Raw genomic sequence first — 56575 nt, forward strand, 5'->3', positions numbered from 1 at the left:
CTGGCCGCGTCCGCACCGACACCATCGACAAAGCCGGGTCGGTCACCCTGCGCCACAACGGGAAACTCCACCACATCGGCATCGGCCGCATCCACACCGGAACCCGCGTCCTGATCATCGCCGAAGGCCTCGACATCCGCGTCCTCGACGCCGCCACCGGCGAACTCCTCCGCGAACTCACCCTCGACCCCGCCCGCGACTACCAACCCACCGGCCGACCCAAAGGACCCACCAGACCTGCATAGCAAAACAGGCCGAACCTTTGCAGGTTCGACCTGTTTCCGATCTCTTGAGAGATCACACTGTCGGGTTGACAGGATTTGAACCTGCGACCCCCTCGTCCCGAACGAGGTGCGCTACCAAGCTGCGCCACAACCCGATGTTCTATTTTGGCGCACGCGGGGCGTGCGTGTCGATTGGAAATGCTACCCGAGGGCGGGACCACCCGTTGAGCGGGGTGGGGGCGCTCCGGGCTCGGTCACATCCGGGCCCGGAGCGCGGGCGTTAGAAGGCCTTCGGGACGAACGTCAGGAGGCTGGCCTCCGGGGCGCACGCGAAGCGGACGGGCGCGTACGGGCTCGTGCCCAGTCCGGCCGAGACGTGCAGCCAGGTGTCCTCCCACGGGTGGAGGCCCTTCACGCGCTGGCGGTCGATGCCGCAGTTGGTGACGAGCGCCCCGTAGCCGGGCACGCAGACCTGGCCGCCGTGGGTGTGCCCGGCGGCGATGAAGTCGTAGCCGTCGCGCGCGAACTCGTCGAGCACGCGCGGCTCGGGCGAGTGGGTGAGGCCGATCGACAGGTCGGCGCTCGCCGGGACGGGCCCGGAGACGAGCTCGTAGTCGTCGAGGTCGAAGTGCGGGTCGTCGACGCCGGCGAAGTGCACGTTGAGGCCGGAGACGAGCTGTTCGGCCGCGGCGTTGTTCAGGTCGAGCCAGCCGCCGTCGACGAGGACCTTGCGCAGCTCCTCGGTGGGCAGCGGCGCCCCGTACTTGTGCTCATGGTTCGGGTTGAAGTACTGCAGCGGGTTCTTGAACACCGGCGCGTAGTAGTCGTTGGAGCCGAACACGAACGCGCCCGGCGCGCGGAACAGCGGCCGGAGCGTCTTGGCGACCAGGTCGATCGCGTCCGGATGGGCGAGGTTGTCGCCGGTGAGCAGCACCAGGTCCGGGTCGAGCGCGGCCAGGGACGCGACCCAGTGCGCCTTGCGCACTTGGCCGGGTGTCATGTGCAGGTCGGAGATGTGCAGGACCCGGATCGGCTCGGCGCCTTCGGGCAGTGCGGGCACCGCGAAATGGCGGAGCGTGTACTGGACGCGTTCATAGAGCGACGCGTAGGCGAGCGCCAGCGCCCCGGCGCCGACCCCGATCCCGGCTGCTGCGGCTAGTCCACGGCTGATCTTCATACCCCAACGGTAGATTGTCGAGATATGAGTGAGCTAAAGACCCAGTTGGAAACCGATATGCGAGCCGCCCTCAAGGCGCAGGACAAGGTGACGCTGGGCACCCTGCGGATGGTGCTCACGGCGATCAAGAACGAGGAGGTCGCGGGGAAGACCCCGCGCGAGCTCGATGACGCCGAGGTCGTGAAGGTCCTGGTCAAGCAGGCCAAGCAGCGCCGGGAGGCGGCCGAGGGGTTCCGTGCGGGCGGGCGCGAGGAGTCGGCGGAGGCGGAGCTGGCGGAGGAGGCCGTGATCAAGCGGTACCTGCCGGAAGCGCTCACTGAGGCCGAAGTCACGCAGCTGGTGCGGGACGCGATCGCCGAGGGCGGTTTCACCGGCCCGAAGGACATGGGCAAGGTCATGAAGGCGATCGGGCCGAAGATCGCGGGTCGGGCGGACGGCAAGGTCGTGTCGGGGATCGTGAAGGCGGAGCTCGCGAAATAGGCTCGCGTTCGCGACTACCATCCACATCCCCCACCCACCCAGAGGGGCACTGTAGGTCCCAGCATTGGGCGGGGGTCCGACAAGAACCGGCCCCCGCGCGGGCTCACCGGCGGTGTCGTTGCGCACAGCTATCGTTGAGGGTCGGGCCCGCAACGCACTTATACCTTGAGGAATCCATGTCCAGCCACATCGCGGCCGAGGCCGCGCGCCGCCGCACCTTCGCGGTGATCTCGCACCCCGACGCCGGCAAGTCGACGATCACTGAGGCCCTGGCCCTGTACGGCCGGGCGATCTCGTCGGCCGGCGCCGTCCACGGCAAGGGCGACCGCAAGGGCGTGGTCTCCGACTGGATGTCGATGGAGCAGGACCGCGGCATCTCGATCACCTCGGCGGCGCTGCAGTTCGAGTACCGCGGCTGCGTCGTGAACCTCCTCGACACCCCCGGCCACGCCGACTTCTCCGAGGACACCTACCGGGTCCTCACCGCCGTCGACGCGGCCGTGATGCTCCTCGACGCCGCGAAGGGCCTCGAGCCGCAGACCCTGAAGCTGTTCGAGGTGTGCCGGGCCCGGCGCATCCCGGTGATCACGTTCATCAACAAGTGGGACCGCCCGGCGAAGGACGCCCTCGAGCTCATCGAGGAGATCGAGACGCGCATCGGCATCAAGCCGACGCCCGTCACCTGGCCGGTGGGCGTGGGCGGCGAGTTCCGCGGCGTCATCGAGCGCGTCGGGTTCGGCGAGGAGGCGGCGGGACGCCGCGCCGCGGGGCCGCAGGTGCCGGGCATGGTCCGCTACGAGCGCTCGCCGGGCGGGCAGCAGCTCGCCACCGCGGAGTTCCTCGACGAGGCCGCCGCGATGGCCCAGTTCGGCCCCGATTACGAACGCGCGCAAGAAGAATCAGAGCTCCTGTCGGAGGTCGAGGCGGATTTCGACCCGAAGACGTTCGAGGCCGGGCAGACCACTCCGACCCTGTTCGGCGCGGCCCTCGTCCACTTCGGTGTCGGGCAGCTCCTCGACCTGCTCGTGGACATCGCGCCGTCGCCGTTCTCCCGCGAGGACGCCAAAGGCCAGCCGCGTGACCTGGAGGAGGGCTTCTCCGGGTTCGTGTTCAAGTCGCAGGCGAACATGAACGCCTCGCACCGCGACCAGCTCGCGTTCATCCGCGTCTGCTCGGGCCGGTTCGAGCGCGGCATGCAGGTCACGCAGGCGCAGGGCAAGCGCACCATGTCCACCAAGTACGCCCAGACCCTGTTCGGCTCGGCCCGCGACACCGTCGACGAGGCCTGGCCGGGCGACATCGTGGGCCTGGTCAACGCCACCGGCCTCTCGGTGGGCGACACGATCTACGCGGGCAAGGCCGTCGAGTACCCGCCGCTGCCGGCGTTCGCGCCCGAGCACTTCGGGGCGCTGCAGATGCACGACACGTCGAAGGCCAAGCGGTTCCGGCGCGGCATCGCGCAGCTCGACGCCGAGGGCGTGGTGCAGGTCCTCTACTCCGAGCGCCGCGGCGAGGCCACGCCCGTCCTGGCCGCCGTAGGTCCCCTCCAGTTCGAGGTCACGGTCGCGCGCCTGCAGGCGGAGTTCGACGTCCCGGCGACGATCGACCACCTGCCGTTCCAGCTCGCGCGCCTCACCGACGCCGAAGGCGCGCAGCGCCTGCGCACCGCCCCCGGCGTCGAGGTGTTCACCCGTCCGAGGGACGGCGCGTTCCTGGTGGCGCTCCCGAACAAGTACCGCATCCAGACGATCGTGAACGACTACCCCGGGCTCGTCCTCGAACCGCTCCTCGCCGGGGGCCAGGGCTGATGGCGCGCCTGCTGACCTCGGGCGACATCCGCTCCCTGTCGCGCGGTCTGCAGATCACGCCGACGAAGAAGTGGGGCCAGAACTTCGTCGTCGACGCCAACACGGTGCGCCGCATCGCGAACGTCGCCAAGCTCGACGCCGACGACGTCGTCATGGAGGTCGGCCCCGGGCTCGGCTCGCTCACTCTGGCGCTCATCGAGATCGCCCGCCGCGTGATCGCCGTCGAGATCGACCCGAAGCTCGCCCTCGCCCTCCCGACCACGGTGGCGCACCGCGCGCCCGAGGAGCACGAGCGGCTCACCGTCGTGGAGACCGACGCCGCCCGCATCAAGGCCGAGCAGATGCCCGAGCCGCCCACCGCACTCGTCGCGAACCTGCCGTACAACGTGGCCGTGCCCGTGGTCCTGCACGCCCTGGAGACCTTCCCGAGCCTCCAGAAGGGCCTCGTCATGGTCCAGGCCGAGGTCGGCGACCGGCTCACCGCCGGGCCCGGCTCCAAGATCTACGGCGCGCCCAGCATCAAGATGGCCTGGTACGCGAAGGCCCGCCGCGCCGGGTCGGTCTCGCCCAACGTGTTCTGGCCGGTCCCCAACGTCGCGAGCGGCCTCGTCGCGTTCGAGCGCATCGAGAGCCCCGAGGCCAACCGGGTCGAGGTCTTCGGCGCCGTGGACGCCGCGTTCAACCAGCGGCGCAAGATGCTGCGCCAGTCCCTCAAGGCCTGGGCGGGCGCCGACGTGGACGCCGTGCTCGAACGGGCGGGGATCGAACCCACCAGGCGGGGTGAATCGTTGGACATAGCGGAGTTCATCGCCCTCGCCGACGCCAAGGAGGCTCTAGGCGAGACCGCACCGTCTCAGGAGGCCTCATGACCGGACAGACCGCGCCCGCCCAGCCTGGCGCTTCGATCAGCGTCGACGTGCCCGCCAAGATCAACCCGCATCTCGGCGTCGGCGACGCCCGCGCGGACGGCTACCACGCTCTCTCCACTGTGTACCAGGCGATCAGCCTGCACGACACCGTGACCGCCGAGCGGCGCGGCGAGCCCGGCATCGAGATCACCATCTCCGGCGAGGGCGCGGGCACCCTGCCCACCGGCGAGGCCAACCTCGCCCACAAGGCCGCCAAGCTCATCGCCCTGTACGCGGGGATCGAACCCGACGTCAAGCTGCATTTGAACAAGCGCATCCCCGTCGCCGGCGGTCTCGCGGGCGGTTCCGCCGACGCCGCGGGGGCGCTCATCGCCTGCGCGCGCCTGTGGGAGGTCGAGATCGGCGACGCCGAACTCGAGCGCCTCGCCGCTGGCCTCGGTTCCGACGTGCCGTTCTGCCTCAAGGGCGGCACCGCGATCGGCAGCGGGCGCGGCGAGGAGCTGACCCCGGTGGACGCCAAGGGCACCTGGCACTGGGTCGTCGCCACCACGGACACCCAGATCTCGACCCCCGAGTGCTACAAGGAGGTCGACCGCCTCCGCGAGGACGGCATCGGCCGCTACTCCTCCGATGTGGCCCCCCTCGTGCGGGCCTTCGAGGACGGCGCGAGCGCGGACGACCTCGCTCGCCTGCTCATCAACGACATGGAGGCCGCCGCCGTGAGCCTCCGCCCGCAGCTCGCCTCGCTCATGCACGGCGGGCTCGAGGAGGGCGCGCTCGCCGCGCACGTCTCCGGCTCCGGCCCGACGGTCCTCTTCCTCGCCACCGACGTGAAGCACGCGGTCGCCCTGGCGCGGCGCATCCGGATGCGCGGCGGCGCGAAGAGCGTCCACTTGGCGCACGGCCCGGTGAACGGCCCGGCCGCCTGACCTAAGCACTCCGGCAGCCCCGGGCTAGCGCGGTCCGTCCGCGTCGGCCCGAGGCCGCCGGAGTTCACTCGCGGGCTGACGCGGGACGACAGGTTCGCTGCCGTCCCGCGTGACAGTCCACAAGAATCGGAAGCCCCGCGAGGTCTCCACCGATACCCGCCGGGCAAGGCCTGGTCGTGCAGCAGGCTGCGCACGAGCGCCCCGTTCAGAGCGACGTCACCGCCGAACACCGACCGCTCGAAGTCGACCGCGGCATTGAAATTCCCCGGGATGAAGCTCGCTCCCCGCGGCCATGCCGTTTCGCGGAACCCGGTGCGGTTCTTGAATACCGAGCGCCCGATGCTGGCGGTGCCGGCCGTACTCGGGTGTCTTGAGCCGTACCTGCAGGATCTCCTGCGCGACGTTCCGGACCTCGCGCTCTGGAGGCGCCCGCACCCTCGATTAGCCGACAGGCGCTGTCACCTCGACGGCGGTGGCGGCGAGGACCGGGGGTTCAATGGGGCAGGGAGGCGGCGATGGCGGCAAGGAGGCGGAGCTTCTCGTGGCTCTCACTGCCGGGGACGGCGGTGTACACCAGCAGCGAGTGCGCGTGACCCGGATCGACGAGGTGCTGGCAGTGCAGTTCGAGAGCGCCGACCTCAGGGTGAACGAAATGCTTGACCTGGTCGGGCCGGACGCCGACCTCATGATCGGCCCACAGGCGCCGGAACTCCTCGCTGCGGTCGAGCAGCAGGTCGGCGAGATGGGCGGCGCGGGAGTCGGGGCCGCGCAGCGCCAGGACCTCGCGCAGCCCCGAGGCGTACATGCGGCTGAGGAACGCGTGCCCATCCGGAGCGTAGAGCCGCCGCGAGGCGGGGTCGGTGAACCACCGGTAGCCGAGGCTGCGCTCAGGCCCGGTGAACGCCGTCGTCACCCCGGTGAGCGCGACGCCGAGCCGGGACTGCTTCAGGGTCTCCCCGAGTTCGGTCACGATCTCGGCGGGCGTGTCATCGAGCCGGTCGAGGACGCGCAGGAGCCCGGGGCTGACGTGCTCGCCGACCACGCCGCTTGCCGGCGGCTGGTGCCCGGCGAGACGGAACAGGTGGTCGCGCTCGAGGTGTGACAAGTGCAGGCCCTGGGCGATCGACGCGAGCATCTGCTCCGAGGGCTGCGGCCCGCGCTGCCGCTCGAGCCGGGCGTAGTAGTCGACCGACATGTGGCACAGCGCGGCGACCTCCTCGCGCCGCAGACCGCTGGTCCTGCGGCGGACGCCCCGCGGCAGGCCCACGTCCTCCGGTTGCAGCGCCTCGCGGCGCGACCGGAGGAACTCGGCGAGGCCGATGCGGTCGATCACGGCGTGCCCCCTTCTTGAGGACTCCATGTATACCGCCGCCGAACGTACGCAGCCACGACTTGCCGATCCCCCCTTAACGCGCGCGGCGCGGCGACGGCCGACCCCGCCTGCGAGAGGCGGCTCCCGCAGCCGCGGATCGGGAAGTCCTGGATAGACGCCGCCGCGTCGACGAAGGTGGTGGCAGCAGGCGTCATCAGAACGAGCACGGAGGAGCGCCATGGCACGTCAGGCAATCGACATCGTCGTCCCGGATCTGTCGGGAAAGCGCGCGCTGGTCACCGGCGCCAGCGACGGCATGGGACTGGGCATGGCCGCCCGGCTCGCCGCGGCCGGCGCGGAAGTAGTCATGCCGGTGCGCAATCAGCGCAAGGGCGAGAACGCGATCGCAGCGATTCGCCGCGTCACGTCGAACGCACAGGTCTCGCTGCGCAGCCTCGACCTGTCCTCGCTCGAGTCGGTCGCGGCCCTCGGCGAGGCCCTGCGCGCGGAGGGCCGCCCGATCCATTTCCTCATCAACAACGCCGGCGTAATGCAGCCGCCGGACCGGCAGACCACCGCGGACGGATTCGAGCTGCAGTTCGGCACGAACCACCTCGGGCACTTCGCGCTCGTCGCCCACCTGCTGCCGCTCCTGCGGGCGGGCCGCGCCCGCGTGACCTCGCAGGTCAGCATCGCCGCGAGGAGCGGGGCGGTGAACTGGGAGGACCTGAACTGGGAAAGGGGCTACGACGGCATGCGCGCCTATCGTCAGTCCAAGATCGCGTTCGGCCTGTTCGGACTGGAACTGGACCGGCGCAGCAAGGCCGAGGGATGGGGCATCACCAGCAACCTGTCACATCCCGGCGTCGCCCCGACCAGCCTCCTGGCCGCCCGGCCCGAACTCGGCCGCAGCACGGACACCCCGCAGGTCCGCATGATCCGCTGGCTCTCCGCCCACGGCATCCTCCTCGGCACGGTCGAGACCGCGAAACTGCCCGCGCTCATGGCCGCCACCGATCCCGCCGCCAAGCGCGGCACTCTTCACGGCCCCAAGGGCGCCGGCGGCCTCGGCGGTCCGCCCGCCGAGCAACGGCTGTTCCCTCCCTTGCGCAGCATCGAAGCGGCCGCGCGCATCTGGGAGGTCTCCGAGCAGCTCACCAAGACCGAGATCCCCAGTGGACGGGTAACATGATGCCGGGTGTCCGAAGAGGTCAGACGAGCAGTTCGCCGCTCGGCACGTAATGCCTCGGCAGGGCGTGGAACCCGTCCCGGTCCGTCTCGGACTCCCGACCGCCTGCGCAACATCGGCCGGTCCCCTAGGGTTCGCCGAACTGTGGAGAACTGGCAGATGACCACCCCTCCCGAGGTCGGACCGGACCACCGGCCGAGCCCAAGAGGCGATATCGGACCGGTATCGACCGGTACCGGTCAACACCCATCTGTTTGCGGCGCTTCAGGGTGGGCTCCGACCGCTGCGATACCTCATCAGCGGGAATGAGGGGCGATGGCTGCCGCCAGGATCGGTAGGGCTCCTTCTGGTTCCTCATCAATTGCCCTGGTGGACTTGGCGGCGTTGGTAGAGCCGAGGCGTAGTCCGTGCGGCGGGTCTCGGCCATTCCGGTCTCCCTGCGGCGGCCAGGGATGCGGAAGGTGGGCTTCGCGTGGGAAGGCCAGGCACGCGGCGGATCGGCGGTGTTGGTCGGCCAAGTAAACAGCTGGCCCCAACCCCGGAACTTGGAATCACCCTGCCACCCTGCGTCTCCGATGCGCGCCGCGGACCGTGATCTCGACAGCGGGGACGAAGCCGTTGGCTCAACCGCATCGTCGACATCTTTCGCGGACGCCATCATTTGCAGTCAATCGGTAGCATCAGGTGATGCGCGGCAGACCCACCTCTCTATGCCTTGCACTCTCTTGCGCGACGACGCTGCTCATCGCCTCCGCCTGCGCCGCCGACCGACCCGAGGGCACAATCCACCCCGCACCCGACGGTGAGGAAGCCGCCGAGGTCGCTTTGGAGGGTCCTCCGATCGCCTTCGCGCCGGTGCCGATCCTCCAGTCGCAGGCGAAAACTCAGTTCATCGACGGGTCGACCTATTACGGACTCGAATTCGAGAACGGCGCAGACGACTCACTGATCCGCCTCATTGGACTTTTTCACCGTATTCTCCGGGTACGGATTTGGCATCACCCCGAGCCACAGCGGAGTCACGACCCTGATCTACGAGGCCACAGAGCACTACGAATCTGATTGAGTACCAGGCCATTTCGCATGCAGTCAGTCGTGTCATGCGATCCCCCGAGGACAGGCCTTGGACGCAGCTGGTGTGTGCCTTCAGGATCGAAGCGCGGCGGCCGCTGATTGTCTTACTCGCCGAGATCGCTGAATCGATCGATCTGGCCGGACTAGCCATGGTGGGACGCAACAGGACCGCGAGTAGGGGATAATGGCCTCAGCGGCACTCCCGCACCCAGCGAGATCCACAACCGTCAGTTCTGCAGAGGGACAGCGCACTTGACACTAGAGCAGTACTGGGACAAGTCCGACGACGAGCTCTACGAGCTTCTCGGAGCGGCCCTTCAAGGGGAAGGGCTGGGCCTGGGACCGAGCGATCGACGGCGTCATCGCAAGTTCGGCAGGGAATGGTTCGAGAAACGGCACCGGGAGCTCCAGCGGCGAATCTGCCATGACCGCAGACTCCAAGGGTTCCTGGGCTCCAGCCGCTCGGACCGGCTCGTCGACGCGGCCGCAATTTACGAGGTCCTCCAACAGATCGGCGAGGATGTGGTCGCCATTCCCCTGCTGTCGGTGCTCATCGCCCGAGTCGGGTTGAGCGAGTTCTGCAAGAGCGCGCCGGAGTTGACGTGAGCGGTGAAACGGAGGCGGACCGCAGAGCCCGCTACTTGCGAGTGAATCGATACGACCAGGTTGCCGAATGGCTCGATACCATCGAGCGCTTCACCGCGGGTAATGAAAACGATCGGACCCGGGAGTACGCCCTCTCTCAAATGTCCTGGCTCGACCCCGTTGATCCGGCCGACCCTGCCCATCCCGACAACATGCTTGACACCATCGGCCGTCAACTGCTGGAATCCATGACGCGCTACGGGATCGACCCGGCCCCGTTCGCATCCCTCCGGATCATCGGCACCGCCCACACCGACGTGACCGCGCAGCTCAACCAGTACGGCGACGGCTCCGCACTGATCATGGTCAGCGATGCAGTCTTCGTAGCATTGAACATGTTCTGCCGATTCACCACCATCGGCATCGCACCCGCCGTTGTGCCTGAGGTCTTCAAGCGTCTGCGATACCTGCGCCGAGCTAGCAAGCGCGGGAGCGTCTTCGAAGATGAAGACATCATCTCCTGGATCCTGCGGTACTACCTCATCGGCCAGCGCCTTGAAGGTTCCGGCGGGCAGATCATCCTATTTCTGAACCCCCGGGAAGAGCAGATCTTCAACGCCTTGTATGCCAGCGCGATTCGGTTCGTCATCGCCCACGAGCTTGCTCATCGGGCACTAAGGCACTCGCCCGAGCGGGCTGGTTTCGGGCCGGGTGTCGAGGTGCCGGCCTGCTCACCCGACCAGCGACGTGAGCTGGAAGCGGACTGGCTCGCTCTGCGGGTGGTGCTGGATGATTGGCGGCGCCAAATCGCAGGCCCGGCGAACCTTGTTCAGGACATGGAGGTGTTTTCAGTTCTGGGAATCGTGTCCAGTCTGCTGACGCTGCATACCATCGAGAAGGCCGTGTTCGTTCGCAACGGGCACACGCATCCCTCGGCCGAAGTCCGCGGATCGCAGGTGCTGAAGATGGCTCATCCGTTCGCGGCGTCGATCGTGAGCCTGTTCCTTCCCAGCCTGCAGCGGATCGCCGACCGGGCCAGCACCTTCGACGAGATGGCGGCCCTCCTGGACTGGCCGAGGATCAAGGCCGGTCCATATGACATCGACCGGGATATGCCGAGAGACCACGTCGAATTCGCCCGCTATCTCGATGCCGCGCAGTGCATGCCGCGCAACGAGCTACTCGCCAGGCTCCAGCGTTCAGGCCCTGCAATTGCCAACGGATCGACGTGCCTGAGAGACGGCCGCCTCCGCGAAGGATTGCGGGCCTGGAATCTAGAAGAGGCCGATATCGAGGCCATTGTCGATCCTAGTCAGGCACTCACCTTCCACAGTCTCGTCGAGGCGGTCCGCGACGGTTGGAAGAGGTTGCCGCTAACCGACCCCCTCCGAGACGATGCTTCGATCGCCGCAGCGAGTCTCATCGTAGAAAACCTTCGCGCAGACAACTAGCACGACAGCCGTGATCTGCTGCGCTGCTTGTGTTGCTCGTGGCGCGGGAGCGGTCGTGCTTCAATTCCTCGGGGCCATGTTGATCAGCGCTTCCAGCCGCGTCTCGGCTCGGCCACGGCGATGACCGGGTGCTGGCCCTACAGTCTGAGCTGATGAAGCTCGACGACATGCCAACCTGATCGCTCTCGCAGGCAAGTCCGCCGCCTACCGATTGACACCGGGCCGGTGTCGTGTGTCATGCGGGGTTGTCCTGGTTCGGGTAACGTGGCGCGCGGCGACGGTTGCGCGGGGTTCTTCCAATGCTGCGCGATCCTGCTGCACCCCAACCCGAATGAAAGCGGCGGACCTCCATGGCGAGCATTGACGAAGTGATCTCCTCGCTGAGCGCGAACTCGAACGCGGTGACCGACCTGCAAGGTCAGATCCAGGGCGCGAAGGCCATGGCCGAGGAGACACTGAACCAGTTGCAGGAGATGGGTCTTCAGGGCAAGGCGATGGCGCTCGACGCGGTGAAGGATCAGCTGGAGGAATGCGACACCTTCGCAGCGGCCCTGCAGAACAAGTTGGGCGAGGCAATGACCTCGGCTGCGGCTGCGACGGGTCAGTAGGGACCGGTCGTGGGAAGTCTCAACGACCTGGCCGCCAAGATCGAGGTCGATCGCGCGGCAGCGGCGGAGGTCGCCGGGCCGATCAACTCGTCGAAGGGACAGGCGGAGCACACGATCGCCGCAATGATCGGCCTCGGGCTCGAAGGCAGCGCCGCGAGGATGCGGAAGGTTGTCGATGAGATCGAGGAGGCGGAGTCGCTTCGGGCTGCGCTTGAGGGGGCGTTGACGAAGGCGCATTTCATGGTCGTGTCGGCTATCCAGGGCAACATGGGACCGGGAGCCCCCGGGTCTGGTGCGGTCGTGCCGCTGACGCGGATCGATGCCGACGGCGCCCCGAAGGCCGGACTCGATGCCGTCCCAAGGCATCTTCGGGAGGATCCGGTCCCGACCGGCGAAGAGCTGACCGGAGTCGATCCCAGCCTGAGCCCCTTTCAGAAGGAGCACGAGGGCGCGAACGACGACACAGGCAAGCCGAAGCACCGACGCGTCGGCCGAAAGTATGTCCAGCAAGCCGGCGACCTTGCCGAAGGCGCCAAGCAGGCAGCCGGAACCCACACGCTCGAGGTCGAAGACGACTTCGATCCTTGGGGCGCCGAGGCGCAAGCTATCGTCGAAGTTCAGACCGGACAGCCGCCGACTTATGTCAGCCGAATCGATGCCGAAGCGATCAAGACCGGCGACCTGCTCAGCAACGCGCTCGTGATTACAGCGTTCGCGTTTGAGGCGGTCACCCGCAAATCTCGGAAGAAGGAAGATGGCTAACTACGACCTGTTCCAGAAGATCGCCAAGGCCCTGGCGCTCGGCGAAGGCGCAAACGCTCGTGAGTTTCTCGCGCAGATGGCCGATGCAGACCAGCGCGAGTACGTGGTTTACATTGCAGCGGCGTTCACCGAGCTCGCGGAGACCTACTTCCGCGACGATCACGGACTCGTGGCGATCAAGACGTTTGTGGATGAAATGGCCTACGCCTACCGAAGCGCCGAGCCTCCCTTTCGCCCGATGGCAATGGAGGTGCTGATCCGCGCGGTCTTCGATGATGACCAGTCGCTCGATGAAGTTACTGCGGACGAACAGCTTCGGTTCCACACCTTGGCCCTCCGCATGATGACCCACAAGTCGGCCGAGATCTACGCGCAGCTCGATCAGTACCTTGCCGAAGCGAAGTCGCTTGCGCTGGAGTGGCTGAGCGAGGTGTAACCACGCTCACGGCTTCGGGGGACAAGGCCAAAGGCCTTGTCCCCCAAGTCTTTTCAAAATTTCTCCAGACACTTTTGTCACGTAAGTTGACACGTAAGTTTTTGGAGGGTCATCATCGAGACAAGTACTCGCGCAATCGGAAGCGAGCCAAATTCTTACGTCTCGAACGGAGCTTGTTACGGAACATCCAGCTCACATCGAATTTTATCGATAGGCCAGAATGTAAAGGCCGCCCGGTGGTCCTCGACTACCAATCTCCGGTCCGCCGGGCGGCCAACAACAGAAAGCGAGCCTTCTGTGTCGTCTACGACGATACGCTATTCCGGCGTACCTGAAAACAGCCATTCGCGCGGCAACACCGACACCGCCGCGTACTCCACCGCACCTTCGACCGAGCCGACCGCAGCGGCGTCGGCCGCAGGTCAGTCAGAAACCGAACCGTTCGATGACCGCGACCGGGAGCTCGCTGAGCTCCTCCGCGCTCGGCTTCGCGACATGGCCGCCCGCGATTTCGACTCGCAGACCTCGTCGGACATCCCGAATCTCGCGATGGCGGGCCACCACGCACCGGGCGACCCAAGCGGCTACGTCCCAGGCGGCGCGAGTGCGGGTCTCGCTGCGAATGAATCGGTGCCACTGCCGCAGATCGCGGCAAGGAGAGCCGGGCAGAACGCCGCACCGCTGGTTGGAGACTCGACGGGTCGAGAGCGCAGCCGACTGGCGGGCCGGTCCTCCGCCGACTCGGCCTCGCTCCGGCAGTCGGAGGCGGGAGATGCCGGACCGTTCGTCCGGCCGCAGTCCGAGACGGGAACTGTCGGACCGTCAGCCCGGCCGCAGTCCGAAGCGCGAGCACCCGGACCGACTGCGCTGCCGCAGGTTTCGGCGGGCACAGCCGGTCCCGTTTCGTCCGACCCGCGTCACAACCCGGCCTACCCGCACCCGAAGAATCCGGGCCTGTTCGAGGAGGTCGATGGGTTCTACGACTGGGCGGACCGCCGCCTGTTCCTGTCCGACGGTTCACCCGATCCGATGACACCTGGTGCGTATCGCTACCAAACCCGTCCCGACCTCTGCCTCCTCGACGCCGCCGACGACGACCCCTGGTCGCCGCGTTACGAACCCGACCACCTGCGCCACAAACCCGGCGACGACTGGCTGATCGACAAGAACCGGCCCTACGACGTGCTCGATCCCGGACCGTTCGGGGCCCCGGGGTGGTTCCCCGACCGTCGCACCGGCCGTCACCGTCGCGACGAACTCCCCGATCCGATCCCGTGGTGGGAGATCGAAGAAGATCCCGAGAAGGCCGAGTGGGCGGAGCAGGCCGAAGCGCTCTACGACCGTCGCACCCGCTTCACCCGGGAGCGCGAAGCCCGAGAGGCGCGCCAGGCAGACCTGGTGGGCGAAGCCGACCGAGAGGGTGAGGTCAGTGGGGCGGACGAGCGCGAGGTTCGCGGGTCCGAGAGCCGCGAGGCTCGAGAGGTCGGGGAGCGGAAGCGGGATGGCGGCGAGCGGAAGCGGGACGGCGGGGACCGATCGGGGCCGACGCCTCCGGCGGTGGCGCCCGCGCACCTGCGCGTCGTTCCTGACCAGCGCTCGCATCGGCCGAGAGCGAGGCGTTCGGGCTCCGACCGCCCGTCCCCGCAGTGGTCGGTCGAGCCCGAAGGCGAAGACCCGCAGGAGACCAGGTTCCGTCATGGGTCGGTCGATGCCGAAGGCCAAGGCCCGCAGCAGGCACACACGGCCCAACCGCGGTCCGCAGCTGCCGAAGGCGCGGTCCGCGGCCGAGGGACCCCGTTGGCGAGCGTGCCACCGCGACCGAGGCTTCGTCCCTGGCCGAACGTCGATCGCCAAGAAGGGCCGCACGGAGGCGAATGGGTGGACCCGGTCGCCGAGTTCCGGTTCTCGAAGCTCCGCGAAGACGCCTGGGACCGGTTCCTCGACAAGTCCGCCGGCCTTGCCGCCGCCCACATGCAGTCCCGCACGAATCGGGATACCGCCATCGAACGCGAAGGCGGGCCCACCATCGGCCGGATCGCGCGAGGGCTGCGCCTGATCGCCGGGCTCCTCCGCCACCGGCCTCGGCAGAGCGAGACCGATCCGGTTTCGGCTGGCAGGCCGCCGCGCGGGGCCGACCCCGCTTCGCCTCACAGGCGACCGCGCGGGGCTGACCTGGTCTCGCCTGACAGGCTCCGGCCGCGCGAGGCCGACTCCGTCCCGCCCGAGCGGCACGCCGCGCTCGCCGAGCGGACCAGCCGGTTCGCACAGGCGATGCGAGGCGCGCAACGCGCCCGCTCCGCCGTGTCCCCGGAGGCGGTTCGCGGGCACCTGTCCGGAGGCGCGGCGTGGGCGTAGGCCGACGCGCACCCCACAGCAGCGGTGCTCGGTATGGCAAGGCGCTCAAGCAAACCCGTTGCCGGTGCGCTCCTCCGGGAATGACCCCGATTCGCTTGCGATCCCGGGCGAGTTCACGCACCGCCCGCGTCGAACGCGAAGCGATCGCAGTCTGAAACCGCCCAACAAGACCGCGACAGCTGAAGCCCAGCCGAAGTGTTGTGGCGGGGCGGTCGGCTCTGGCGAAGCCGACCGCCCGCGCCTCCGCGGAGTCTGATGCAGGTGCCCGGGCGCGGGAGCCAACCCCGCGACCCGAGACTTCCAGGCGGTCCGCGCGGCCCTCTCCAACCGCCTCACCTACACCAAAACTGAAGCCAGCCTGTCACAGAAAGTCAAGCAACTCAACGACGGATTTCCCACCTGTGGATAACTCCCGTCACGACAAGCAAATCCGCAGATCAACAGCCTGTGGATAACTCACTCACGAAAGGTGTATCCGTGGATCCCGCCAACCAGACCGCACTGTTCCGCGCGCACGCCATGGCGCGCCTGCGGGGCGAGGCGGCCGAGGCCGCGCGCCTCGCCGCGCAGATCAGCGTCGAGCAGCGCATGAGCCACCTGCTGTTCACGCTGACGCTCTTCACCCAGTTCGTGGTCGAGGAACTCGGTTTCGAACCCGACCCGGTCGAACTCGCGGCGTTCACGAAACGCCTGCACGACAAGCACTACAGCCCGGAGCGGCCGTTCGAGGCGCTGCGCGCCGAGGCCATGGTCCGGGCCGTCACCTCCGAATCGGTGCTGCTCACCGAGATCCCGCACACCGAGCAGGCCGCGTACATGTGGGCGGTCATCGACGAGTTCGCCGACCCGCAGCTGAGCGAGTCTGAACTGGACGAACTCTTCGACCTCGTCGAGGAAGCCCGGGAAGACCTCCTTGGCAGGGCCCTCGACTCGCCGGCGCTCAAGTCGACAAGGCCTGAGTCGGCGGCTCCGGCGCAGTCGGCACCCGAGCCGGCCGCAGCCTCGCAGACTGCACCCGGGCCGGCCGCAGCCTCGCAGACTGCACCCGAGCCGGCCGCACCCTCACAGACTGCACCCGACCAGTCCGCTCCCGACCCGGAAGGAACCGACGCATGACACCCGACGCGCTCCACCGCGCCCACCTGACGGCGCTCGTCACCGGCGAGATCGCGACCGCCGCGAACCTCCGGCAGCGGTTCCAGGTGCGAGACCACGCCTTCGCCGCCGACCTCCTCCGGGCCGCCACCGCAGTGGTCCTCGAATTCCGCTTCGGCCCGGGCGCCGGGCTCGGGGCCGGGCCGATCGACTACGTCCGCCTGGGCGCGTTCATGACCGAGCTGCGCCAGGGCGGGCGCGGCACCGTGCCCCCGCCGGACCACCTCGCCGTCGAAGCCGTCACCCGCGCGCTCTACGGCGAACCGCACCTCGCCGAACCGCTCGCCGAGCAACGCCGCAGCCAAGCCCACTACACCGCGCTCACCCATGAACTGAGCCAACACCATTGGCTCAAGGCCAACCCCGATCACCTCGTGTTCCACGCCCGGAAGCGCATGACCGTCTGGATCCTGGGTCGACCTGAGGGCTGACCGGCACCGGTCCGGGGCCGCGCTGCAGTGTCACTGCGGTGCGGCCCCGCCTGGTTCGCGGACCCGGATCACGGCTCTTTCTCCGCGAGCGCGGCACGGTTAATGTGGGCGTTCGGCGGCACCGCCGCCGGGCGCACCGCCTGCGCCCTGCCCCCGCGATCGCCCGGCCCTGCTGCGCGGCGAATGCAACCATCACTGCGAGATGCCGCGCCATGACAGACATGATCCGAATCGGACTGCTCGGGCCGTTCCAGGTCACCGTCGACGGTCGGCCTGCGCCGGTTGACGGCGGCCGGCAGCGGGCCGTCCTCGCCGCCCTCGCCCTCGCGGCGGGCAAGCCCGTGCGCAGCAGCGCGCTCGCCGCGCTGGTCTGGGGCGAGGACGAGCCGACCGCGCGGCACCGTCTGCACGCCGTCGTCAACCGGCTGCGGCAGGTCCTCGGCGCTGACGCCATTCGCACCGCTCCCGGTGAGTACACGTTGGCGCTTGAGGCAGAAGCCGTTGACGTGCAGCGGTTCCGGTTGCTCATCGACGAGTCGAAGCGCGCTGCCGGCGCCGCAGAACTCGCGATCCTGGACCAGGCGCTCGGGCTCTGGCGCGGCGAGCCGCTCGCCGATGTGGACGCCGATTCGCTCGCATCGGCGCATGCACCGACCCTGGTCGAGGAGCGGCTGCGCGCGCTCGAACGCCGCGCCGACCTCGTCCTCGACGCGGGCGGGCACGCCGAGCTCGTGGCCGACCTGCAGGCGCTCACGAACGCGCACCCGCTGCGCGAGTTCCTGTGGTCGCGGCTCATGCTCGCCCTGCACCGCTCCGGACGCCAAGCCGAAGCCCTCGCCGCGTACCAGCGCATCCGCACCCTTCTGGCCGACCGGCTCGGCGTCGACCCCGGGGAGGAGCTGCAGCGCGTCCACCGCACGGTGCTGCGCCAAGAGGCGGAGACTGAGACCGCCCGGCCCGCCGCGCCCGTGGCCGTTCCTGCGCCGAGGCAGCTCGCGACCGACATCCCCGGGTTCACCGGCCGCGCCGACCGTCTCGCCGAGCTCGACCGGCTGCTCGCCGACGCCGAGCACGGCCGCGCGCCGGTCTCGATCGCGGTCATCAGCGGTCCTGCCGGGGTCGGCAAGACCACGCTGGCCGTGCACTGGGCGCACCGGGTCGCCGACCGGTTCCCCGACGGGCAGCTGCACCTGAACCTTTCCGGCCATTGGCAAGGCGGGTCGGCCGACGCCGCGCTCATGACACTGCTGCTGTCGCTTGGGACGCCGCCTGAGCGGATCCCGCCGGACACGGAGGGCCGCTCGGTGGCGCTGCGCACTGCGCTCGCAGGCCGCCGCGTGCTCATGCTCCTCGACAATGTGCGGGACGCCGACCAGGTGCGGCCCCTGCTGCCCGGTGCGGGCGGCCTGGTCCTCATCACCAGCCGGAACCGGCTGCGGAGCCTGCGTCGGCATGAAGGCGCGGCCCTGGTCGAACTCGATCCGTTCACGCCCGCCGAGTCGGCCGCGCTCCTGCAACGCGTGCTCGGCCCCGAGGCGGTCTCCAAGCACCCCAACGCGATCGCGGAGCTCGCCGGGTTGTGCGGGCACCTGCCGCTGGCCGTCGCCCTTGCCGCCGAACGGGTCCGCAACACCGGCGTCTCGGTGCCAGACCTGGTCGAGGAGGCCAGCGACGGCAGTGCGCGGCTCGACGCGCTCGACGACGGGGCCGACGATGTGCGGAAGGTCTTCGAGTGGTCGTACCGGGCGCTGCCGCCGTTGCCCGCGAAGCTGTTCCGGCTGCTCGGCACGGCCCCTGGTCCCGACATCGGCGCGCCGGCGGCGGCGGCCCTGGCGGGCACGACGACCGCGGCGGCGCTTCGGAACCTGGAGCTGCTCGTGGACCACAACCTGCTGAAGCGGCCCCGCCCGGGCCGGTACGAGCTGCACGACCTGCTGCGGGTCTACGCCGCCGAACTGGCGTCCGCAGTGGACGGTGAGCAGGGCCGGGCGCGGGCGCTCGCGCGGCTGCTCGACTGGTATATCGCGACCGGGCTCGCGGCTTGGTCGCACTTGCAGCCCACGTCGATGGGGCCGGGCCTGGAGACGCCGCGCACCGAGGTCGCGCCGCTCGCGTTCGCGGACGCCCCGGCGGCGCTCGACTGGTTCGAGACCGAGCACGACAACTTGATCGCGGGAGCGGGTGCGGCCGAAGCCGCTGGGCTGGACCGGAACTGCTGGCGGCTGGTGCACATCCTGTGGGCGCACCTGGACCGGTGCCGGGCCTGGCCGGAGATCGCGTCGCTCGGCGCGGCCGGTCTGGCGGCGGCGCGGCGCGCGGGCGACCGGGCCGGGGAGGCCGAGATGCTGACGATGGGGGCGAGCCTGCGGCATCTGCGGCGGTTCGACGAGGCGATCGCGTCGCAGCGGCAGGCGTTGGCGATCTACCTGGAGAGCGCCAGCCGCAGCGGGCAGGCGACGGTGCTGAACAACCTGGGGATGATCTTCCGCAGCATGGGCAGGCATGAGGAGGCGATCGAGCATCTGCGGCGGTGCGTGCGCCTTGACGAGGAGACCGATGAGCCGGGCGACCTGGCGGTGTCGCTGCTGAACCTCGCGCAGTCCTATTCGGAGGCGGGCCGGGCGACGGAGGCGGTCGAGACGGCCGGGCGGTCGCTGGAGCTGTTCCGCGAGCTCGCGCACCAGCGCGGGCAGGGCCGGGCGATGGAGACGATCGGGCGCGCGCACGGGCAGCTCGGCGAGCACGCGGTCGCGGCGTCGTGGCTGCGGCGGGCCTCTGATCTGTACGCCGGGATCGGCGACCGGTGGTACGAGTCGGGGAGCCTGACGCTGCTGGGCCGGGAGCTGCGGGCGGACGGGCACGCGGAGGAGGCCGACGCCGTCCTGGTGCGGGCGTTGGAGATCGCGGGAGAGATCGACGATCCGCGCGCTGAGGAGATCCGCGGTCTCCTTGAGGGGCGGGGCGAGTCGTTACCCGGAGACGACAAGGAAGGGGCGTCCGGCGAAGGTGTGGCCGGACGCCCCTTCGCACCGCCTCCCGGAGGGCGGTGCGGGTGTCGGTCAGTAGTCGCGGTTGTCGGGCTCGGCGCCGGTGATGCGGACGCTGAACTCGCGGTTGTCCGGGAGTCGGCGGATGTCGTCGCCGGTGATCCGGACGCTCTGGTCCTTCCCGGTGATGCGAACGCTGAAGTCGCGGTTGTCGACGTCATCGCCGGTGATGCGGACGCTGAAGTCGCGGTTGTCGACGTCATCGCCGGTGATGCGGACGCTGAAGTCGCGGTTGTCGACGTCATCGCCCGTGATCCGGACACTGGCGTACGGCGGCGTGAATTCGTCGCCGGTGATCCGCACGCTGTCGCTGCTGTACGGCGGCGTGAACTCGGGTTCGTCGGCGGCGGCCGGAGCCGCGAAGGCGGCCACGGCCAGGGCCGCCAGGGAGCCGGCGGCGATGGTGCGCGCGCACAAGGTGATCGTGCGCCGAAGCGGAGAAGTGCTGGTGTGCTGGGTCATGGACCCAACCTATGGAGCGGCGCTCACGCGCCGCTCACTTCCGCCTCCCGCTTCGCTCACTCGCCGCTCCCGCGATCCGTGAGCGAGGCGCCAGCGGCCCGCGGGCGAGGCCTGCTCAAGGCTCATGAGCGAGGCTCGCCCGCGGCCCGCGTCAGCGGTTGCGGTCCCAGATCATCCTGAGGCCGTGCAGGGTCAGGTTCGGCTCGTAGTGGGTGACCGTCTCGCACTGCTCGATCACGACCGGGGCGAGGCCGCCGGTGGCGACGACCGCGGTCGGGTCGGTGCCGAGCTCGTCGGTGATGCGTCGGACGAGACCGTCCACCTGCGCCGCAGTGCCGTAGACCATCCCCGACTGCAGACACTCCACAGTGTTCTTGCCGATGACGCTGCGCGGCTTTACGAGCGGGATCTTCAGCAGGTTCGCGGCGCGGGAGGCCAGCGCGTCGATCGAGATCTCGATGCCCGGGGCGAAGGCCCCGCCGAGGAAGTCGCCGTGCTCGGAGATGACGTCGATGTTCGTCGAGGTCCCGAAGTCCACCGTGATGCACGGACCGCCGTAGAGGTGGAAGGCCGCGTGCGTGTTGGCGATGCGGTCGGGTCCGGCCTCGCGCGGGTTGTCGATGCTCAGGCGCACACCGGTCTTGATGCCCGGTGCGATCTGCACGAGGTGCGCGTGCGGGTAGTACCGCTGCACCATCTTCGCGACCTCCGCGCCCTGCTGGGGCACGGTGGACGAGAGCGCGATGCCGCTCAGGTCGACGCCGTCGCCGTCGAGCAGTGCTCTGAAGGTGAGCCCGAGCTCGTCGGCGGTGGCGTGCGGATCGGTGCGGATCCGCCACGAGTGCTTGAGGGTCTCGCCCTCGAACACTGCGAGCACCGTGTTCGTGTTCCCGATGTCGACGCACAGCAGCACGGTCTACTCCTCGAAGTCCAGGCCGATGTCCAGAATGGGCGACGAGTGGGTGAGCGCGCCGACGGAGATGTAGTCGACGCCGGTGGCGGCGTAGTCGACTACGGAGTCGAGGCTGATGCGTCCGGTCGCCTCGAGTTCGGCCCGGTCGCCGACGGCCTCGACGACCTCGGCGAGCTCCTTGGGGCTCATGTTGTCGCACAGGAGGAACAGGGCCCCGGCGGCGACCGCTTCGAGTGCCTCGTCGAGGGTCTCGACCTCGACTTGGATGTCGATCTCGGGCTCGGCGGAGCGGACGGCGGCGAAGGCCTCGCTGATGGACCCGGCGGCCTCCTTGTGGTTGTCCTTGATCATCGCCACGTCGTACAGGCCCATGCGCTTGTTGTCGCCGCCGCCGGCGCGCACCGCGTACTTCTCCAGGGCGCGCAGGCCGGGCGTGGTCTTGCGGGTGTCGAGGACGGTGGTGTGCCAGTCGGCGAGGACGTCCGCGAAGCGGCGGGTGTGGGTGGCGATGCCGCACAGGCGGCACAGCAGGTTCAGGGCCGTGCGCTCGGCGGCGAGGAGCGAGCGGGTGGGGCCGGAGACGCGGGCGAGGACCTGCCCGGCGCGGATGCGCGCGCCTTCGTTGGCGAGGTAGGTGAACTCGATGTCGCCGGGCATGGCGTGGAAGACCGCGTGCGCGACGGGGAGGCCCGCGAGGAGCCCGTCGGCGCGGGCCGTGATGGCCACAGTGGACTTGTGCTCGGGTCCGAAGATCGATTCGGAGGTGACGTCGCGGCGGGCGTGCGAGAGGTCTTCGTCGAGGTAGTCCTGGACGGCGACGTACACGTCTTCAGGGTCGAGGCGGAGGGCGAGCAGGCGCTCGTCCAGTCCGGCCCCGCCGGGCGAAGCGGCGAATCGGCTCATGCGATGGGCTCCCAAGTGGTGTCGAGCTCCCCGTCGGAGCTGATGGAGAGGCTGAGATGGCCGAGCCAGGCGGCGTCGGCGTCAGGATGGTCCTCGCGCCAGTGACTGCCGCGGGTCTCGCGGCGTCGGTGGGCGGCGGCGGTAACCGCGGAGGCGACGGTCAGCAGGTTCGTCGCCTCCCATGTGGCCGGTCGTGGACGACCAGACACATTGTCCCCCAAAGTCGTCAACGACGCAGCGGTGGCCTCCAGTGACGTTTCGGACCTCAGTACCCCGGCCCCGGCGGTCATGGCCTCCTGGATCGGGGCGCGCGAGGTCGTGGAGCAGACGTCCCCTTCGCCCTCGGGCACTTCGGCTACGCCGGGGCTGGGTTTGCGCTCGGCGAGGTCGTCGGCGATGCGCTGGGCGAAGACGAGCGCTTCGAGCAGCGAGTTGGAGGCGAGGCGGTTCGCGCCGTGCAGGCCCGTGCAGGCGGCCTCGCCGGCCGCGTACAGGCCCGGGACGCTGGTGCGGCCGAACAGGTCCGTGCGCACCCCGCCCGAGGAGTAGTGGGCGGCGGGCGCGACCGGGATCATGTCGACGACCGGGTCGATGCCGAGTTCGCGGCAGGACGAGGTGACCGTGGGGAACCGGGTCTCGAGCATCTCCTTGCCGAGGTGGCGGGCGTCGAGCCACACGTGCGAGCGGCCTTCGGCGCGCATGCGGGCGGTGGCGGCCTTGGCGACGACGTCGCGGGGGGCGAGCTCGGCGAGTTCGTGCGCGCCGACCATGAACCGGTCGCCGGAGAAGTCGCGCAGGTGCGCGCCCTCGCCGCGGATGGCCTCGGTGATCAGGGGCTGTCGGTCCCCTCCGATACCTTCGAGGAACAACGCGGTGGGGTGGAACTGGACGAACTCGAGGTCGGTCACGGTCGCCCCGGCCCGGAGGGCCAGCGCCACGCCGTCGCCGATGGACACGGAGGGGTTGGTGGTGGACTGGTAGATCTGGCCGAGGCCGCCGGTGGCGAGTACGACCGCGCGGGCCTCGACGCCGCCGACGCCGTGCTCGACGCCTTCGCCGAGGATGTGGAGGCTGACGCCGGCCGCGTGCCCGCGGGCGTCGGTGAGCAGGTCGAGGACCATGGCGTGCTCGATGATGCGGATCCAGGGGTCGCGCAGGACCGCGGCGTGGAGGGCGCGCTGGATCTCGGCGCCGGTGGCGTCGCCGCCGGCGTGGACGATGCGGCGGGCGCGGTGGCCGCCTTCGCGGGTGAGTTGGAGCGAGCCGTCGGGGTGGCGGTCGAACTCGGTGCCGAGGTGGATGAGGTCGGCGATGCGGGCGGGGCCTTCGGTGACGGTGACCTCGACCGCGGCCGGGTCGCAGAGGCCGACGCCGGCGATCTGGGTGTCGCGCGCGTGGGATTCGGGGGTGTCGAGCGGGTCGAGGACGGCCGCGACGCCGCCTTGGGCCCAGCGGGTGGAGCCGTCGTCGATGCGGACCTTGGTGACCACGGTGACGTGGAAGCCGGCGCGGCGCAGGTTGAGGGCGCAGGTGAGGCCGGCGACGCCGGAGCCGATGACGCACACGTCGGTGGTCTCGGTCCAGGTCGGGGCCGCGGCGCGGAGCCGGCGCGGGAGGCGCGGCAGTTCGGGCAGCGGCTCGGTGTGAGGCATGGTCGCGGGTGGCACGCGTTGCCCTTCTAGCGGCGGGCGCCCGGTCGCCCGGGTGCCCTGGTGTCGGGTGCGCCGCCGATGGGCGCGGCGGTCGGCTCAACTGTGCACCTGCGGGCACGCGAGGTGCCAACCGGGTGTGGCGTGCGTCCCGGTTTCCGGATGCGGGAGGCGGCGGGGCGGGCCGGGGGGCCTGCCGCTGTGCGGCGGGGTCGGCGCGCGGGTTCCGCGCTGTCGGTTCCGCCGGCCGCGTTCGCGGCCCGGAACGGCGGAGCGCCGCGGGTTGGCGCTGCTCGCCCTGGAGCGGGCCCGGATTCGGGGCACGCCGCAGGTGCGATTCGGCGCTGGGCTGTGTCGCTTTTCTGGCTCGGCAAGCCTTCCCCGTGAGCGGCCCCCGGTTTCGACGCTAGCGGCGCGAGCCTGAAGGGGAGCTGCAGCGAGGCGCCCGTCATGCGTTGCGCGGAGGAACCGGCGGTTTCGGGTCCGCTGGGCGTGCGGCCCGCGGGCGTGGCCGCTGCGCTGGTCGATCGGCGCGCCCGGGTCTTGCGGAGGCCGCCTCGGGCGGCGTCCGCAGGACCCGGGTTCGCGTGCATGGTGCGGCTAGCCCCGGTTGCCGCGGTTGGCGGCGCGCTGGATGCTGTACATCAGTTCGTCCTCGCTGCGCGTCGGATGAAGTCGGCGAGGTCGGCGGACTGCTGGAGGCGCGACTCCTCGTGGACGTACATCATGTGCCCGGCGGGGTAGGTCTTCGTCTCGATGCGCTCGCGGTCGGCGAGGGGGATCTCGAGGTGGTCGAGGGTGTACTCGATCGCCTCGATCGGGACGCCGCCGTCGTAGCGGCCCATCGCGACGTGGACCTGCAGGAACGGGTTGAGGCGCATGGCGTTGCCGAGCTTGCCGATGACGTCGACGGCCTCGCCCTCGAACTCCTTGTACGACCACGGGTGCACCGCGCGCGAGAGCCGCTCGTACACGTGCTCGTTCTCGTACTCGAGTTCGGAGCGCAGGTAGTACTGGAGGGCGGCCGTGTACGGGCCGTCGGTGCCGACGAGGAACGGGTCGTACGGCATCCGCTCGTGCGTGTAGTGGTCGGCGGGGCCGGTGAAGCGGGTGTCGAGGCGGCCGGTGACCAGGCGCTTGTGGCGCAGCAGCTCGGCGTAGTACCGGGTGTGCTCCAGGCGCAGGTTGGCGCGGTCGACGTAGTCCTCGCTGACCCCGGCGAGGGAGGCGATCTTGGTGACGGCGGCGGCGCGCTCCTCGGGGGTGATGTTCTGGCCTTTGGCGAGGACGGCGCGGAACTCGTCGGCGTAGGCGCGGGCCTCGTCGACGACGTCCTCGAGCGCCCGGTCGGGGTGGAGCCCGTGGTAGTGCGCGGTGGCCGCGTACGTGGGGAGGAACAGCGGGTCGGGCAGCTCGGAGCGGCTCGCGTGGTAGAGCGTCTCGGTGTTGAACGCGGGGGCGATGAACATGACGCCGTTGAGGAACAGGCCGAAGCGGCTCTGGAGGTAGTCGGCGAGGGCCGCGCCGCGGGTGCCGCCGTAGGACTCGCCGATGAGGAACTTCGGGGAGAGCCAGCGGTTGTGGCGGGTGGTCCAGAGGCGGATGATCTCGCCGACGGACTCGATGTCGCGGGTGAACCCGTGGTAGTCCTTGGCCTTCTCGCCTTCGACGGCGCGCGACCAGCCGGTCGAGACGGGGTCGATGAAGACGAGGTCGGTGTGGCGCAGGAGGGACTCCTCGTTGTCGAGGAGGCCGTACGGGGGCGGGGTGAGGCTCCCGGCGTCGCCGGAGTCGACGCGGCGGGGGCCGAGGAGGCCCATGTGCAGCCAGATCGAGGAGGAGCCGGGGCCGCCGTTGAACGCGAAGGTGACGGGGCGGTCGGTGACCTCGGCGTCGTCGACGGTGTACCAGGTGATGGAGACCTCGGCCTTGGGTTTGCGGCCGTTGAACTTGTCGTCCTCGGTGATCTCCTCGCGGAGCACGATCCGACCGGTGGTCGCGGTGTACGCGAGGTCGCCGAGGGTGTGGTGGGTGGTCTTGAGGTCGTCGGCGGGTTCGGCCTTGTCGGCCGCCTTCGCCTCGTCCTTCACGGCGCCGTTGGCGGCGTCGTCCTTGTTGGGTTCGTCGCTCATGAGACCAGAACTTACCGCGCGGCTAGTGGGGACGCCACAGGGTTGCCGGCGGTGCCGGGCGCGGGGTTCGCCTTGTCCGCGTTGACCTCGATGATCTCGTTGCGTTCGTTCACATGGACGACGGTCGGTTTGAACGCGCGCGCCTCGGCGTCCTCCATCTGCGCGTACGAGATGAGGATCACTAGGTCGCCGGGTTGGACGAGGCGGGCGGCGGCGCCGTTGATGCCGATGACGCCGGTGCCGCGCTCTCCCGCGATCGTGTAGGTCTCGAGCCGGGCGCCGTTGGTGATGTCGACGATGGCGACCATCTCGCCGTCGAGGATGTCGGCGGCGTCGAGCAGGTCCGCGTCCACGGTGACCGACCCGACGTAGTGCAGGTCGGCCTGGGTGACGGTGGCGCGGTGGATCTTGGACTTGAACATGGTCCGGATCATCGGGCGTCTCCAATAGTGCTGTGCCCAATAACGACATGGGCGTTGTCGATCAGGCGGGTCGTGCCCGCCTTAGCGGCGATGAGCAGCCTCGCGGGCCCCTGTGCGGGGGCCTCCCCGAGGTCGTTCGCCCGGACGACGACGTAATCGACGTCCAGTCCGGGCTCGGCGGCCAGGGTCGTCTGGGCCGCGGCGAGCGGGTCGGGCGAATCCTGCGCGGCCTTGATGGCGCGCGGGATGGCAAGGGCGGCAGCGCGTTCGGTCTCGGAGAGGAACACGTTCCGGCTCGACCGGGCCAGGCCGTCGGCCTCCCGGTCGGTCGCCACCGCTTCGATCGCGATGCCCATGTCGAGGTCCGCGACCATGCGGCGGACCATCGCGAGCTGCTGGAAGTCCTTCTCCCCGAAGCAGGCCGCGTCGGGCCGCGTCAGGTGGAAGAGCTTCGAGACGACGGTGAGCACCCCGGTGAAGAACCCCGGCCGCGAAGCGCCCTCGAGGATCTCACCGTCGGGTCCGGCGTGGACGGTGGTGAGGCCGTCCCGCCCGTTCGGGTACATCTCGTTGACGCTGGGCGCGAACACCAGGTCAACGCCCTCGGCCTCGCACATCGCCAGGTCCGCGTCCAGGGTGCGCGGGTACTTGTCCAGGTCCTCGTTCGGCCTGAACTGCAGCGGGTTCACGAACACCGTCACGACGCATGAGTCGGCGATCGCCTTGGCGCGCTTGATGTTCGCCCGGTGACCGTCGTGCAGCGCGCCCATGGTGGGGACGACGGCGACGCGGCCGGGCAGGGCCGCGCGGGCCTTCGCCAGGTCGGCCTTCGTGTGGACCAGGACCGTCACGACTCCTCCTTCAAGGGCTGGGCGAGCACGTCGAGCAGGCCTTCGGCGTCGGTGCTCTGCAGGCGGCCCGACGCGAGCGCCCGCTCGGCGGTGCGGCGGGCCATCGTCCGGTACACGTCCTCGATCCCCGTCCCGGCCAGCGCGCCGAGGTGCCGGGCGACCGTGCCGGCGTCGCCGCGCGAGACGGGGCCGGTGAGGCCGGCGTCGCCGTGGCGCAGCGCGTTGTCGAGCGAGGCCGACACGAGGGGCGAGAGCAGCCGCTGCGGGTTCGCGACGCCGATGGCGCGCAGCTGGTCGGCGGCGTCGTTCACGAGCGTCATGAGGTGGTTGGCGGCGTAGACGAGCGCGGCGTGGTAGCGGGCGCGGTCGGCCTCGTCCACATGCTCGGGCTCGCCGCCCATCTCGAGGACGAGCGCCTCGCCCACGAACCGGGCCTCGGCTTCGCCGGTGATCGCCCAGGAGACGCCCGCGAGGCGTTCCAGGTCCTCGTCGCGGCCGGTGAAGGTCATCGCGGGTGCGAGTGCGACGGTGAGCGCCCCCGCGTCGCGGGCGGGCCGCAGCACGTCGGCGCCGAGCGCGCCGGAGGTGTGGACCCAGATCTGGCCGGGCCGGAGCGGGAGGGAGGCGACGAGAGGGGCGATCGCGTCGTCGGGGACGGCGATGAGCACGAGCTCGGCCGCGGCGACGACGTCAGGGGCGGGGAGGATCTCGGCGCCGGGCAGGTGGCGGGCGGCGCGGGCGAGGGAGGCGTCGGATACGGCGGAGGCGGCGACGACCCGGTGGCCGGCGCGGGTGAGGGCCGCTCCGACGACGGAGCCGACCCTGCCTGCGGAGACGACCCCGACGGCGAGCCGGGAGGCGGGCCGCTGCGGGGCTGCGCTGCGCTGCTGATCCATGATGCTGATCCAGTCCTTGTGGAGGTACCGGTCATTGCTTACGCGTTAATTGTGCTTCGCAGGATTGCTAACGCCAGCCTGGGAGGCTACGAGTGGCAATTCTCACTCGGGGCGCTAGGGTCGGCACCATGACGGGGTTCGAGCGCTGGAGCGCTGCGATGGCTCGGACCCTGTACGGGCCGGGCGGGTTCTACCGGTGTGAGCTGCCGGGACGCCATTTCGCGACGAGTGCGCAGACCCCGGTCTTCGCGGAGGCCATCGCGCGCCTTGTCGACGACGTGGACGCCCGCCTCGGCCGCCCCGACCGATTCACGATTCTCGATGTGGGGGCGGGCGGGGGCGAGCTCCTCGAACGCCTCGCGGGCCTCCTCGACGACCGCTTCCAGCTCGCGGCCGTGGAGCTGCGGCCGAAGCCGCCGCACCTGCCCAACCGCATCGCCTGGGGCCCCGACCTGCCCGACGCGGTCGACGGCCTGCTCATCGCCTGCGAACTGCTCGACAACGTCCCCTGCGATGTGGCCGTGGTGGACCCGGACGGGCGGGTCCGGTACGAGGAGGTCGACGGCACCGGCGCGACCCGGCTCGGCGACCCGGTCACCGGCGAGGACGCGGCCTGGCTCGCCGCGTGGTGGCCGATCGGCACGCCGGGCGAGCGCGCCGAGATCGGCGCGCCCCGCGACACCCGGTGGCGCGGCCTCACCGGCCTGCTGCGGCGCGGCACCGCGCTCGCGGTCGACTACGGCCACATGCGGCACGCCCGGCCCGCGGCGGGCACGATAACCGGCTTCAAGGACGGCCGCGAGATCCCGCCCGTGCCCGACGGGAACCGCGACATCACCGCCCACGTCGCCGTCGACGCCGTCGCGTGCGACCGCCTTGAGCCGCAACGCGAAGCGCTGCGGCGGCTCGGCCTCGACGCGACCCCGCCGCCGCTCCCCCTCGCCTTCCAGGACCCGGTCGGGTACGCCCACGCGCTGGCGGCGTCGAGTGCGGCGGCGCGGCTCATGGACCCGGAGGGCCTGGGCGCGCACTGGTGGCTGTGGACGGACCGCTAGCTAGAAGAGTTCGTCGACCGTCTGCACCGAAGGCGCCCGCATCACCCAGGCCTCGAGCATCTCGAGATCGGTGCAGTCCTCGATGCGCTGGCGCGCCCCTTCACTGACCGGGATGCCGCGCATCTCGAGGAACTTCAGGATGATCCTCGCCTCGGCCTCAGCGACCGAGTGCCGGGCGAGCTGGGAGCCGAATTTGTACTGCATGGTCTGCATTATCTTCCTCCAGAAATCCTGTGCGCAACCTTCGAGCCCCACTTCGGTGAGGTCGGCCCAAATGGCGCTCGCCTCGGGTCCCAGCGTGTCAATCGCGGCGGCAAGCGGTTTGAGTGCTTTGTCGATGTCGGGGTTGAGCCTGTGGGTGAGGGCTGACAGGACCGTGAAGTCCACGTCTTCGAGCGCTTCCTCCAGGTCGGTGATGAACGGGACGTTGTCGGGCCCGGCCACGAACGGCCGCACCTCCATGCTGGGGAATCCTGGCGGGCCGAGAAGCAGCGGTCCGCGCGCCCAACGGGCGGTGGCGGCGCTCGGGGTGGTGATCAGCAGCGTGGCCGGGAGCTTGTACTTGTTCTCGAGGTAGCTGAGGTAGTAGGCCCAGCTTCGGATCTTCGACGGTTCTTCCTTGGTCTGCGCCTCGACAATGAGGATCTGCGGTCCATCGGATGTCTCCGCTTTGATCACGGTGTCGGGGCGGCGCACGATCGGCTTGGTCTCGGTCAAGTCCGTGTCGATGACCTCCGCCTCGACGATCTCGGGAAAGTCGACTTCGCACGCCCGCTGGATGGTGTCGGCGAACAGGTTCGGGCTTTCGCGGAACACTTGATGCAGCGCTTCATGGGGGAGCTTCGGCATGCGTTGAGGTTATGAAGATCGTTGCCTGATTCCCGGGAGCGGCGCGCCGCCCGGGCTGTCGCGTAGCTGACATCACTTGCGGCGGTGGTCAAAGCGAGGCGAGCACGCCCGTCGTTTTCCGATACTCACTGGGGCTCTTGCCTTTGCGGCGTTTGAAGGCGTTGCTGAAGCCGAACTGGTCGGCGTAGCCGATGCGGCGGGCGACTTGGGCCACGGTGAGGTCGGGGTCGGCGAGGAGTTCTTCGGCGAGCTGCATGCGCCATTCGGTGAGGTAGGTGAGGGGCGGCTCGCCCATGACCTCGTTGAAGCGCTTGGCGAGCAGGGCGCGGGAGACGCCGGCCTCGCCCGCGAGGTCGGCGACGGTCCAGGGGTTCGCGGGGCGGGTGTGGATCGCTTCGAGGGCCGGTCCCGCGACGGGGTCGGCGAAACCGCGGTACCACACGGGGGCTTGTGCCCCTTGCTGATCGAACCAGGTGCGGAGGGTGCAGACGAGGCCCCAGTCGAAGAGGCGGTCGATGAACGCCTGCGTGCCGGGCTTGCGGCTGGCGAAGTCGGCGGCCGAAGAGTCGAGCCAGATGCAGATGTCGGAATCGTCGTCGATGACGAGGACGGGCGGGAGGGCGCGCAGGAGGCGTTCGTGGCGGCGGCCCGAAGCCCGGTAGGCGCCCACGAACAGAGCCGTGGCCTCGCCGTCGCCGCCGATGGGCTGCGACACGGCCGCTTCGGCGCAGGCCTCGGGGTCGAAGCAGGTGAGCCAGTATTCGAGGTGGGGGCGGTCGACCGAGGCGGCTTCGTCGGCCATGCGGAACGGCTCGCCCCCGCTCACCACGGCGGTCTGCCCGGCCTTGAGCGCTACTCGGGTGCCGTCGTGGAGCAGCAGCACGCCGCCGCCGCCGCGCGCCACGGTGACCATCGTCAGGGGGGCCCGGTCGTCGAAGCTGACCACCCACGGGGCCTTGAGGATCGCATCGCTGAGGATCGCGCCTTCGGCGCGGATGCCTCCGAGGAGTTCACTGAGCGGGTCCATCCGCCAATCGTAGACGCACACGCATGGATCGGAGCGTTCCGGCCATCGTGCGTCCACCCGTTTGCGGCTGTACTGGATCCAGGCACCACAACCGCTTGGAGGACATCATGACCGGACGGACCGCGCTCGTCGTCGTCTCGCACCACCGCGCCGACTCGCTCACCGCCCACATCGGATCGGTCGCGGCGGCGCGACTCGAGGAGGCCGGATTCGCCGCCGACCTGCTCGACCTGCGCGCCGAGGGGTTCGACCCGCGCATGACCGTGGAGGACCAACCCGACTGGGACGACCGCGAGAAGGTCTACTCCGCGGAGGCGCGGGCCCACATGGACCGGATCCTCGCGGCCGACCTCATCGTCCCGGTGTTCCCGGTCTACTGGAACGGTTTGCCGGCCCTGCTCAAGGGTTGGATCGACCGGGTCTGGAACTACGGGTTCTCCTACGGCCGCAGCAAGCCCCGGCTGGCCGGGAAGCGGATGCTGTGGCTCGGCCTGGCCGGCGCGCCCGAAGGCGACGAGTACTGGGCCTCACTGCAGGACATCCTCGATCGCACACTGCGCGAAGGCATCTCCTTCTACAGCGGGATCACCGACGCCGCCGTGGAGGTGCTGCCTGACGCCGAGGGCGAGCCGCAGATCGTCGACGCCGAAGGGAACCTCACCAAGGGCGCGGCGCTGACAGGCGAGCAGCGGACCGCCCACTACGCGGCGCTCGACCGCCGGGCCGTCGACCGCATCGACAAGTTCCTGGCGCTCGACTGAGGCTCCCGGCACCCGCTGACGCTCTGCGGCGCAGCGGGTGCCGGTCCGTGTCAGGAGGCGAGGCGCAGCGCGCCCGCCGGGCAGAGGCGCACCGCGTCGGCCACCTCGTCGTCGCAGTCCTCGGCCTCCCCGGCGAGGAGCACGACGCGGCCGTCCTCGTCGTCCTGGTCGAAGTAGTCCGGTGCGGTCAGCGCGCACATGCCCGAACTCGCGCACGCCTCCGTGTCGGCGACGATCCTCACCATGGGGTCCTCCTTACCAGGTCACCGGGAGTTCGGCGACGCCGTAGAAGCTCTGCCCGGTCACCAGCGGCACCTCCGCGGCGGGCACCGCCAGCCGCAGGCCGGGGAACCGCCCGATGAGCCCGGCGAACGCGATGCGCATCTCCATGCGCGCCAGCTGCTGCCCGAGGCACTGGTGCACGCCGTGCCCGAACGTCAAGTGTCCCTTGGCGTCCCCGGCCACGTCCAGCTTCTCGGGGTCGATGAAGTGCGCCTCGTCGCGGTTGGCGGTCTGCACGGAGACCGTGACGTACTCGCGCGCCTTGATCTGGTGCCCTTCGAACTCGAAGTCCTCCTTCACCTGCCTAATGAGTCCGGTGTGGATGATCGAGAGGTAGCGCAGCAGCTCCTCCACGCCCCCGGCCATGAGCTCGGGCCGCTCGCGCAGCAGGTCCCACTGGTCGCGGTTCTCCAAGAGCGCCATGGTGCCCAGGGCGAGCATCTTCGCGGTGGTCTCGTGACCGGCGACGAGCAGGAGGACCGCCATGCCCGCGACCTCCTCCTCCGAGAGCTCGGCGTCGGCGGCGAGGTCGGAGAGCAGGTCGTCGGCGGGGTCCGCCCGCTTGGCGGCCGCCAGTTCGCCGATGAACCCGAAGAGGTTGAGCATGGCCTGCTGCTTGCCCTCGCCGGTCTCGCCGGTCGTGAAGAGCGCCCTCGCGTCCGCCTCGAACCGCTCGCGCTGCCCGTACGGGACGCCGAGGAGTTCGCAGATCATCATGGCGGGCACCGGGACCGCGAAGTCGCGCACGAGGTCGGCCGGGCGGGGCCCGGCCGCGAGGGCGTCGAGGCGCTCGTTGACATGCTCGGCGATGCGCGGCTCGAGCTGCTTCATGCGCTTGACGGTGAACACTCCGGTGAGCTTGCGGCGCAGCCGGGTGTGGTCGGGCGGATCCATCTCGATGAACATGCCCGGGGTGAGCGGGAAGTCGCCCTCGAAGTCGAGGTAGGCCTCCAGCCCGGGCATGGGGATCGGCACCTGCGCCGGGGCGCCGAGGGTCGAGCTGAACCGGGTGTCGGCCAGGACCTTGCGCGCCAGGCGGTGGCTGGTGACGAGCCAGCCCAAGCGGCCCTCGGGGTAGTAGCGCATGCGCCGCATCTCGCTCCCGCGGTGCAGGGCCATGACGGCGGCGGGCGGGTCGAACGGGTGGTCGCGTTCGAGCGGGATGCCGTAGGGAATGTCGTCGGTCGACACAGCAGCGTCGGCGGGTGTTGACATCGGTGTCTCCTCGGTGGTGTCCGGCCGCGCTCGCACGCGACCTACGTATAGATACACTATACGTATATACACAAGGGGTGCAAGCCCCTCGATCACCCCGCCACGAGCTTGTCCACCGCCTCGTCCGAACGCGCCGCCAACGCCGCGTAATGCCGCTCCCGCGCCGCCCCTGCCAGACCCTGCGCCTCGGTGTCGTACAAGGCCATGGTGTGCACGTCGGTGATGCCGCAGAACTCGGCGATGCCGCGCCGCAGCGCCCCGTCCAGCAGCGCCCGGGTGAGGTCCGAGTTCGGGTCGTCCTCGGCCAGCCCGGCCAGAGCGATCCACAGCATCCGCTTGCCCGCCATGGGCTTCTCGCGCCGCCCGTAGACGAGACCGTAGTTCCAGACCCGGTCGATCCAGCCTTTGAGCAAGGCGGGCAACCCGAACCACCACACGGGGAACACCGCGGCGATGACATCGGCCGCCAGCACCCGCTCGGCATGGGCGTGCACCTCGGCGGAGTACCGCTTGTCGCGGTTCCCGTAGTCGGGCTCGTCCTCCACCCGGTTGCGGGGGTCGAAGCCCTCCCGGTGCAGGTCGAGCAGGTCGATCCGGTACCCGGCGGCCTCGAGGCGGGCCGCGGCGCGGCGCGCGAGGGCGGCCGTGAGCGAATCGGCGCGGTGGTGCGCGACGACGATGAGCGCGGTCGGTTGAACGTCCACAAGGGCCTCCTGTTCGGCGCGCCGCCGCGGTGGCGGCGCCCCTCCAGTACAACCCCGATCCCGCAGACGGACCATGGCCGAGAACCGGGGAAACCTTCGCGATCGTCTACTGTCGCGGGCATGACTCCGCCCTACGACGTGCTCAGCGACATGCTCGCCGGCATCCGCTCCGACGGCGCCTCGGCGCACCGGGCCGCGCTCGCCCCGCCCTGGCGCCTGCGCTTCGAGGGCGACGCGCCCCTGACCATGGTCACCGCCGTCACCGGGCACGCCGAACTCGTGCTCCCCGACGGCGCCCGGCACCGGCTCGCCCCCGGCTCGACCGCGATCGCCCGCGTCCCCTTCGACCTCGCCGACACCGCCGCGACCCTCGACCGGCCCCTCCCGGCCCTCGCCATCAGTGAAGCGCCGCAAGCGGAAGCGGCGGACACGGTGATCGTCGCGGGCGTCTACCGCCCCGCCGGGGTGCGGCACCAGCGGCTCCTGCGCGCACTCCCGGAAGCGCTCGTCCTGGACGAGGAGGTCGAAGACGTGCTGTGGCTGCACTCGATGCGCGTCGCCCTCGCCCGCGCGCACGCGCCGGGCGGGCGGGCGATGCTCGACCGGATCCTCGACTGGGGCCTCGTGTGCACGCTCGGCTGCTGGTTCGACCGGCAGGAGGCCGCCGCTCCCGGCTGGTACCGGGGCGCGCTCGACCCCGTCGTGGCGCCCGCGCTGGCGGCGGTCCACCGCGCGCCGGAGCGGGCGTGGACGGTGGAAGCACTTGCGGCCGAAGCGAACGTGTCGCGCGCGCATTTCGCGAAGCGGTTCACGGCGGTCATGGCGCAGCCGCCGCTGCGGTACGTGGCCGAGCACCGGATGGAGCTGGCCGCGGACCTGCTCGCCGATCCGGGCGTGCCGGTGGCGAAGGCGGCGGCGGCGGTCGGCTACCGGGACGCGTTCGCGTTCTCCACGGCGTTCAAGCGCCACCGGGGGGTGAGCCCGCGCGCCTACCGGTCACAGCGGGTCGACATCGAGGCCGGTCACAGCCGGGCGACGAGCCAGCCGACGCCGGCCAGCAGGGCGATGAGGGCGAAGAAGACGTAGATCGCCAGCTCGACCCATTCGCTCGCCGAGCTCGGGCGCCAGAAGCGGCGCTTTCGCCCGGGTCCGTTCGGGTCAGGGGTGTCGTTCATGCGTCCAGCGTAGGCAGCGGACCCCGGTGAATCCAACACGGCAAATGACTTTGACGACGTGCCGTTGGCCGCACAGAATCGGTCCATGGGATTCGTGGACCTCTCCGGCGTGCGGTACGGCCTCAGCGACGGCACCGTCCTGTTCGACGACGTGTCGTTCCGTGTCGGCGAGGGCGCGAAGGTGGCGCTCATCGGCGCGAACGGCGCGGGGAAGACGACGCTGCTGAACATCGTGACGGGCGTGCTCGCCCCGGACGCGGGCACGGTCGCGCACTCGGGCGGCCTCGGTGTGATGCGGCAGCTGGTGGGCATGCGCGAGGGCGAGCAGTCGTTGCGGCGCCTGGCGATCGAGCTGGCCCCGCCGCAGGTGCGGGCGGCCGCGGAGCGGTTGGAGCGGGCCGAGTCGCGCATGGGCGGCGGCGGGTCGTCGGACGAGCAGCTGGCGTACGCGCAGGCGCTCGCGGACTACGGCGAGATCGGCGGGTACGAGTTCGACGTGTTGTGCGACACGGTCGCGGTCTCGATTCTGGGCCTGTCCTGGGAAGCGGTCCAGAATCGTCCACTCGGGACTTTGTCGGGCGGGGAGCAGAAGCGGTTCGCGCTGCAGTTGCTGCTGCAGGGCCGCGACGAGGTGCTGGTGCTGGACGAGCCGGACAACTTCCTCGACGTCCCGGCGAAGCGGGAGCTGGAGGCGGCGATCCGGGACTCGCCCAAGTCGATCCTGTTCGCCTCGCACGACCGGGAGGTGCTCGCGAACGCGGCGGGTGCGATCGTGACGCTCGAGGCGGGCACGACCTGGACGCACGGCGGCGGGTTCGCGAGCTGGCACGGCGCTCGCGCGGCGCGGCACGAACGGTTCGAGGAGCTGCGCCGCCGCTGGGACGAGGAGCATCACAAGCTGCGCGAGCTGATGCTCATGTACAAGAACAAGGCGGCGTACAACGCCGACATGGCCTCCCGGTACCGGGCCGCGCAGACGCGGCTGCAGAAGTTCGAGGAGGCCGGGCCGCCGCCGTCGCCGCCGCGCGAGCAGGACATCCGGGTGAAGCTCGAGGGCGGGCGCACCGGCAAGCGCGCGGTGGTCTGCGAGCAGCTGGAGCTGGAGGACCTGACGTTCCCGTTCGACCTGGAGGTCTGGTACGGGGACCGGGTGGCGGTCCTGGGCGCCAACGGGACCGGCAAGAGCCACTTCCTGCGCCTGCTCGCGCAGGGCGGCTCGGACCCGGAGGCCGGGGTCGCGGCGAAGCGGCGGCTCGACCCGGTGCGGCACAGCGGGGTCGCGCGGCTGGGCGCGCGCGTGTACCCGGGGCACTTCTCGCAGACGCACGAGCATCCGGAGTTCGACGGGCGCACGCTCCGGGAGATCCTGTGGGAGGGCGACGAGGACCGGCCCTCGCTCGACCGGTCGAAGGCCATGAGCGCCTTGAACCGGTACGAGCTCACCGGACAGTCCGAACAGGACTTCAAGACGCTGTCGGGCGGGCAGCAGGCGCGGTTCATGGTGCTGCTGCTGGAGCTGTCGGGGGCGACCTGCCTGCTCCTCGACGAGCCGACGGACAACCTCGACCTGGCTTCCGCCGAGGCGCTCGAGCAGGGCCTCAAGGCGTTCGACGGGACGGTCCTGGCCGTGACGCACGACCGCTGGTTCACGCGCGGCTTCGACCGGTTCGTGGTGTTCCAGAACGACGGCGAAGTGGTCGAGTCGGACGAGCCGGTGTGGGACGTGCGGTGAAGCGCGGCCGGGACCTCCGCTGGTGGAACGGCGTCCCGACCGCGCGCTCATGAGTCCCTTAGGGACGATACCTGGTCGTCCTTGCCGGGAGCGGCCCGGTCACCAGGCGACAGGCAGGGTGTGGACCCCGTACACGTTCATCTCGCTGCGCATCGGGATGTCCTCGGATGCGACGGCGAGGCGCAGGTCGGGGAAGGCCGCGAAGAGCTTGGCGAACCCGATGCGCATCTCGACGCGGGCGAGCTGCTGGCCCACGCACTGGTGCATGCCGTGCCCGAACGCCAAGTGCCCCTGGGCATCACGGTCGAGATCGAGTTCGCCGGGCCGCTCGTACTTGCGCGGGTCGCGGTTGGCGGCCTGGAGGACGACGGTGACGTGCTGCCCGGCCTTGATGAGCTGCCCGTCGATCTCGGCGTCCTCTTTGGCGATGCGCATGATCCCGTTGTGCGCCACCGTGAGGTACCGCAGCAGCTCTTCGACGGCCTGGGCCGCGGCCTCGGGTCCGGCGCGGAACCGCGTCAGCTGGTCGGGGTGCTCGAGGAGCGCGAAGGTGCCCAGGGCGAGCATGTTCGCGGTCGTCTCATGCCCGGCGACCAGGAGGATCAGGGCGATGCCGGCCGCTTCGGCCTCGTGCAGCTCCTCATCGGCGGCGAGGGCGCTGAGCATGTCGTCGCCGGGCTCGGCGCGCTTGGCGGGGACGAGCTGCATGAGGTAGGCGAAGATCGCGCCCATCGCCTTGTTACGGTGCTCCACGGACAGCGAGAGGTCGAGCATCGTCGCCGAGTGCTCCTGGAAGGCGTCCCGGTCCTCGTAGGGGACGCCGAGCATCTCGCAGATGACGAGCGAGGGCACGGGGAGCGCGAAGTCGCGCACGAGGTCGGCCTCGTTCCCGTTCGCCGTCATGGCGGCGATGCGGTCGTCGACGATGGCGGCGATGCGCGGTTCGAGGTCCTTCATGCGCTTGACGGTGAACACGCCGGTCACCTTGCGGCGCAGCCGGGTGTGCTCGGGCGGGTCGAAGAACAGGAAGAACCCGGGCGGGACCTGCTCGGAGATGGAGACGAAGACGTGCGGGAGCTCGGTGGGCGAGTGGGTGAACCGCTCGCCGGTGACGAACCGGGGGTCGGCGAGGACCTTGCGGCCCTCGGCGTGGCCGGTGACGAGCCACCCCTCCGTCCCGTCGGGGTAGTACCTCATGGGACGCAAGGGCTTGTCCTGCAAGGCCATGAGCCCGGCCGGCGGGTCGTAGCGGGTCTCGCGCTCGTACGGCATGCCGTACGGGAGGGCTTCGTCGGCGGCGCCTTCGATGCTGGACATGGCGGACTCCTGGGGGTGCGGCAGCACGGTCGTCGAAGCCCTGCCGTGTCGCGGCGCGGCATGTCTCCGCCGCGCCCGCCATCGACCCCGACTTCGTGGTCCCCACCACATCGGAGCTTAGGGCCGGAAGGGCTGGCGCGCAACGGCTTCCGGCGGTCCTGTCAGGAACCCGACACCAACCGTGGCCGTGTCGCCCTACAGGAGTTCGAGGAGCGCCTCGATGTACTGGGCGACGCCGTCGTCGTTGTTGCCCGCGGGCGCGATCTCGGTGGCGGCGCCCTGGACCCACGGGTGCCCGTTGGGCATCGCGACGGAGTGCCCGGCGGCCTCCATCATGCTCAGGTCGTTGGTGGCGTCCCCGAAGACGAGCACGTCCGCCCAGTCGATGCCGAACTTGTCGAGCACGACCTGGATGCCGGCGGCCTTGGTGACCCCGACCGGGCAGACCTCGAGCATGCCGACGCCCGACTCGGTGACGGTGACGAGCGAGGGGTCGATGACGTCCTTCGCGGCCACCAGCAGCTCCGGGCCGGTGTACTCGTCGGACACGAAGTAGCCCTTGACCATCGGCCCGTGGAAGGCCACCTCGCGGGGCGCGGTCTCGAGGGTGACGGCGGTCCACGGCCAGTCGGGCATGGGGTCGCCGGTGATGTGCCGGTCGGGGTCGGCGGGCTCGGCGAGCGCGCGCACGGGCCCGACCTCGGCCTCGATGAGGCGCAGCGCCTGGTGCAGCACCTCGCCCTCGACGGAGCGGTCCGCGAGCTGCACCACCGTGTCGTCGTAGCGGCACTCGTAGACGAACGCGCCCTGCCCCAGCACGAGGAAGTCCGCGGAGGGAACGTCGTTGCGGCACAGGTCGAGCAGGCGCGGCCCGCGCCCGGTGGCGCCGACCAGGATGACGCCCGCGGCGGCCAGGCGCTTGAGCGCGGCCAGCGTGCGCGGCGACACGGTCTCGTCAGAGCGGACGACGGTACCGTCGAGGTCCGTCGCCACCAATCGGGGTACTCGGTCCAGTTGGATCATGCGTCCTCCTCCGTCGTCGCCCGCCACACCGTTCAGAACCACCGCGCCAGCACCTTCGCCACCCCGTCCTCCCAGACCGAGGGGGCGACCTCGTCAGCCGCGGCCCGCACTTCGGGGACCGCCTGTCCCATCGCCACCGACCAGCCCGCCCACGCGAACATGGTCAGATCGTTGTGGGCGTCGCCGAAGACGACCGTGTCGGACGATGATACGCCGTAACGGGCCGCGATACGGGCGATGCCCGTTGCCTTGCTGACTCCGGGCGGTCCGATGTCGACCCAGCCGTTGTAGCCGACCTCGACGTGGTAGTCCGCGGCGTCCAGCGCCGCACCCGCGGCGAGGCGCATCGCCTGCGGGCACCGCTCCGCCCCGCCGTACCGGTTGTTCGAGTCCACACGCGCCACCAGGCGCGGGGCCGGGCGCGAGACGAGCTCTTCGACGGTGATCTCCCCGGCCCATCGCGCGGGGAAGTCGCGGCGGAAGCCCTTGGTGTGCCGCCAGCCCTCGAGGTCCCATTCGACGGCGAACTCGACGGCGGGGTCCGAGGCGATGAGCGCCTCGACCGCGATCGCGGCGTCGACGGTGTGCTGGTGCGTGATCGCGCGAGCGCCCAGGTCGTACTCGCCGGCGCCGTGCGAGGCGGACGCGAACCCCTCGTCGAGCCCCAGGTCCTCGGCGGTGCGCACCGCGCCCCAGATGGCGCGGCCGGTGACGACCGCGACCGGCACGCCCGCATCGCGCACGGCCCGCAGAGCGTCGATCACCGTGCGACTGGGCACCGTCGCCCGCGGGCCGTGGTAGTCCACGACCGTTCCGTCGAGGTCGACGGCGACGAGCTTCGGGGGTTCGGTGCGGGGCGCGACCGGGGCGGAGGATGACACGCTCCAACCGTAGCCCCGCCCGGGTGAACACGGGGGTACCGGGCGTTTGAACGCACGCCGCCGCGCGCATGACAACCTGCAATCACACCAAACCCACCCATCGGGGCGGCTCTGCGGCATACGGTTCCCCTATGGGCGAGATCACGATCGAACGCGTCTACGACTACCGGCGGGACCCGCAGCGGGCCGGCAAGGTCTTCCTCGTCGACCGGCTCTGGCCGCGCGGCGTCAGCAAGGAGGACCTCGACGGGGTCACCTGGGCGCAGGACGCGGCGCCGTCCCCGAACCTGCGGATCTGGTTCGGCCACATGGCCGACCGGTTCGAGGAGTTCACCGGCCGCTACCGCAGCGAACTCGACGGCCACCCCGAACGCGCCGAGCCCCTCCTCGAGGCGGCGCGCTCAGGCCCCGTCACCCTCCTCTACGCCGCCAAGGACGAGCACGTCAACCACGCCCTCGTCCTCAAAGCCTGGCTCGAAGAACAACTGGCCGAATGACACCGCTTCACCGCCCGGTTCGAACCTGAGACAGACTCGCGAGCCGGGCCTTGTCATGCCCCCGTGTCACGGTTCTTGAATTGGGGGCCCGCAGGTTGGTAGGGATGCCCGGCGAAATACGACACGTCGCGCCTGTCGTACCCGTATGCCAGGGTTGTTGACCGGGGGTCCGAAAATTCGTCGGGTCGCCGAATCAACCGGAAACGCCCGAAAAGCCCACGGCCCGCCGATCCTCGGATCGGCGGGCCGCTCGCGCGCTCGCGCTACTTCTTCGGCTCGATCACGTCTTTGCCGAGGAACGGCTGCAGCGCCTTCGGCACCGCCACCGAACCGTCCGGCTGCTGGTGGTTCTCGAGGATCGCCACGAGCCAGCGCGTCGTCGCGAGCGTCCCGTTCAAGGTCGCCGCCACCGCGTTCTTGCCCTGCTCGTCGCGGTACTTCACATTCAGGCGCCGCGCCTGGAACGTCGTGCAGTTCGAGGTCGAGGTCAGCTCCCGGTACCGGCCCTGCGTCGGCACCCACGCCTCGCAGTCGAACTTCCGCGAAGCCGAAGTCCCCAGGTCGCCCGCGGCCACGTCGATGACCCGGTAGGGCAGCTCCATCTTCTGCAGCATCTGCTCCTCATAGGACAGCAGCTTCTCGTGCTCGGCCGCGGCGTCCTCCGGGCGGCAGAACGAGAACATCTCGACCTTGTCGAACTGGTGCACCCGGATGATGCCCCGCGTGTCCTTGCCGTACGACCCCGCTTCGCGCCGGAAGCACGACGACCAGCCCGCATAGCGCCGCGGCGAGGTCAGCTCGCCGAGGTTCTCGCCCGAGTGGTACGCCGCCAGCGGCACCTCCGAAGTGCCCACCAGGTACATCTCGTCGCGCTCGAGGTAGTAGATCTCGTCGGCGTGCTCGCCGAGGAAACCCGTGCCCTCCATGGCCTCCGGCCGCACCAGCACCGGCGGGATCATCGGCGTGAACCCGGTCTCGACGGCCTGCTGGATCGCGAGGTTGAGCATCGCCAGCTGCAGCAGCGCGCCGTCCCCCGTCAGGTAGTAGAACCGCGCGCCGGAGGTCTTCGCGCCCCGCTCGGTGTCGAGCAGGCCCAGGGCCGTGCCGATCTCGAGGTGGTCCTTCGGGTCTTCGATCGCCTTCTTCTCGCCCACTTCGCGCAGCACGACGTAGTCGTCCTCGCCGCCCGCGGGCGCGCCCTCGGCCACCAGGTTCGGGATGGCCTTCCCCGCCGCGTCGAACGCCGCGGCCGTCGCCGTCACCTTCAGCTCGGCGGCCTTGACCTCCTCCGAGAGGACCTTGGTGCGGTCGAGCAGCGCCTGCTTCTCCTCCGCGCCGGCGCCCGCGATCTTCTTGCCCAGGCCCTTCTGCTCGGCGCGGAGCGTCTCGAAGGACTGGAGGGCACTGCGGTGGTCGGCGTCCGCGGAGAGGAGGGCGTCGACGGCGTCGACGGACGCGCCCCTCTTGCGCTGGCTGTCGCGGTAGGCGTCCGGGTTGTCTCGCAGTGCACGCAGATCAATCACGTGACCAGATTACCGGCCAGCTCACCGCGGCCCCGAGCGCATATTGTGGGCGTGTGGCGGTCGATATGGGCGAGGCGGAATTCGAGGACGCGGTGTCGGACGCGCTGGACGCGGTCCCCCAGGAGCTGATGGCGATGCTCGACAACGTGGTGATCCTGGTCGAGGCCGAACCCGACGGCCCCGAGAAGGAGCTGCTCGGGCTCTACCAGGGGACGGCGCTGACCGACCGGGGCTGGGAGTACGGCGGGGTCCTGCCCGACACGATCACGATCTACCGGGGCCCGACCCTGCGCATGTGCTCGACCCCCGAAGAGGTCGTCGAGGAGGTCGCCGTGACGGTCGTGCACGAGATCGCCCACCACTTCGGCATCGAAGAGGAACGCCTCCACGAACTCGGCTGGGGCTAGCATCCGCGCCCGACCGCTCGTAACAGTCTGGTGAATACGAGCCTGTTCGAGTGTCTGTCCTCGCATTCACGAGGTTAAGCTGGCCGGGTGACGACGTTCCGCATCGGGGAGGCCGCCGAGCTGCTCGGGGTCTCCGCCGACACCGTCCGCCGCTGGATCGACTCCGGGCGCCTCACCGCGTCCCGGGACGACCAGGGCCAAGGCCACCGGCTCATCTCCGGTGCCGACCTCGCCGCGTTCGTGCGCGAACGCGCCAGCGCGCCCGACGCCGGCACCGGCTCCTCCTCCGCGCGCAACCGCCTGCGCGGCATCGTCACCGCGATCACCAAAGATCAGGTCATGGCCCAGGTCGATCTCCAGGTGGGGCCGTTCCGGGTCGTCTCCCTGATGAGCCGCGAAGCGGTGGACGAACTCGGGCTCGAGGTCGGCTCGCTGGGGACCGCGGTGGTCAAGTCCACGAACGTCGTCGTCGAACGCGTCGACCGCTGACCCTCGCACCGGACGGAGCCCCATGCGCCACCAGACGATCCTCGCGGCAGCCGCCGCGCTCGCCCTCGCCCCGCTCGCCGCATGCGGGAGCGGCGCCGAAGCCGACGCGGGCGGCACCGTGACCGTCTTCGCCGCCGCGTCCCTCACCGGGGCCTTCACCGAGATCGGCGAGCGGTTCGAGGCCGAGCATGAAGGCGTCCAGGTCGAGTTCAACTTCGCCGGCTCCTCCGACCTCGCCGCCCAGATCACCGAGGGCGCGCCCGCCGACGTCTTCGCCTCCGCCGATGAGTCCAATATGGACAAGGTGGTGGAGGCGGGGGCCGCCGCCGATCCGGCGACGTTCGCGCTCAACCGACTCGTCATCGCCGTCCCCGAAGGCAACCCGGACGGCGTCACCGGCCTCGGCGACCTCGCCGGACTCGACTTCGCCGCCTGCGCAGCCGAAGTCCCCTGCGGCGCGGCCGCCCTGACCGCACTCGACGGCACCGGCCTCACCCCCGTCACCTACGAGGCCGACGTCAAATCCACCCTCCAGAGACTCCTCCTCGGCGAAGTCGACGCCGCCCTCGTCTACCGCACCGACACCATCGCCGCCGACACCGACGTCGACGGCGTCGAGTTCCCCGAATCCGCTGCGGCCCTGAACACCTACCCGATCGCCGCACTCGACGACGCCCCGAACCCGGAACTCGCCGCCGCGTTCACCGCGTACGTCCTCGACGCCCGGGCCGTCCTCGAAACCGCCGGATTCGAACGCCCATGACACTCCGGAACGCCAAGCCCGCCAAGCGGAAACGCCAGCGCCGCCGCGTCCCGGCCGCGCTCCTCGCGCCCGCGGTCATCGGCCTGGCGTTCCTCATCCTCCCGCTCGCCGGCCTGCTCGCCCGCGCCCCCTGGACCGAGCTCCCGGCGCGCCTCGCCGAACCCGAAATGCTCGCCGCCCTCAGGCTCTCGCTCCTCACCGCCACCGCCGCGACCGCGCTCTCCCTGCTCTTCGGCGTCCCCATCGCATGGCTCCTCGCCCGCGGCGACTTCCCCGGCCGCAGCGTCCTGCGCGCCCTCGTGACGGTGCCGCTCGTCCTCCCGCCCGTCGTCGGCGGCGTCGCGCTCCTGCTCGTCTTCGGCCGCAACGGCATCATCGGCTCCTGGCTCCACGACCGCTTCGACATCACCATCCCGTTCACCACCGCCGCGGTCGTCTTCGCGATGACGTTCGTGTCGATGCCGTTCCTCGTCGTCGCGGTCGAAGGCGCGCTCCGCGGCGCCGACCTCCGCTTCGAAGAAGCCGCCGCGACCCTCGGCGCCGGACGCTGGACCGTCTTCACCCACGTCACCCTCCCGATGGTCGCGCCCGGCGTCCTCGCCGGCGCCGTGCTCTGCTGGGCCCGCGCCCTCGGCGAATTCGGCGCCACGATCACCTTCGCCGGCAACTTCCCCGGCCGCACCCAGACGATGCCCCTCGCCGTCTACCTGGCGCTTCAGACCGACCTGGAGGCCGCCATCGTCCTGAGCCTCATCCTCCTCGCGGTCTCGGTGATCGTGCTCGCCTCGCTCCGCGACCGCTGGACGGCCACCCCGTGAACGCCACGACCCCCGAAGGACTTGACGCCCACCTCGTCGTCGAACGCGGCGCCTTCCGCCTCGACCTGCGACTCCGCGTCGCCCCCGGCGAGACCGTCGCCCTCGTCGGCCCCAACGGCGCGGGCAAGACCACGGCCCTGCGGGCGCTCGCCGGGCTGGAGGCGCTGACGGACGGGCACATCGCCCTCAACGGCACCGCGCTCGACGGCCCCGCAGGCAAGACCGTCCCGCCCGAAGACCGCCGCATCGGCGTCGTCTTCCAGGACTACCTGCTGTTCCCGCACCTCACCGCCATCGACAACGTCGCGTTCGGCCCGCGCCGCCGGGGGACCGGACGCGCCGAGGCCCGCGCGCTCGCGTCCGCCTGGCTCGACCGGGTCGGCCCGGCCGACTTCGGGAAGCGCCGCCCCAAGCAGCTCTCGGGCGGGCAGGCGCAGCGGGTGGCGCTGGCGCGGGCGCTCGCGACCGATCCGGCGCTGCTGCTGCTCGACGAGCCGCTGGCGGCGCTCGACGCGCGCACCCGGCTCGACACGCGCGCGGAGCTCCACCGGCACCTGGCGGAGCACACGGGGCCCGCGATCGTGGTCACGCACGACCCGGTGGACGCGCTCATGCTCGCCGACCGGCTCGTCGTGGTCGAGGACGGCCGCGCGGTCCAGGAGGGCGACGCGGCGTCGGTCACGGCCCGCCCGCGCACGGACTACATCGCGCGGCTCGTGGGCCTGAACCTGTACCGGGGCAAGGCCTCCGGGACCGCGATCCGTTTGGAGCCGGGCGCGGTGCTGACGGCCGCCGAAGCGCTCGAGGGGGACGCGTTCGCGGCGTTCCCGCCGTCGGCGGTCGCCCTGTACCGGTCGGAGCCCGACGGCAGCCCCCGCAACACCTGGGAGGCCACGGTCGCGGGCGTCCACCGGCACGGCGACCACCTCCGCGTCCAACTCGACGGCCCCCTCCGCGCCGCCGCCGACGTGACGCCCGCAGCGGCCGCCCAACTCGGCCTCGAGCCGGGCCAACGGATCTGGGCCGCGGTGAAGGCGACCGAAATCCGCGTCTACCCCGCGTGATCGCTGATCGCTGGTCGCCTGGTCGCCTGGTCGCCTGGTCGCCTGGTCGCCTGCCGAGCGCATCGCAGATCCCGCGCTTGATCGCCCGCAGTCCGCCCGAGCCGTCCGTGCCCCCCTTGCTCCGCTCACGACCGCCGCCGCCCGCGTCCCTCTGCACCGCCCCACCGAGCCCGCTCCGGACCGCACCCACCCCGCCGGCCACCCGCAGCCCGCGCCCCTGCACCGCTCAACCACCCCACCGCACGCGCTCCAAAGCCGCAGGCCACTCCGGCCACCACACCCCGCCGCCCGCGCTCCACGACTGCTCGCAACCCGCCCGCCCCCGAGCCGATCCGGTTAGCGCCTCGCGTTTCCTCACACGATCGGGCGACAAAACGGCCGCGGGCCCGACTTATTGTCGGACCCGCGCGGGAGGATCGGCCTACCTTCTACTCCCCTGGGTGGGTGGGGGTTCGGGATGGCAGTCCCCGCCCCACCCACCCCTCCCCGGAGTCTCACACCGCGATCCGCGGCGGCCACCCCGAACCGGGCGGGGCTAACGCCGCCGCGAGCTCAGGTTCGCGGGCCGAGGCGGTCCCGGCGGCGACCGGGCCGGAGCCGTCCTCGCCCGCCCCGTCCTCGCGGGCCGCCCGGCGGATCACCGGCAGGCAGGCGAGCACGATCGCGATCGACACGAGCCCCACCGCGGCGAACGCGACCTGCACGTCCAGGAACGTCGACAGCGCCCCGCCGAGGAGGAACCCGATCAGCTGGGCCGCGTTCACCCGCCCGCCGACCGCCGCGTTCGCGCGGCCCCGGAACGCCTCGGGGACCCGGCGGGCCACCGCGATGCCCAGCGCCGAGTTCTCCCCGGCGTTGAAGATGCCGCCGATCAGGTTGAGCGGCACCAGGAGCAGCACCGTGAACAGCGGCATCCCCTGCCCGAAGCACACCAGCCCGACCCCCGCCAGGCACGCCATGAGCATCCACGCGAGCTGCACGTCGCGCTCGAGCCGCCGGATCACGGCCGCCGCGAGCCACGCCCCGCCTACCATGCCGATCGTCCAGCAGGCCTTGATGAGTCCGTACATGCCCTCGGTCGCGCCGTAGACCTCGCGCACCAGGAACACGCTGAGCACGTTCACCGCGCACATCGCCGCGATCACCGCGCTCAGCCCCACCACCATCGCGGTCAGCAGCCGGTCGCCGCCCAGCCGCCAACCGGTGCCACCGCTCGCCTGGTGCGCGTGGGGATCGCGGCGCACCCCGCCGCGCCGCGTGCGGATGTCGCAGCACAGCAGCACCCGCACCATCGCGCAGCCGGCCGCGAGCATGAGCGCCGCGCCGACCCCGTTCGCGCCGATGAGGAACCCGGCCGCGGCCGGCCCGGCCGCGAGGCCCAGCAGCGTGCCGGTCTGGACCATCGCCACCGCGTGCGGCAGGTCCTCCCGCCGCGCCATGGCCGGGACGAGCGCGCTCACCACCGGTTGCAGGACCGCGGTCCCGGCGGCGTTCACGATCACCAGCGCGCAGAGCGCGTACAGGTCGTCGGTGAACGCCATCGCGACGATCGCGGCGGTCTGGACCAGGCCCGAGAACGCCATGAGCGCGCGGCTGTCGAAGCGGTCCGCCATGCGCCCGGTGAGCGGCGCGAGGAGGACCAGGGGCAGGGTCGCGCAGATGATGAGCGCGGCGATGGCGAAGCCACCGAACCCTGCCGTCTGGAGGCGGAGGGTGAGGGCGAAGTCGGCCGTGAACATCGCGGTTCCGGCGAGGAACGCGCAGGTCGCGGCGGTGTAGACGTCGGACCAGCGGGTCCCATCGAGGGAGGGTGTGAAAGACATGCTTCGAAACTACTCTTTCATATCGAGATACGAAAGAGGTTTTTCAGATTTTTCGAAGTTTTTCTTTCAGACCTCCGGGACGGGCCGCGCCGCGCACCCGTCCTGGCAGGTCAGACCCGCGGGAAGAACCGGAACATCGTGTAGAACACCACCGTGCCGTCCTCGGGATCGGCGCCCGCCGCCGCCCGCTCCGCGGTCAGGTCCGCGTACTCCTGCTCCAGCTCCTGGAAGCGCCGGCTGAACTCCGCCGCCTCCTCCACCGTCAGGCGCACCTGCGCCTGCTGCGTCAGCGACGCCTCCCGCAGCACCGGGTCCACGTCGAACCGCTTGTCGAGCCACCGCGAGTAGTTCCGGTCGTGCTGCTCGATGAACGCGTCGCCCATCGTCCGCTCGATCGCCTTGTCGATCTCCGGGGCATCGGCCTCGGCGCGGATCGAGAAGCTGTGGATCTTCAAGCGCCACAACCGCTCCCGCGCATCGCCCCGGCTCGGGGCCTCCTCGATGAACCCCGCCTTCGCCAACGTGCGCAGGTGGTAGCTCATCGCGCTCGGGGTCATCCCCGCGACCTCGGCGATCTCCGTCGCCGTCGCCCCGTCGTACCCCGACACCCGCTGCCCCGCCAGGAAGTCGAAGACCGCCATCCGGGCCGGATGCGCGAGCGCCTTCATCCGCTCGGGGTCGGTGATCTTCACATGCTCCTTGTCCACCGGACGCGGCGCGGGCGGAGGCAGCGGCGGCGCCGGCGGCGTCAACGGAGCCGGCACCGGCGGCCCCGGCACCCCGACAGGACGCGAAGCAGGTGTTTCAGACATGGGTCAAGCTAACCACGCCCCGCGCGGCGGCGGGCCGAGGACTTCGTCCAGCCCCGCACCGTCGCGCATCCGACGCACCCGACTCGGTCAGCTCGACGCCGCCGCGCTCGCCGTCACCGCCGCCGTCACCCCGGCCATGACCGCCGCCTGCGCGGCCTCCACCGCCTTGCGCGTCGCGTCCCCCGCCCACGAGCCCTCAGCGATCGCCTTGAGCGCCTTACGGGTCGGACCGGTCTTCCGGTCCGGGAACACCGCCCGCTCGAGCCGCAGCGCGTACACGAGGGTCGCCAGCGCCGCCGTCCGCGCGTCATCGGCCCGCGCCGCGTCCACGGCCGCGCCGAGGCGCGCCTTCGCCTCGGCCTCGGCGGCCGGGTCGTTCGGCAGGTACCGGTCGAACGGGAAGAGCCCGAGCGCCTTGTCGCGCTCGCGGCGCAGCACGCCGCCCGAGACCAGCCGCTCGAGCACGACCGGCTTGAGCTTCTTCGCGGTCCGCTCGACCACGGCCTTGGGCGTGCGCGGCTTGTCGGCCGCGATCGCGGCCAGGCGCTCGTCGAGGAGCGGGTCGCCGAGCGGTGCGCCCGGGACCGCCTGGACGCGCTTGTCGACCACGTCGAGGCGGCCCGCGATCGCGAGTTCGAGGACCACCGCGCCGCCCAACCCGATCTCGAGGAAGCCGCCCGACCGGTCGCGGCCGGTGCGGTCGTCGTAGGCGAGCAGGAGGAGTTCACTGACGAGGGAGGTCATGTCCCCCAGCTTAAAGCGGCCGGCGGCCGTTCACGCGCCCCCGGAGCGGAGGCGGTCGAGCCACGCCGCGGCGCCGGCGAAGTCGGCGTCGCTCAATCCGGGAGGCGGCGGGACCGGCTTGTCGGAGTGGCCGCGCGGATAGGAGCCGAGGTATCGGACGTCGGCGCAGATGCGGCGCAGGCCCATGAGCGCCTCGCCCATGCGCGCGTCGGCGAGGTGCCCGGCGCAGTCGAGGAAGAACGCGTACCGGCCCAGGCGCTCGCCGGTGGGGCGCGACTCGATCCGTGTGAGGTTGATCCCGCGGATCGCGAACTCGGTGAGGACGCCCAGCAGCGCCCCGACCCGGTCGTAGTCGATGTAGACGGCCAGCGAGGTGATGTCGTTCCCGGTCGGCTCCGGCGGCGCGGTCGGGCGCACGACGTGCACGAAGCGGGTCTCGGCGTTCGGGTTGTCGCCGATGTCGAAGGCCTGCACGGGAAGCCCGACGGCCTCGGCGGCGAACGGCGGGCACACGGCGGCGTCGAACTCGCCGTCGGCGGCGCGCTGGGCCGCCTGGGCGGTCGACAGCGCCTGGTGGACCACGGCGTCGGGCAGTTCGCGGCGCAGGTACTTGCGGACCTGCGCGAGCGCGACGGGCATCGAGGCGACCGTGCGGATCTCGCCGACGGGTTTCTCGGAGGCGAGCACGAACGTGACCGGGAGGACGACCTCGCCGACGATCACGAGCGGGTCCCCGCCCACGAGCTCGTCGACGGTGATCGTGACGGTGCCCTCCTGGGAGTTCTCGATCGGCACGAACCCCGCGTCGACCTCGCCGCGGCGCACGGCGTCGAGGACTTCGAAGATCGAGGGCATCGGCGTGGCGGTGGCGGTCTTGGCGGCGGGCAGGCGGCGGAGGGCGGCCTCCGTGAAGGTCCCGCGCGGTCCGAGGAAAGCGAACTCCATGGGCCCAACGCTAGCAAGCGACCGGCCGGACCAGGCCCGCGAGCTGCGCTTCGAGCCGCGCGACGCGGCCCGGCGGCGTCCCGGACGGCACCGGTGAGGATGAGACGGCGATCTCATCGGCGACCCGCCGTGGACGGGGCTTCCGCGGTCTCGTATGATTGTCGAGCCCAAGCGGAATTCCGCGGTGGTAAGCCCAGAGAAATCGGAATGCGACTCTCGCGGTCGTGTGCCAGGATCACTGAGCGCCCCCATCGTCTAGGGGCCTAGGACGCCGCCCTTTCAAGGCGGTAACACGGGTTCGAATCCCGTTGGGGGTACAGCCCAGATGCGGCGCCGGTCACACGGTGAGCGCCTGGTATAAATACAGAGGTCTTGTGGCCTTGCAGGACACGAAAGTGTTCGACCAAGGTCCCGTAGAGCAGCTAGGAGTGCTCGCCACCCTGTCAAGGTGGAGGTCGCGGGTTCAAATCCCGTCGGGACCGCAATATGGAAAGCCCGCCGATGCGTCGGCGGGCTTTTTCGTGCCCTGGCACTCGTCGCCCGAAGAGGTGAGCATCCGGGAGACCGGGGCGCGGGAGGCGGCGCGGTCCCGGCCCTTCCCTCGCTCGCAACCTGGCGGACACTTCGGACCGCGGAGGCGCGGCCGGGGGCCGCCGCGGGGTCTGGCTGCGGTTCGCTTCGGCGGTGCGGGAGTGCCGGGATGAGTGATCCGGTGATCGTGAGCGAATTTCAAGGCGCGTTCACCGTGGGTTCATTTTCTTCGTTAACCTTGTGATGTATGACGAATAGTGACCCTGTTCCCCTCGTTGACACCGGTTTGCCGCCTGACCGGTTCCTCGACCGCGAGGAGAGCTGGCTGCGGTTCAACGGCCGGGTGCTGCGCCTGGCACAGTCCCCCGAACTGCCCCTGCTCGAACGGGTCAGGTTCCTCTCGATCTTCTCCAACAACCTCGACGAGTTCTTCATGGTCCGCGTCGCCGGCCTCATCCGCCGCCTCGCCACGGGCCTGCCGGTGCGCACCTCCTCGGGCCGCTCCCCCCACGCCGTCCTCACCCGCATCGCCCGCCTTGCCCACCAGCTGAGCATCGAGCACGCCGAGTACTTCCGCGACGAGATCGCGCCGCTCCTCGCCAAGGAGGACATCGCGATCGTCCGCTGGGCCGACCTCGAGGAATCCGAGCGGGCCCGCATGCACGAGCTGTTCCGCACCCGCATCTACCCCGTGCTCACCCCGCTCGTCGTCGACCCCGCGCACCCGTTCCCCTACATCTCCGGGAAGTCCCTCAACCTCGCCGTCCAGGTGCACGACCCGCGCAACGGCACCACCCGCTTCGCGCGCGTCAAGGTCCCGCCGCTGCTCCCGCGGTTCATGGCCGTCGCGCCCGGCCGGTTCACGCCCCTCGAAGACGTCATCGCCGCGCACCTCGCGCAGCTGTTCCCGGGCATGGACGTGCTGGAGCACCACACGTTCCGCGTCACCCGCAACCAGGACCTGGAGATCGACGAGGACATCACCGAGAACCTGCTGCAGACCCTCGAGCGGGAACTGCTGCGCCGCCGCTTCGGGCCCGTGGTGCGCCTCGAGGTCGAGGACACCATCGACACGAAGGTCCTCGACCGGCTCATCGCCGAACTCGGCGTGGACGAGCAGGTCGTGTACAAGCTGCCCGGGCCGCTCGACCTGGCCGGGCTCGACGCGATCGCCGACCTCGACCGCACCGAGATGAAGTACCCCCGGTTCCGGCCCTCCGAGAAGGTCCTCCCGCCCGACGCCGACCTGTTCGCGGTCATGCGCGACCGCGACGTCCTCGTCCACCACCCGTACGACTCGTTCACCGCCTCGGTGGAGCGGCTCATCGAGGAGGCCGCCGCGGACCCGAAGGTCCTGGCGATCAAGCAGACCCTGTACCGCACGAGCGGCAAGTCCCCCATCGTCGACGCGCTCATCAGCGCCGCCGACGCCGGCAAGCAGGTCGTCGTGGTCGTGGAGATCAAGGCCCGCTTCGACGAGCAGGCCAACATCGACTGGGCCCAGAAGCTCGAGCAGGCCGGCTGCCACGTCATGTACGGCATCGTCGGGCTCAAGACCCACTGCAAGCTCGCGCTCGTGGTGCGCCAGGAGGCCGACGGGACCCTCCTGCGGTACAGCCATGTGGGGACCGGGAACTACCACCCGACGACGGCCCGCCTCTACGAGGACGTCGGGCTCCTCACCACCGACCCCGAGGTCGGCGAAGACGTCAACGCCGTGTTCAACCACCTCACCGGGTTCTCCCGCGACGAGGACTTCCACCGGCTGCTCGTCGCCCCGAACTCGCTGCGGCAGGGCCTGATCGAGCGGATCGAGCGGGAGATCGAGAACCACCGCAAGGGCCTGCCCGCGCGGCTGCGGTTCAAATGCAACTCCCTCACCGACGAGGGCATCATCGACGCGCTCTACCACGCGTCGCGGGCCGGCGTGCCCGTCGACCTGTACATCCGCGGCATCTGCGCGCTCCGCCCGGGCGTGCCCGGATTGTCGGAGACCATCCGGGTCCGCAGCGTCCTGGGGCGCTTCCTGGAACACTCCCGGGTGTACGTGTTCGAGAACGGCGGCGACCCGGAAGTATGGTTGGGCAGCGCGGACCTCATGCACCGCAACCTCGACCGCCGGGTCGAGGTGCTCGTGCGAGTCGAAGGCGACGCCCACCGCGCGCAGCTCACCTCGCTGCTCGACCGCGGTATGGACGCCGACATCCGGACCTGGAGGCTCGGCCCGTTGGGCCTGTGGACCCGCCAGCGCAGCGGGAGCGACCTCCAGGAACAACTCATGCAGGAGCACCGTTGACCCAACCAGAGATCTTCGCCGCCGGAGCCGTCCTGTGGCGCGAGGGCGAGGAGGGGCCCGAGCTGGCCCTCATCCACCGGCCCAAGTACGGCGACTGGACGTTCCCGAAGGGCAAGCTGAAGCGCGGCGAGCACCTGCTCGCGGCCGCGCAGCGGGAGGTGTTCGAGGAGACGGGCATCCGCCCGGTGCTGGGCCGTCCGCTCGCGCCCTCCTTCTACGACAAGGAAGGCAAGCTCAAGCGCGTCGACTACTGGTGCGCCACCCCGGCGGCGGGCGACGCGGTCGACGAAGCGGTGGACCCGCGCGAGGTCGACGACCTCGAATGGGTCCCGCTCGCTGCGGTCTCGGACCGGCTCACCTACGAACGGGACAAGCCGGTCCTGGAGGACTTCTCGCGGCAGCTCGCCCGGGAGACGGTCCCGATCGTCTTCGTGCGCCACGCGATCGCCATGTCCAAGGCCGACTGGTTCGACCAGGACGAGCTGCGGCCCCTGAACCAGCGCGGCCGCGAACGGGCCCAGCAGCTCGAGGTCCTGCTCGCCGGCTACCCGACCGGCAGCGCCTACAGCTCGACCAGCGCCCGCTGCCTGGAGACCCTGCTGCCGTTCTGCGCGGCCGAGTCGGTCCCGGTGACCGGCCTGCCCGAGTTCACCTTGGGCACCGGCAAACCGGCCGATGTCGCCGCGCGCCTGGACGAGATCGTCGCCGCCGGGAAACCCGCCGTGATCTGCGGCCACGGCGAGCACATCGACGAGATGATCACGTATGTGAGCAACCGCCTCGGCACCCCGGTGTCGCTGGCCCCCTTGGAGAAGGGCGCCTTCGTGGTCTTCCACACCGCCGCCGGCGAGCTGGTCGCGACCGAGCACCACGACTGATCTCCTCGAACGGACTGTCGGTTTTCCGACACAGGCGCGTCCACGGGGTCAACCACTCGTTTCACAGGGGAACCACGAAACGAAAGGGATCCCCCCTGATGCCCGGAGAGGCACACGAACTCATCATCCAGGCCATCCAAGACGAGCCGCTCACGGCGGCTTGGCTGATGGACCTGGCCGACCATGACCGACGGGTCGCGGTCTGCACCGGCGCCCAAACGCGCTCCACCTCGGTCGGCTCCGTAGGAAGGACCGAGCGCCGAGCCGATGTCATGGTGGCCCTGTCGTTTCCGAACGAGGAGGACAGGGTCGTCATCATCGAAGTCCAGAACGAATGGAAGAACGAGAAGCACTACCGGCTACCGGGCTACATGACCCGTGCTTTCGAGGACCACCGGCTGCCGATCGAGCTGGTGCTCGTCTGTCCCGACGACGCGGTGGCCCGCAAGTACAGGAAGGGCATCGAACTCGGCCCGAACAACACCATCAACGTGCACTCGGTCGGCTCGTCGGACTTCCCGGAGGCATTCGACGCCGAGCGCCTGCCCACCGCAGCCGCGGCCGTGATCACCGCCGTTTACGGCGAGTCCGCCAAAGGACGCAAAGCCGAACTGTTCATCTCGACACTCGACCGCCGCCTCGGTACCATCGAACCAGGGCGAGCGGCCGATTACATCAAGCATCTGCTCACGATCCTGGAAGACGAGCCCGCCCGAATGCTGGAGGAACTCATGCGCGCGCAGACCCGCCCGTACCACTCCGAATACAGCGAGCGCCTGCGCCTTGAAGGGCGCGAAGAAGGCGCGATCCTGCAGTCGCGGCGCATCCTCGTCAGCATGCTCGAGGCCACGCAAGCCGGTATCACCGCCGAGCAACGGCAGCGCATCGAGGCTTCAAGCGACCGTCAAGAGCTCGAAGCGTGGATCACGAAGTTCATCGCGTCAGGTTCGGCAGCGGGCCTGTTCGAGGAGTAGCCGACAACTTGAAGGGGGTGCCGGACCTGTCGGTCCGGCACCCCCTCTCGCTCTTGCCTAGCGGGCCAGGCGGATGGTGTCGATGTAGATGCCTCCGGTGCGGAAGACCAGGTAGAGGTCCTGCACGCCTTCGGCGTTCGCGAGCGGCGCCGAGACGTCCGTGAACGACTGGAATCCAGCGGTCTTCGGGACCTCGACTTCGGCGAGGAGCGGTCCGTCGGCCGAGCCGGCGCGGACTTCGATCACCGGGTCGGCGAGGTCGGTCCAGTCGGCCGTGGTGGTGGCAGTGCGGAGGTGGATCTCGGTGGCGCCGTCCAGGACCGCCTTGGTGAAGCCCACGTGGCTGCCCGGGCGGCGCGAGCCGGTCGAGTGGTAGCCGCCCTCGCGCTTGAGGGTGTGCAGCTTCGAGACCTCCCAGTAGGTCAGGCCTTCGGCGATGGTGGCCTTCTCCCAGACGTTCGCGGTCTCGGAGAGGTCGAGCGCGGCGATGGCCTCGCCCTCGATGCGGACCTCGGCCTGCGGGCCGGCGAGGCCGGCGGTGAAGCGGTAGTCGCCGGTCTCGACGATGCGCTTGCCGCTCACGACGTCCCACACGAACAGGTGCCGCGGGTCGACCGGGATCTCGACGCGGCGGGTCTCGCCGGGCGCGATGTCCTTGGCGCGCGTGAAGCCCGCGAGGCGGCGGGCCGGGACGCGGTCGCCGTACGCGGATTCGGCGATGGCCGCGAAGAGCAGCACGACCTCGTCGGAGGTGCGCTCGCCGGTGTTGGTCACGTTGACCGCCGCCGTGAAGGGGGTGTCCGCCTCGGCTTCGGCCGGCACTTCGAGCGCGCCGTACGTGAACTCGGTGTAGCTCAGGCCGTGCCCGAACGCGAAGACCGGCTCGGCCTTCGAGTACTGGTAGGTGAGCCCGGCGCTGATGACGTCGTATTCGAGCATGTCGATGTCGCTGACGCGGAAGGCCTCGGCGCGCGGGCCCGCCTTGGGCAGCGAGGACGTGTCCGCGAGCCAGGTCGAGGTGAGCCGGCCCGCCGGCGAGAAGTCCCCGGCCAGGGCCTCGGCCAGCGCGGGCGCGAGCGCCTGTCCGGCGTGGGAGGTGTAGAGGATGGCGGCGACGTTCGGGTCGGCGGCGATGTCGCCGATCGCGAGCGGGTAGGCGGAGACGACGACCACGATGGTGCGGCCGGGCTTGGCGGCGGCGACGGCGCGGACGAGGTCGGCCTGGCGGGGGGCGAGGTCGAGGCCGGGGCGGTCGAAGCATTCGCGGGCGTTGACCATGGGGTGGTTGCCGACGAGGACGACGGCCCAGTCCGCTTCGGCCGCGACGGCGGCGGCGGCCGCGGGGCCGTCCTCGACGAGGGTCTCGGTCAGGAGCAGGCCCTCGTCGCCCTTGGCGAGCGGCAGGGACCCGTCGTCGGCGAGTCGCGGGCGGTAGGGCCCGTCGGCCTCGGCGGAGACGTGGTTGACGCCGAACAGCTCGACGTTGCCGTCGCCGAGGCGGCGGTAGTGGAGGTTCTGGTGGGTGAACCAGGCGTCGCCGTCCTCCATCTCGGTGGTGACCGCTTCGAGGATCGGTCCGCCGCCGCCGGAGGCGCCGGCCTGGTTCTCGAAGGTGGCCGGGCCGTCGTCGCGCTTGAGCAGGTTCGCCTGGACGAACTTGCCGGTGGCGTTGTGGCGGAACATGTGCTGGTCGTGCGCCCAGTCCCAGACCTCGAACGTCTCGGTGCCGCCGGCCTGGTCGGCGGTGGCGCGGAGGGCGCCGTCTGCGGCGACGGTGAGGTACTTGCCGTCGGCCTGCCAGGCGACGGTGTCGTTGCCGCTGTGGTGGGTCACGGTGCCGAAGCGGTCGCGCAGTGCCTCGAGGGGCGCG

General features: G+C 70.5%; 51 protein-coding genes, 3 tRNA genes and 1 pseudogene (1 of these 55 cut by a window edge). 30 read left to right on the plus strand and 25 right to left on the minus strand.

All coding sequences use genetic code 11. The features are described 5' to 3' along the window. Positions 1-245 (plus strand): annotated as a pseudogene (locus tag AB0K52_RS22515) (IS481 family transposase); the annotation flags it as partial. A 60-nt stretch (positions 246-305) separates the two neighbouring features. Here AB0K52_RS22515 and AB0K52_RS22520 read toward each other — a convergent pair. Together AB0K52_RS22520 and AB0K52_RS22525 are read right to left on the minus strand one after the other, a co-directional pair. Continuing rightward, positions 306-379 (minus strand) — tRNA-Pro (locus AB0K52_RS22520). A gap of 125 nt (positions 380-504) precedes the next feature. Beyond that, entirely contained in the window at positions 505-1401 is an 897-nt protein-coding gene (locus tag AB0K52_RS22525; RefSeq protein ID WP_363535692.1) for a metallophosphoesterase, read from the minus strand. Between the two features lie 24 nt (positions 1402-1425). On the opposite strand from AB0K52_RS22525, the gene AB0K52_RS22530 reads away from it, so the two are divergent. The 4 genes from AB0K52_RS22530 to AB0K52_RS22545 all read left to right on the plus strand — a co-directional run bounded on the left by AB0K52_RS22530 (position 1426) and on the right by AB0K52_RS22545 (position 5487). Beyond that, complete coding sequence (locus AB0K52_RS22530) at positions 1426-1881, plus strand: GatB/YqeY domain-containing protein (RefSeq protein ID WP_363535695.1); 456 nt, start codon at positions 1426-1428, stop codon at positions 1879-1881. Between the two features lie 176 nt (positions 1882-2057). Beyond that, positions 2058-3689, plus strand: a complete 1632-nt coding sequence (locus AB0K52_RS22535; RefSeq protein ID WP_363535698.1) for a peptide chain release factor 3 — start codon at positions 2058-2060, stop codon at positions 3687-3689. Beyond that, on the plus strand, positions 3689-4558 hold the full coding sequence (gene rsmA / locus AB0K52_RS22540; protein ID WP_363535701.1) for a 16S rRNA (adenine(1518)-N(6)/adenine(1519)-N(6))-dimethyltransferase RsmA: 870 nt from the start codon (positions 3689-3691) through the stop codon (positions 4556-4558). The genes AB0K52_RS22535 and rsmA overlap by 1 nt, the downstream gene beginning before the upstream one ends. Next, the gene (locus AB0K52_RS22545) at positions 4555-5487 is read left to right on the plus strand and encodes a 4-(cytidine 5'-diphospho)-2-C-methyl-D-erythritol kinase (protein ID WP_363535703.1); all 933 of its coding nucleotides are present in this window, start codon (positions 4555-4557) and stop codon (positions 5485-5487) included. Before rsmA ends, AB0K52_RS22545 begins: the two co-directional genes overlap by 4 nt. Before the next feature lie 493 nt (positions 5488-5980). On the opposite strand, the gene AB0K52_RS22550 is transcribed toward AB0K52_RS22545, so the two are convergent. Then, a complete protein-coding gene (locus AB0K52_RS22550) occupies positions 5981-6820 on the minus strand; it encodes a helix-turn-helix transcriptional regulator (protein ID WP_363535706.1) in 840 nt (279 codons plus the stop codon). A gap of 217 nt (positions 6821-7037) precedes the next feature. Here AB0K52_RS22550 and AB0K52_RS22555 point away from each other — a divergent pair, with 217 nt between their 5' ends. The 10 genes from AB0K52_RS22555 to AB0K52_RS22600 all read left to right on the plus strand — a co-directional run bounded on the left by AB0K52_RS22555 (position 7038) and on the right by AB0K52_RS22600 (position 20534). Further along, positions 7038-7991: an SDR family oxidoreductase gene (locus AB0K52_RS22555; protein ID WP_363535709.1), complete on the plus strand. Its 954-nt coding sequence runs from the start codon at positions 7038-7040 to the stop codon at positions 7989-7991. Between the two features lie 1323 nt (positions 7992-9314). Then, positions 9315-9668 carry a hypothetical protein gene (locus AB0K52_RS22560; RefSeq protein ID WP_363535712.1) on the plus strand — a complete coding sequence of 118 codons (354 nt, stop codon included), beginning with the start codon at positions 9315-9317 and terminating at the stop codon, positions 9666-9668. Continuing rightward, positions 9665-11098, plus strand: coding sequence for a hypothetical protein (locus AB0K52_RS22565; protein ID WP_363535715.1), 1434 nt, complete (start codon positions 9665-9667; stop codon positions 11096-11098). The genes AB0K52_RS22560 and AB0K52_RS22565 overlap by 4 nt, the downstream gene beginning before the upstream one ends. Before the next feature lie 350 nt (positions 11099-11448). Next, entirely contained in the window at positions 11449-11706 is a 258-nt protein-coding gene (locus AB0K52_RS22570) for a hypothetical protein (RefSeq protein WP_363535718.1), read from the plus strand. Positions 11707-11715: 9 nt separating this feature from the next. After that, on the plus strand, positions 11716-12468 hold the full coding sequence (locus AB0K52_RS22575) for a hypothetical protein (RefSeq protein ID WP_363535721.1): 753 nt from the start codon (positions 11716-11718) through the stop codon (positions 12466-12468). Next, complete coding sequence (locus tag AB0K52_RS22580) at positions 12461-12904, plus strand: hypothetical protein (RefSeq protein ID WP_363535722.1); 444 nt, start codon at positions 12461-12463, stop codon at positions 12902-12904. The genes AB0K52_RS22575 and AB0K52_RS22580 overlap by 8 nt, the downstream gene beginning before the upstream one ends. Positions 12905-13201: 297 nt before the next feature. Continuing rightward, on the plus strand, positions 13202-15259 hold the full coding sequence (locus tag AB0K52_RS22585) for a hypothetical protein (protein WP_363535724.1): 2058 nt from the start codon (positions 13202-13204) through the stop codon (positions 15257-15259). A gap of 477 nt (positions 15260-15736) precedes the next feature. After that, positions 15737-16375, plus strand: a complete 639-nt coding sequence (locus AB0K52_RS22590) for a hypothetical protein (RefSeq protein ID WP_363535727.1) — start codon at positions 15737-15739, stop codon at positions 16373-16375. Continuing rightward, a complete protein-coding gene (locus AB0K52_RS22595; RefSeq protein ID WP_363535730.1) occupies positions 16372-16845 on the plus strand; it encodes a hypothetical protein in 474 nt (157 codons plus the stop codon). The genes AB0K52_RS22590 and AB0K52_RS22595 overlap by 4 nt, the downstream gene beginning before the upstream one ends. A gap of 221 nt (positions 16846-17066) precedes the next feature. Further along, complete coding sequence (locus tag AB0K52_RS22600; protein ID WP_363535733.1) at positions 17067-20534, plus strand: BTAD domain-containing putative transcriptional regulator; 3468 nt, start codon at positions 17067-17069, stop codon at positions 20532-20534. Here the strand turns inward: AB0K52_RS22600 and AB0K52_RS22605 are convergent. From AB0K52_RS22605 to AB0K52_RS22635, 7 genes are all read right to left on the minus strand, one after another. Next, the gene (locus AB0K52_RS22605) at positions 20506-21267 is read right to left on the minus strand and encodes a type III pantothenate kinase (protein ID WP_363535735.1); all 762 of its coding nucleotides are present in this window, start codon (positions 21265-21267) and stop codon (positions 20506-20508) included. The genes AB0K52_RS22600 and AB0K52_RS22605 overlap by 29 nt on opposite strands. A gap of 3 nt (positions 21268-21270) precedes the next feature. Continuing rightward, a complete protein-coding gene (nadC, locus tag AB0K52_RS22610) occupies positions 21271-22170 on the minus strand; it encodes a carboxylating nicotinate-nucleotide diphosphorylase (protein ID WP_208497899.1) in 900 nt (299 codons plus the stop codon). Next, a complete protein-coding gene (locus AB0K52_RS22615; RefSeq protein ID WP_363535877.1) occupies positions 22167-23822 on the minus strand; it encodes an L-aspartate oxidase in 1656 nt (551 codons plus the stop codon). The genes nadC and AB0K52_RS22615 overlap by 4 nt, the downstream gene beginning before the upstream one ends. Before the next feature lie 641 nt (positions 23823-24463). Next, positions 24464-25951: a peptidase S10 gene (locus tag AB0K52_RS22620; protein WP_363535738.1), complete on the minus strand. Its 1488-nt coding sequence runs from the start codon at positions 25949-25951 to the stop codon at positions 24464-24466. An 11-nt stretch (positions 25952-25962) separates the two neighbouring features. After that, on the minus strand, positions 25963-26385 hold the full coding sequence (gene panD / locus AB0K52_RS22625; RefSeq protein ID WP_208497895.1) for an aspartate 1-decarboxylase: 423 nt from the start codon (positions 26383-26385) through the stop codon (positions 25963-25965). Then, positions 26382-27224 carry a pantoate--beta-alanine ligase gene (panC, locus tag AB0K52_RS22630; protein WP_363535741.1) on the minus strand — a complete coding sequence of 281 codons (843 nt, stop codon included), beginning with the start codon at positions 27222-27224 and terminating at the stop codon, positions 26382-26384. Before panC ends, panD begins: the two co-directional genes overlap by 4 nt. Continuing rightward, positions 27221-28120, minus strand: coding sequence for a DUF2520 domain-containing protein (locus AB0K52_RS22635; protein ID WP_363535744.1), 900 nt, complete (start codon positions 28118-28120; stop codon positions 27221-27223). Before AB0K52_RS22635 ends, panC begins: the two co-directional genes overlap by 4 nt. A 128-nt stretch (positions 28121-28248) precedes the next feature. On the opposite strand from AB0K52_RS22635, the gene AB0K52_RS22640 reads away from it, so the two are divergent. After that, positions 28249-29175 carry an SAM-dependent methyltransferase gene (locus tag AB0K52_RS22640; RefSeq protein WP_363535747.1) on the plus strand — a complete coding sequence of 309 codons (927 nt, stop codon included), beginning with the start codon at positions 28249-28251 and terminating at the stop codon, positions 29173-29175. On the opposite strand, the gene AB0K52_RS22645 is transcribed toward AB0K52_RS22640, so the two are convergent. Beyond that, positions 29176-30024, minus strand: a complete 849-nt coding sequence (locus AB0K52_RS22645; RefSeq protein ID WP_363535750.1) for a hypothetical protein — start codon at positions 30022-30024, stop codon at positions 29176-29178. An 88-nt stretch (positions 30025-30112) separates the two neighbouring features. After that, a complete protein-coding gene (locus AB0K52_RS22650) occupies positions 30113-31051 on the minus strand; it encodes an AraC family transcriptional regulator (protein WP_363535753.1) in 939 nt (312 codons plus the stop codon). A 107-nt stretch (positions 31052-31158) separates the two neighbouring features. Here AB0K52_RS22650 and AB0K52_RS22655 point away from each other — a divergent pair, with 107 nt between their 5' ends. Further along, positions 31159-31812, plus strand: a complete 654-nt coding sequence (locus AB0K52_RS22655) for an NAD(P)H-dependent oxidoreductase (protein WP_363535756.1) — start codon at positions 31159-31161, stop codon at positions 31810-31812. Positions 31813-31862: 50 nt separating this feature from the next. Here the strand turns inward: AB0K52_RS22655 and AB0K52_RS22660 are convergent, their stop codons facing one another. The 3 genes from AB0K52_RS22660 to AB0K52_RS22670 form a co-directional block, all read right to left on the minus strand. Next, complete coding sequence (locus tag AB0K52_RS22660; RefSeq protein WP_363535759.1) at positions 31863-32057, minus strand: ferredoxin; 195 nt, start codon at positions 32055-32057, stop codon at positions 31863-31865. Between the two features lie 10 nt (positions 32058-32067). Continuing rightward, positions 32068-33309 carry a cytochrome P450 gene (locus AB0K52_RS22665; RefSeq protein WP_363535762.1) on the minus strand — a complete coding sequence of 414 codons (1242 nt, stop codon included), beginning with the start codon at positions 33307-33309 and terminating at the stop codon, positions 32068-32070. Positions 33310-33401: 92 nt separating this feature from the next. Then, positions 33402-34013, minus strand: a complete 612-nt coding sequence (locus AB0K52_RS22670; protein ID WP_363535765.1) for an NAD(P)H oxidoreductase — start codon at positions 34011-34013, stop codon at positions 33402-33404. A 120-nt stretch (positions 34014-34133) separates the two neighbouring features. Here AB0K52_RS22670 and AB0K52_RS22675 point away from each other — a divergent pair, with 120 nt between their 5' ends. Beyond that, positions 34134-35099, plus strand: a complete 966-nt coding sequence (locus AB0K52_RS22675; protein WP_363535767.1) for an AraC family transcriptional regulator — start codon at positions 34134-34136, stop codon at positions 35097-35099. Here the strand turns inward: AB0K52_RS22675 and AB0K52_RS22680 are convergent. Continuing rightward, positions 35036-35188, minus strand: coding sequence for a hypothetical protein (locus AB0K52_RS22680; protein WP_208497865.1), 153 nt, complete (start codon positions 35186-35188; stop codon positions 35036-35038). The genes AB0K52_RS22675 and AB0K52_RS22680 overlap by 64 nt on opposite strands. An 85-nt stretch (positions 35189-35273) precedes the next feature. Here AB0K52_RS22680 and AB0K52_RS22685 point away from each other — a divergent pair, with 85 nt between their 5' ends. Next, positions 35274-36920 carry an ATP-binding cassette domain-containing protein gene (locus tag AB0K52_RS22685; RefSeq protein ID WP_363535770.1) on the plus strand — a complete coding sequence of 549 codons (1647 nt, stop codon included), beginning with the start codon at positions 35274-35276 and terminating at the stop codon, positions 36918-36920. A gap of 99 nt (positions 36921-37019) precedes the next feature. Here AB0K52_RS22685 and AB0K52_RS22690 read toward each other — a convergent pair whose 3' ends face one another. The 3 genes from AB0K52_RS22690 to AB0K52_RS22700 form a co-directional block, all read right to left on the minus strand. Further along, on the minus strand, positions 37020-38237 hold the full coding sequence (locus AB0K52_RS22690; RefSeq protein WP_363535773.1) for a cytochrome P450: 1218 nt from the start codon (positions 38235-38237) through the stop codon (positions 37020-37022). Positions 38238-38432: 195 nt separating this feature from the next. Then, positions 38433-39260, minus strand: coding sequence for an HAD family hydrolase (locus tag AB0K52_RS22695; RefSeq protein ID WP_363535776.1), 828 nt, complete (start codon positions 39258-39260; stop codon positions 38433-38435). Positions 39261-39292: 32 nt separating this feature from the next. Further along, entirely contained in the window at positions 39293-40141 is an 849-nt protein-coding gene (locus AB0K52_RS22700) for an HAD family hydrolase (protein WP_363535778.1), read from the minus strand. A gap of 131 nt (positions 40142-40272) precedes the next feature. Here AB0K52_RS22700 and AB0K52_RS22705 point away from each other — a divergent pair, with 131 nt between their 5' ends. Further along, entirely contained in the window at positions 40273-40638 is a 366-nt protein-coding gene (locus AB0K52_RS22705) for a DUF488 family protein (RefSeq protein WP_363535781.1), read from the plus strand. A gap of 263 nt (positions 40639-40901) precedes the next feature. Here the strand turns inward: AB0K52_RS22705 and serS are convergent, their stop codons facing one another. Next, the gene (gene serS / locus AB0K52_RS22710) at positions 40902-42161 is read right to left on the minus strand and encodes a serine--tRNA ligase (RefSeq protein ID WP_363535784.1); all 1260 of its coding nucleotides are present in this window, start codon (positions 42159-42161) and stop codon (positions 40902-40904) included. A 65-nt stretch (positions 42162-42226) separates the two neighbouring features. On the opposite strand from serS, the gene AB0K52_RS22715 reads away from it, so the two are divergent. From AB0K52_RS22715 to AB0K52_RS22735, 5 genes are all read left to right on the plus strand, one after another. Then, complete coding sequence (locus AB0K52_RS22715) at positions 42227-42568, plus strand: metallopeptidase family protein (RefSeq protein WP_208498009.1); 342 nt, start codon at positions 42227-42229, stop codon at positions 42566-42568. Between the two features lie 87 nt (positions 42569-42655). Continuing rightward, positions 42656-43057, plus strand: coding sequence for a helix-turn-helix domain-containing protein (locus tag AB0K52_RS22720; protein WP_363535787.1), 402 nt, complete (start codon positions 42656-42658; stop codon positions 43055-43057). A gap of 22 nt (positions 43058-43079) precedes the next feature. Continuing rightward, positions 43080-43820: a molybdate ABC transporter substrate-binding protein gene (modA, locus tag AB0K52_RS22725; RefSeq protein ID WP_363535790.1), complete on the plus strand. Its 741-nt coding sequence runs from the start codon at positions 43080-43082 to the stop codon at positions 43818-43820. Next, positions 43817-44638, plus strand: a complete 822-nt coding sequence (locus AB0K52_RS22730; protein ID WP_363535793.1) for an ABC transporter permease — start codon at positions 43817-43819, stop codon at positions 44636-44638. Before modA ends, AB0K52_RS22730 begins: the two co-directional genes overlap by 4 nt. Next, positions 44635-45702, plus strand: a complete 1068-nt coding sequence (locus AB0K52_RS22735) for an ABC transporter ATP-binding protein (RefSeq protein WP_363535796.1) — start codon at positions 44635-44637, stop codon at positions 45700-45702. The genes AB0K52_RS22730 and AB0K52_RS22735 overlap by 4 nt, the downstream gene beginning before the upstream one ends. Positions 45703-46196: 494 nt before the next feature. Here the strand turns inward: AB0K52_RS22735 and AB0K52_RS22740 are convergent, their stop codons facing one another. The 4 genes from AB0K52_RS22740 to pheA all read right to left on the minus strand — a co-directional run bounded on the left by AB0K52_RS22740 (position 46197) and on the right by pheA (position 50026). Then, positions 46197-47525, minus strand: coding sequence for an MFS transporter (locus tag AB0K52_RS22740; RefSeq protein ID WP_363535799.1), 1329 nt, complete (start codon positions 47523-47525; stop codon positions 46197-46199). A gap of 110 nt (positions 47526-47635) precedes the next feature. Then, positions 47636-48217 carry a helix-turn-helix domain-containing protein gene (locus AB0K52_RS22745; protein WP_363535802.1) on the minus strand — a complete coding sequence of 194 codons (582 nt, stop codon included), beginning with the start codon at positions 48215-48217 and terminating at the stop codon, positions 47636-47638. Between the two features lie 207 nt (positions 48218-48424). Further along, positions 48425-49081: a GPP34 family phosphoprotein gene (locus tag AB0K52_RS22750; RefSeq protein WP_363535805.1), complete on the minus strand. Its 657-nt coding sequence runs from the start codon at positions 49079-49081 to the stop codon at positions 48425-48427. Positions 49082-49111: 30 nt separating this feature from the next. After that, complete coding sequence (pheA, locus tag AB0K52_RS22755; RefSeq protein ID WP_363535808.1) at positions 49112-50026, minus strand: prephenate dehydratase; 915 nt, start codon at positions 50024-50026, stop codon at positions 49112-49114. Positions 50027-50270: 244 nt separating this feature from the next. Between pheA and AB0K52_RS22760 the strand changes: the two genes are divergently transcribed. From AB0K52_RS22760 to AB0K52_RS22780, 5 genes are all read left to right on the plus strand, one after another. After that, positions 50271-50343 (plus strand) — tRNA-Glu (locus tag AB0K52_RS22760). 90 nt (positions 50344-50433) lie between these two features. Continuing rightward, positions 50434-50508, plus strand: a tRNA-Asp gene (locus tag AB0K52_RS22765). A 296-nt stretch (positions 50509-50804) separates the two neighbouring features. Then, entirely contained in the window at positions 50805-52853 is a 2049-nt protein-coding gene (locus tag AB0K52_RS22770; RefSeq protein ID WP_363535811.1) for an RNA degradosome polyphosphate kinase, read from the plus strand. Beyond that, positions 52850-53731: an NUDIX hydrolase gene (locus AB0K52_RS22775; RefSeq protein ID WP_363535813.1), complete on the plus strand. Its 882-nt coding sequence runs from the start codon at positions 52850-52852 to the stop codon at positions 53729-53731. The genes AB0K52_RS22770 and AB0K52_RS22775 overlap by 4 nt, the downstream gene beginning before the upstream one ends. A 167-nt stretch (positions 53732-53898) precedes the next feature. Continuing rightward, positions 53899-54705, plus strand: coding sequence for a hypothetical protein (locus AB0K52_RS22780; protein ID WP_363535816.1), 807 nt, complete (start codon positions 53899-53901; stop codon positions 54703-54705). Positions 54706-54762: 57 nt separating this feature from the next. Here the strand turns inward: AB0K52_RS22780 and AB0K52_RS22785 are convergent, their stop codons facing one another. After that, positions 54763-56575, minus strand: partial view of a glycoside hydrolase family 3 C-terminal domain-containing protein gene (locus AB0K52_RS22785; RefSeq protein ID WP_363535819.1) — the 3' portion only. Its footprint extends 1262 nt past the window's final position; only the last 1813 of its 3075 coding nucleotides appear in the window; the start codon falls outside the window, past its right edge; the stop codon is at positions 54763-54765.

This window comes from Glycomyces sp. NPDC049804 (assembly GCF_040674615.1).
Classification (GTDB): Bacteria; Actinomycetota; Actinomycetes; order Mycobacteriales; family Micromonosporaceae; genus Glycomyces; species Glycomyces niveus.

Coding starts and splice junctions, on each gene's coding strand:
- AB0K52_RS22525 (WP_363535692.1), bottom strand. CDS start 1,401: ATGAAGATCAGCCGTGGACTAGCCGCAGCAGCCGGGATCGGGGTCGGC.
- AB0K52_RS22530 (WP_363535695.1), top strand. CDS start 1,426: ATGAGTGAGCTAAAGACCCAGTTGGAAACCGATATGCGAGCCGCCCTC.
- AB0K52_RS22535 (WP_363535698.1), top strand. CDS start 2,058: ATGTCCAGCCACATCGCGGCCGAGGCCGCGCGCCGCCGCACCTTCGCG.
- rsmA (WP_363535701.1), top strand. CDS start 3,689: ATGGCGCGCCTGCTGACCTCGGGCGACATCCGCTCCCTGTCGCGCGGT.
- AB0K52_RS22545 (WP_363535703.1), top strand. CDS start 4,555: ATGACCGGACAGACCGCGCCCGCCCAGCCTGGCGCTTCGATCAGCGTC.
- AB0K52_RS22555 (WP_363535709.1), top strand. CDS start 7,038: ATGGCACGTCAGGCAATCGACATCGTCGTCCCGGATCTGTCGGGAAAG.
- AB0K52_RS22570 (WP_363535718.1), top strand. CDS start 11,449: ATGGCGAGCATTGACGAAGTGATCTCCTCGCTGAGCGCGAACTCGAAC.
- AB0K52_RS22580 (WP_363535722.1), top strand. CDS start 12,461: ATGGCTAACTACGACCTGTTCCAGAAGATCGCCAAGGCCCTGGCGCTC.
- AB0K52_RS22595 (WP_363535730.1), top strand. CDS start 16,372: ATGACACCCGACGCGCTCCACCGCGCCCACCTGACGGCGCTCGTCACC.
- AB0K52_RS22600 (WP_363535733.1), top strand. CDS start 17,067: ATGATCCGAATCGGACTGCTCGGGCCGTTCCAGGTCACCGTCGACGGT.
- nadC (WP_208497899.1), bottom strand. CDS start 22,170: ATGAGCCGATTCGCCGCTTCGCCCGGCGGGGCCGGACTGGACGAGCGC.
- AB0K52_RS22615 (WP_363535877.1), bottom strand. CDS start 23,822: ATGCCTCACACCGAGCCGCTGCCCGAACTGCCGCGCCTCCCGCGCCGG.
- AB0K52_RS22620 (WP_363535738.1), bottom strand. CDS start 25,951: ATGAGCGACGAACCCAACAAGGACGACGCCGCCAACGGCGCCGTGAAG.
- panD (WP_208497895.1), bottom strand. CDS start 26,385: ATGATCCGGACCATGTTCAAGTCCAAGATCCACCGCGCCACCGTCACC.
- AB0K52_RS22635 (WP_363535744.1), bottom strand. CDS start 28,120: ATGGATCAGCAGCGCAGCGCAGCCCCGCAGCGGCCCGCCTCCCGGCTC.
- AB0K52_RS22640 (WP_363535747.1), top strand. CDS start 28,249: ATGACGGGGTTCGAGCGCTGGAGCGCTGCGATGGCTCGGACCCTGTAC.
- AB0K52_RS22645 (WP_363535750.1), bottom strand. CDS start 30,024: ATGCCGAAGCTCCCCCATGAAGCGCTGCATCAAGTGTTCCGCGAAAGC.
- AB0K52_RS22650 (WP_363535753.1), bottom strand. CDS start 31,051: ATGGACCCGCTCAGTGAACTCCTCGGAGGCATCCGCGCCGAAGGCGCG.
- AB0K52_RS22655 (WP_363535756.1), top strand. CDS start 31,159: ATGACCGGACGGACCGCGCTCGTCGTCGTCTCGCACCACCGCGCCGAC.
- AB0K52_RS22660 (WP_363535759.1), bottom strand. CDS start 32,057: ATGGTGAGGATCGTCGCCGACACGGAGGCGTGCGCGAGTTCGGGCATG.
- AB0K52_RS22665 (WP_363535762.1), bottom strand. CDS start 33,309: ATGTCAACACCCGCCGACGCTGCTGTGTCGACCGACGACATTCCCTAC.
- AB0K52_RS22675 (WP_363535767.1), top strand. CDS start 34,134: ATGACTCCGCCCTACGACGTGCTCAGCGACATGCTCGCCGGCATCCGC.
- AB0K52_RS22680 (WP_208497865.1), bottom strand. CDS start 35,188: ATGAACGACACCCCTGACCCGAACGGACCCGGGCGAAAGCGCCGCTTC.
- AB0K52_RS22685 (WP_363535770.1), top strand. CDS start 35,274: ATGGGATTCGTGGACCTCTCCGGCGTGCGGTACGGCCTCAGCGACGGC.
- AB0K52_RS22690 (WP_363535773.1), bottom strand. CDS start 38,237: ATGTCCAGCATCGAAGGCGCCGCCGACGAAGCCCTCCCGTACGGCATG.
- AB0K52_RS22695 (WP_363535776.1), bottom strand. CDS start 39,260: ATGATCCAACTGGACCGAGTACCCCGATTGGTGGCGACGGACCTCGAC.
- AB0K52_RS22705 (WP_363535781.1), top strand. CDS start 40,273: ATGGGCGAGATCACGATCGAACGCGTCTACGACTACCGGCGGGACCCG.
- AB0K52_RS22715 (WP_208498009.1), top strand. CDS start 42,227: ATGGGCGAGGCGGAATTCGAGGACGCGGTGTCGGACGCGCTGGACGCG.
- modA (WP_363535790.1), top strand. CDS start 43,080: ATGCGCCACCAGACGATCCTCGCGGCAGCCGCCGCGCTCGCCCTCGCC.
- AB0K52_RS22730 (WP_363535793.1), top strand. CDS start 43,817: ATGACACTCCGGAACGCCAAGCCCGCCAAGCGGAAACGCCAGCGCCGC.
- AB0K52_RS22740 (WP_363535799.1), bottom strand. CDS start 47,525: ATGTCTTTCACACCCTCCCTCGATGGGACCCGCTGGTCCGACGTCTAC.
- AB0K52_RS22750 (WP_363535805.1), bottom strand. CDS start 49,081: ATGACCTCCCTCGTCAGTGAACTCCTCCTGCTCGCCTACGACGACCGC.
- pheA (WP_363535808.1), bottom strand. CDS start 50,026: ATGGAGTTCGCTTTCCTCGGACCGCGCGGGACCTTCACGGAGGCCGCC.
- AB0K52_RS22770 (WP_363535811.1), top strand. CDS start 50,805: ATGACGAATAGTGACCCTGTTCCCCTCGTTGACACCGGTTTGCCGCCT.
- AB0K52_RS22780 (WP_363535816.1), top strand. CDS start 53,899: ATGGACCTGGCCGACCATGACCGACGGGTCGCGGTCTGCACCGGCGCC.